The 57,671-nt window shown below is 44.5% G+C and carries 57 protein-coding genes and 1 pseudogene (2 of these 58 running past the window's edge); 21 read left to right on the top strand and 37 right to left on the bottom strand.

The genetic code is table 11. The annotated features are described in order from the left end of the window. A protein-coding gene (locus NST79_RS02450; protein ID WP_212060398.1) for a class I SAM-dependent methyltransferase crosses the window boundary here: on the top strand, positions 1 to 132 show its final stretch. It extends 465 nt beyond the left edge of the window; the window shows 132 of its 597 coding nt (coding positions 466–597); the start codon falls outside the window, past its left edge; its stop codon occupies positions 130 to 132. 19 nt (positions 133 to 151) lie between these two features. On the opposite strand, the gene NST79_RS02445 is transcribed toward NST79_RS02450, so the two are convergent. The 4 genes from NST79_RS02445 to pbpC form a co-directional block, all read right to left on the bottom strand. Beyond that, positions 152 to 1,663, bottom strand: a complete 1,512-nt coding sequence (locus tag NST79_RS02445) for a class I adenylate-forming enzyme family protein (protein ID WP_212060396.1) — start codon at positions 1,661 to 1,663, stop codon at positions 152 to 154. A gap of 211 nt (positions 1,664 to 1,874) precedes the next feature. After that, positions 1,875 to 3,959: a transcription antiterminator gene (gene mtlR, locus NST79_RS02440; RefSeq protein WP_212060386.1), complete on the bottom strand. Its 2,085-nt coding sequence runs from the start codon at positions 3,957 to 3,959 to the stop codon at positions 1,875 to 1,877. A gap of 186 nt (positions 3,960 to 4,145) precedes the next feature. Then, a complete protein-coding gene (locus tag NST79_RS02435) occupies positions 4,146 to 5,048 on the bottom strand; it encodes an aldo/keto reductase family oxidoreductase (RefSeq protein WP_212060385.1) in 903 nt (300 codons plus the stop codon). Positions 5,049 to 5,148: 100 nt separating this feature from the next. Beyond that, positions 5,149 to 7,155: a penicillin-binding protein 3 gene (gene pbpC / locus NST79_RS02430; protein WP_032677496.1), complete on the bottom strand. Its 2,007-nt coding sequence runs from the start codon at positions 7,153 to 7,155 to the stop codon at positions 5,149 to 5,151. A 150-nt stretch (positions 7,156 to 7,305) separates the two neighbouring features. On the opposite strand from pbpC, the gene NST79_RS02425 reads away from it, so the two are divergent. Then, the gene (locus NST79_RS02425; RefSeq protein ID WP_003234413.1) at positions 7,306 to 7,593 is read left to right on the top strand and encodes an antibiotic biosynthesis monooxygenase; all 288 of its coding nucleotides are present in this window, start codon (positions 7,306 to 7,308) and stop codon (positions 7,591 to 7,593) included. 5 nt (positions 7,594 to 7,598) lie between these two features. Here NST79_RS02425 and NST79_RS02420 read toward each other — a convergent pair whose 3' ends face one another. The 9 genes from NST79_RS02420 to NST79_RS02380 all read right to left on the bottom strand — a co-directional run bounded on the left by NST79_RS02420 (position 7,599) and on the right by NST79_RS02380 (position 15,021). Continuing rightward, positions 7,599 to 7,844, bottom strand: a complete 246-nt coding sequence (locus tag NST79_RS02420; RefSeq protein WP_003240256.1) for a YczI family protein — start codon at positions 7,842 to 7,844, stop codon at positions 7,599 to 7,601. A 172-nt stretch (positions 7,845 to 8,016) separates the two neighbouring features. Next, a complete protein-coding gene (gene lipC / locus NST79_RS02415; protein ID WP_212060383.1) occupies positions 8,017 to 8,658 on the bottom strand; it encodes an SGNH/GDSL hydrolase family protein in 642 nt (213 codons plus the stop codon). 63 nt (positions 8,659 to 8,721) lie between these two features. Further along, a complete protein-coding gene (locus NST79_RS02410) occupies positions 8,722 to 9,474 on the bottom strand; it encodes an IclR family transcriptional regulator (RefSeq protein ID WP_014478857.1) in 753 nt (250 codons plus the stop codon). 15 nt (positions 9,475 to 9,489) lie between these two features. Beyond that, the gene (pxpC, locus tag NST79_RS02405; protein WP_003234419.1) at positions 9,490 to 10,497 is read right to left on the bottom strand and encodes a 5-oxoprolinase subunit PxpC; all 1,008 of its coding nucleotides are present in this window, start codon (positions 10,495 to 10,497) and stop codon (positions 9,490 to 9,492) included. 2 nt (positions 10,498 to 10,499) lie between these two features. Next, complete coding sequence (gene pxpB / locus NST79_RS02400; protein ID WP_212060381.1) at positions 10,500 to 11,222, bottom strand: 5-oxoprolinase subunit PxpB; 723 nt, start codon at positions 11,220 to 11,222, stop codon at positions 10,500 to 10,502. Positions 11,223 to 11,266: 44 nt separating this feature from the next. After that, positions 11,267 to 12,040, bottom strand: a complete 774-nt coding sequence (locus tag NST79_RS02395; protein ID WP_080480998.1) for a putative hydro-lyase — start codon at positions 12,038 to 12,040, stop codon at positions 11,267 to 11,269. Between the two features lie 23 nt (positions 12,041 to 12,063). Next, on the bottom strand, positions 12,064 to 13,278 hold the full coding sequence (locus NST79_RS02390) for an NRAMP family divalent metal transporter (RefSeq protein ID WP_014478854.1): 1,215 nt from the start codon (positions 13,276 to 13,278) through the stop codon (positions 12,064 to 12,066). A gap of 14 nt (positions 13,279 to 13,292) precedes the next feature. After that, a complete protein-coding gene (gene pxpA, locus NST79_RS02385) occupies positions 13,293 to 14,066 on the bottom strand; it encodes a 5-oxoprolinase subunit PpxA (protein WP_003234423.1) in 774 nt (257 codons plus the stop codon). Between the two features lie 205 nt (positions 14,067 to 14,271). Then, on the bottom strand, positions 14,272 to 15,021 hold the full coding sequence (locus NST79_RS02380) for a phosphoglycolate phosphatase (protein ID WP_003234424.1): 750 nt from the start codon (positions 15,019 to 15,021) through the stop codon (positions 14,272 to 14,274). A gap of 132 nt (positions 15,022 to 15,153) precedes the next feature. Between NST79_RS02380 and NST79_RS02375 the strand changes: the two genes are divergently transcribed. Then, the gene (locus NST79_RS02375) at positions 15,154 to 15,318 is read left to right on the top strand and encodes a hypothetical protein (RefSeq protein WP_003234425.1); all 165 of its coding nucleotides are present in this window, start codon (positions 15,154 to 15,156) and stop codon (positions 15,316 to 15,318) included. 32 nt (positions 15,319 to 15,350) lie between these two features. Here the strand turns inward: NST79_RS02375 and NST79_RS02370 are convergent, their stop codons facing one another. Continuing rightward, positions 15,351 to 15,743 carry a 3-hydroxyacyl-ACP dehydratase FabZ family protein gene (locus tag NST79_RS02370; RefSeq protein WP_212060379.1) on the bottom strand — a complete coding sequence of 131 codons (393 nt, stop codon included), beginning with the start codon at positions 15,741 to 15,743 and terminating at the stop codon, positions 15,351 to 15,353. Between the two features lie 86 nt (positions 15,744 to 15,829). On the opposite strand from NST79_RS02370, the gene NST79_RS02365 reads away from it, so the two are divergent. After that, the gene (locus tag NST79_RS02365) at positions 15,830 to 16,438 is read left to right on the top strand and encodes a dienelactone hydrolase family protein (protein ID WP_212060376.1); all 609 of its coding nucleotides are present in this window, start codon (positions 15,830 to 15,832) and stop codon (positions 16,436 to 16,438) included. 59 nt (positions 16,439 to 16,497) lie between these two features. On the opposite strand, the gene lepB is transcribed toward NST79_RS02365, so the two are convergent. The 6 genes from lepB to NST79_RS02335 form a co-directional block, all read right to left on the bottom strand. After that, positions 16,498 to 17,061 (bottom strand): signal peptidase I, encoded by a 564-nt coding sequence (lepB, locus tag NST79_RS02360; protein ID WP_212060374.1) that lies wholly within the window; start codon positions 17,059 to 17,061, stop codon positions 16,498 to 16,500. 134 nt (positions 17,062 to 17,195) lie between these two features. Further along, positions 17,196 to 18,260, bottom strand: a complete 1,065-nt coding sequence (locus tag NST79_RS02355; protein WP_003234436.1) for a tartrate dehydrogenase — start codon at positions 18,258 to 18,260, stop codon at positions 17,196 to 17,198. Positions 18,261 to 18,350: 90 nt separating this feature from the next. Continuing rightward, on the bottom strand, positions 18,351 to 19,472 hold the full coding sequence (locus NST79_RS02350) for a mannitol-1-phosphate 5-dehydrogenase (protein WP_029946494.1): 1,122 nt from the start codon (positions 19,470 to 19,472) through the stop codon (positions 18,351 to 18,353). Position 19,473: 1 nt separating this feature from the next. Beyond that, positions 19,474 to 19,905, bottom strand: coding sequence for a PTS sugar transporter subunit IIA (locus NST79_RS02345; protein WP_003246714.1), 432 nt, complete (start codon positions 19,903 to 19,905; stop codon positions 19,474 to 19,476). 24 nt (positions 19,906 to 19,929) lie between these two features. After that, positions 19,930 to 21,366 carry a PTS mannitol transporter subunit IICB gene (locus NST79_RS02340; RefSeq protein WP_134155798.1) on the bottom strand — a complete coding sequence of 479 codons (1,437 nt, stop codon included), beginning with the start codon at positions 21,364 to 21,366 and terminating at the stop codon, positions 19,930 to 19,932. A gap of 172 nt (positions 21,367 to 21,538) precedes the next feature. Continuing rightward, positions 21,539 to 21,892, bottom strand: coding sequence for a hypothetical protein (locus NST79_RS02335; protein WP_003234445.1), 354 nt, complete (start codon positions 21,890 to 21,892; stop codon positions 21,539 to 21,541). A gap of 164 nt (positions 21,893 to 22,056) precedes the next feature. On the opposite strand from NST79_RS02335, the gene ycnK reads away from it, so the two are divergent. Genes ycnK through NST79_RS02320 form a run of 3 tightly spaced genes read left to right on the top strand, consistent with a single transcriptional unit; the run spans position 22,057 to position 24,916 of the window. Further along, a complete protein-coding gene (gene ycnK, locus NST79_RS02330) occupies positions 22,057 to 22,629 on the top strand; it encodes a copper uptake transcriptional regulator YcnK (RefSeq protein WP_003234446.1) in 573 nt (190 codons plus the stop codon). 34 nt (positions 22,630 to 22,663) lie between these two features. Continuing rightward, on the top strand, positions 22,664 to 24,289 hold the full coding sequence (gene ycnJ, locus NST79_RS02325; RefSeq protein WP_088325309.1) for a copper transporter YcnJ: 1,626 nt from the start codon (positions 22,664 to 22,666) through the stop codon (positions 24,287 to 24,289). A gap of 12 nt (positions 24,290 to 24,301) precedes the next feature. Further along, complete coding sequence (locus tag NST79_RS02320; protein ID WP_014475816.1) at positions 24,302 to 24,916, top strand: DUF1775 domain-containing protein; 615 nt, start codon at positions 24,302 to 24,304, stop codon at positions 24,914 to 24,916. 43 nt (positions 24,917 to 24,959) lie between these two features. Here the strand turns inward: NST79_RS02320 and gdh are convergent, their stop codons facing one another. Together gdh and glcU are read right to left on the bottom strand one after the other, a co-directional pair. Next, positions 24,960 to 25,745 carry a glucose 1-dehydrogenase gene (gene gdh / locus NST79_RS02315; RefSeq protein WP_003246720.1) on the bottom strand — a complete coding sequence of 262 codons (786 nt, stop codon included), beginning with the start codon at positions 25,743 to 25,745 and terminating at the stop codon, positions 24,960 to 24,962. 19 nt (positions 25,746 to 25,764) lie between these two features. Then, positions 25,765 to 26,628 (bottom strand): glucose uptake protein GlcU, encoded by an 864-nt coding sequence (gene glcU / locus NST79_RS02310; RefSeq protein ID WP_003234455.1) that lies wholly within the window; start codon positions 26,626 to 26,628, stop codon positions 25,765 to 25,767. Between the two features lie 904 nt (positions 26,629 to 27,532). On the opposite strand from glcU, the gene NST79_RS02305 reads away from it, so the two are divergent. The 3 genes and pseudogenes from NST79_RS02305 (at position 27,533) to NST79_RS02295 (ending at position 31,514) form a co-directional block, all read left to right on the top strand. Beyond that, a complete protein-coding gene (locus NST79_RS02305) occupies positions 27,533 to 28,129 on the top strand; it encodes a hypothetical protein (RefSeq protein WP_212060051.1) in 597 nt (198 codons plus the stop codon). A gap of 275 nt (positions 28,130 to 28,404) precedes the next feature. Continuing rightward, positions 28,405 to 30,162 carry an ABC transporter ATP-binding protein gene (locus NST79_RS02300; RefSeq protein ID WP_339225799.1) on the top strand — a complete coding sequence of 586 codons (1,758 nt, stop codon included), beginning with the start codon at positions 28,405 to 28,407 and terminating at the stop codon, positions 30,160 to 30,162. Between the two features lie 218 nt (positions 30,163 to 30,380). Then, positions 30,381 to 31,514, top strand: a pseudogene (locus NST79_RS02295) (IS3 family transposase). A gap of 95 nt (positions 31,515 to 31,609) precedes the next feature. Here the strand turns inward: NST79_RS02295 and gabD are convergent. Beyond that, the gene (gene gabD / locus NST79_RS02290; RefSeq protein WP_003246615.1) at positions 31,610 to 32,998 is read right to left on the bottom strand and encodes a succinate-semialdehyde dehydrogenase; all 1,389 of its coding nucleotides are present in this window, start codon (positions 32,996 to 32,998) and stop codon (positions 31,610 to 31,612) included. A gap of 68 nt (positions 32,999 to 33,066) precedes the next feature. Then, positions 33,067 to 34,377, bottom strand: a complete 1,311-nt coding sequence (gabT, locus tag NST79_RS02285) for a 4-aminobutyrate--2-oxoglutarate transaminase (RefSeq protein ID WP_003234459.1) — start codon at positions 34,375 to 34,377, stop codon at positions 33,067 to 33,069. A gap of 106 nt (positions 34,378 to 34,483) precedes the next feature. Between gabT and gabR the strand changes: the two genes are divergently transcribed. Beyond that, positions 34,484 to 35,923: a PLP-dependent aminotransferase family protein gene (gene gabR / locus NST79_RS02280; RefSeq protein WP_212059771.1), complete on the top strand. Its 1,440-nt coding sequence runs from the start codon at positions 34,484 to 34,486 to the stop codon at positions 35,921 to 35,923. Between the two features lies 1 nt (position 35,924). Here the strand turns inward: gabR and NST79_RS02275 are convergent, their stop codons facing one another. Then, positions 35,925 to 36,239, bottom strand: a complete 315-nt coding sequence (locus NST79_RS02275) for a metalloregulator ArsR/SmtB family transcription factor (RefSeq protein WP_003234476.1) — start codon at positions 36,237 to 36,239, stop codon at positions 35,925 to 35,927. 139 nt (positions 36,240 to 36,378) lie between these two features. Here NST79_RS02275 and NST79_RS02270 point away from each other — a divergent pair, with 139 nt between their 5' ends. From NST79_RS02270 to NST79_RS02255, 4 genes are all read left to right on the top strand, one after another. Beyond that, the gene (locus NST79_RS02270; RefSeq protein ID WP_003234477.1) at positions 36,379 to 36,666 is read left to right on the top strand and encodes a putative quinol monooxygenase; all 288 of its coding nucleotides are present in this window, start codon (positions 36,379 to 36,381) and stop codon (positions 36,664 to 36,666) included. 16 nt (positions 36,667 to 36,682) lie between these two features. Next, the gene (nfsA, locus tag NST79_RS02265; RefSeq protein ID WP_014475811.1) at positions 36,683 to 37,432 is read left to right on the top strand and encodes an oxygen-insensitive NADPH nitroreductase; all 750 of its coding nucleotides are present in this window, start codon (positions 36,683 to 36,685) and stop codon (positions 37,430 to 37,432) included. Between the two features lie 163 nt (positions 37,433 to 37,595). Then, complete coding sequence (locus tag NST79_RS02260; RefSeq protein WP_014478837.1) at positions 37,596 to 38,474, top strand: TetR/AcrR family transcriptional regulator; 879 nt, start codon at positions 37,596 to 37,598, stop codon at positions 38,472 to 38,474. A gap of 19 nt (positions 38,475 to 38,493) precedes the next feature. Then, a complete protein-coding gene (locus NST79_RS02255) occupies positions 38,494 to 39,912 on the top strand; it encodes an MDR family MFS transporter (protein ID WP_003234482.1) in 1,419 nt (472 codons plus the stop codon). Positions 39,913 to 39,957: 45 nt separating this feature from the next. Here the strand turns inward: NST79_RS02255 and yclQ are convergent, their stop codons facing one another. The 4 genes from yclQ to yclN are packed head-to-tail and all read right to left on the bottom strand — an operon-like array spanning position 39,958 to position 43,575. Further along, the gene (gene yclQ / locus NST79_RS02250; RefSeq protein WP_212059769.1) at positions 39,958 to 40,911 is read right to left on the bottom strand and encodes a siderophore ABC transporter substrate-binding protein; all 954 of its coding nucleotides are present in this window, start codon (positions 40,909 to 40,911) and stop codon (positions 39,958 to 39,960) included. A gap of 21 nt (positions 40,912 to 40,932) precedes the next feature. After that, positions 40,933 to 41,691, bottom strand: a complete 759-nt coding sequence (gene yclP, locus NST79_RS02245; RefSeq protein WP_212059767.1) for an ABC transporter ATP-binding protein — start codon at positions 41,689 to 41,691, stop codon at positions 40,933 to 40,935. Beyond that, entirely contained in the window at positions 41,685 to 42,632 is a 948-nt protein-coding gene (gene yclO, locus NST79_RS02240) for a petrobactin ABC transporter permease YclO (protein ID WP_003246705.1), read from the bottom strand. The genes yclP and yclO overlap by 7 nt, the downstream gene beginning before the upstream one ends. Beyond that, complete coding sequence (gene yclN / locus NST79_RS02235) at positions 42,625 to 43,575, bottom strand: petrobactin ABC transporter permease YclN (RefSeq protein ID WP_087960839.1); 951 nt, start codon at positions 43,573 to 43,575, stop codon at positions 42,625 to 42,627. The genes yclO and yclN overlap by 8 nt, the downstream gene beginning before the upstream one ends. A 384-nt stretch (positions 43,576 to 43,959) precedes the next feature. Between yclN and NST79_RS02230 the strand changes: the two genes are divergently transcribed. The 3 genes from NST79_RS02230 to NST79_RS02220 all read left to right on the top strand — a co-directional run bounded on the left by NST79_RS02230 (position 43,960) and on the right by NST79_RS02220 (position 45,762). Further along, positions 43,960 to 45,324, top strand: a complete 1,365-nt coding sequence (locus NST79_RS02230) for an aspartate kinase (protein ID WP_212059765.1) — start codon at positions 43,960 to 43,962, stop codon at positions 45,322 to 45,324. Positions 45,325 to 45,477: 153 nt separating this feature from the next. Next, the gene (locus tag NST79_RS02225; RefSeq protein WP_003234495.1) at positions 45,478 to 45,591 is read left to right on the top strand and encodes a YjcZ family sporulation protein; all 114 of its coding nucleotides are present in this window, start codon (positions 45,478 to 45,480) and stop codon (positions 45,589 to 45,591) included. 81 nt (positions 45,592 to 45,672) lie between these two features. Next, the gene (locus NST79_RS02220) at positions 45,673 to 45,762 is read left to right on the top strand and encodes a YjcZ family sporulation protein (RefSeq protein WP_015482794.1); all 90 of its coding nucleotides are present in this window, start codon (positions 45,673 to 45,675) and stop codon (positions 45,760 to 45,762) included. A gap of 99 nt (positions 45,763 to 45,861) precedes the next feature. Here the strand turns inward: NST79_RS02220 and phrC are convergent, their stop codons facing one another. The 4 genes from phrC to yclJ form a co-directional block, all read right to left on the bottom strand. Then, a complete protein-coding gene (gene phrC / locus NST79_RS02215) occupies positions 45,862 to 45,984 on the bottom strand; it encodes a phosphatase RapC inhibitor PhrC (RefSeq protein WP_003224994.1) in 123 nt (40 codons plus the stop codon). After that, positions 45,968 to 47,116, bottom strand: a complete 1,149-nt coding sequence (gene rapC / locus NST79_RS02210; RefSeq protein WP_003246686.1) for a response regulator aspartate phosphatase RapC — start codon at positions 47,114 to 47,116, stop codon at positions 45,968 to 45,970. The genes phrC and rapC overlap by 17 nt, the downstream gene beginning before the upstream one ends. Positions 47,117 to 47,279: 163 nt before the next feature. Beyond that, the gene (yclK, locus tag NST79_RS02205) at positions 47,280 to 48,701 is read right to left on the bottom strand and encodes a HAMP domain-containing sensor histidine kinase (RefSeq protein ID WP_212059763.1); all 1,422 of its coding nucleotides are present in this window, start codon (positions 48,699 to 48,701) and stop codon (positions 47,280 to 47,282) included. After that, the gene (gene yclJ, locus NST79_RS02200; RefSeq protein WP_003246532.1) at positions 48,688 to 49,371 is read right to left on the bottom strand and encodes a two-component system response regulator YclJ; all 684 of its coding nucleotides are present in this window, start codon (positions 49,369 to 49,371) and stop codon (positions 48,688 to 48,690) included. The genes yclK and yclJ overlap by 14 nt, the downstream gene beginning before the upstream one ends. Before the next feature lie 213 nt (positions 49,372 to 49,584). On the opposite strand from yclJ, the gene NST79_RS02195 reads away from it, so the two are divergent. Then, positions 49,585 to 51,045: an ABC transporter permease gene (locus NST79_RS02195; protein ID WP_088325303.1), complete on the top strand. Its 1,461-nt coding sequence runs from the start codon at positions 49,585 to 49,587 to the stop codon at positions 51,043 to 51,045. Between the two features lie 15 nt (positions 51,046 to 51,060). Further along, positions 51,061 to 51,741, top strand: coding sequence for an ABC transporter ATP-binding protein (locus NST79_RS02190; RefSeq protein ID WP_032722912.1), 681 nt, complete (start codon positions 51,061 to 51,063; stop codon positions 51,739 to 51,741). A gap of 104 nt (positions 51,742 to 51,845) precedes the next feature. On the opposite strand, the gene gerKB is transcribed toward NST79_RS02190, so the two are convergent. Genes gerKB through gerKA form a run of 3 tightly spaced genes read right to left on the bottom strand, consistent with a single transcriptional unit; the run spans position 51,846 to position 55,839 of the window. Beyond that, positions 51,846 to 52,967, bottom strand: a complete 1,122-nt coding sequence (gerKB, locus tag NST79_RS02185; protein ID WP_032726536.1) for a spore germination protein GerKB — start codon at positions 52,965 to 52,967, stop codon at positions 51,846 to 51,848. Positions 52,968 to 52,991: 24 nt separating this feature from the next. Next, positions 52,992 to 54,215, bottom strand: a complete 1,224-nt coding sequence (gerKC, locus tag NST79_RS02180; RefSeq protein ID WP_212059761.1) for a Ger(x)C family spore germination protein — start codon at positions 54,213 to 54,215, stop codon at positions 52,992 to 52,994. Next, positions 54,205 to 55,839, bottom strand: a complete 1,635-nt coding sequence (gerKA, locus tag NST79_RS02175; protein WP_212059759.1) for a spore germination protein GerKA — start codon at positions 55,837 to 55,839, stop codon at positions 54,205 to 54,207. The genes gerKC and gerKA overlap by 11 nt, the downstream gene beginning before the upstream one ends. Positions 55,840 to 55,964: 125 nt before the next feature. On the opposite strand from gerKA, the gene NST79_RS02170 reads away from it, so the two are divergent. Next, positions 55,965 to 56,186 (top strand): hypothetical protein, encoded by a 222-nt coding sequence (locus NST79_RS02170; protein WP_015252828.1) that lies wholly within the window; start codon positions 55,965 to 55,967, stop codon positions 56,184 to 56,186. Positions 56,187 to 56,200: 14 nt separating this feature from the next. Here the strand turns inward: NST79_RS02170 and NST79_RS02165 are convergent, their stop codons facing one another. Then, positions 56,201 to 57,671 carry the 3' portion of a right-handed parallel beta-helix repeat-containing protein gene (locus tag NST79_RS02165; RefSeq protein WP_212059757.1) on the bottom strand. 284 nt of this gene lie beyond the right edge of the window, so 1,471 of the gene's 1,755 nt are visible here — the last part of the coding sequence; its start codon lies beyond the right edge, outside the window; its stop codon occupies positions 56,201 to 56,203.

Here is a 57,671-nt window from a genome sequence, read left to right as displayed (position 1 = left end):
AAAACCAAATCATTTGGAAGACAGATGATTGCTGACTTTAAAGCAGCCGGCTTCGAAGACATTGATATAAAATTTAAGAACATTAAGCCTGAGCTTTCCGTCTGTGCAACTGCAAAGAAGCCCGCCACATAAAGTGGACGGGCTTCTTCTTTTATGAATGTACAGCCTGATTGCGCAGGACGTCTTTTTTCACCTTGCCAAGGTTGTTTTTCGGCAGTTCGTTAACAAATTCAACTTCAGGTATTTTGTAAGCGGACAGGCGTTCTTTACAAAATGCAATGACATCCTCTTCCGTGATGCGCTGGCCGCCATTTTTCACGATAAAAGCTTTCGGTTTTTCACCGTAAAGCGGGTCTGGAATACCGACCACAGCTGTTTCAAGGATTCCCGGGATCTGCTGGATAACTTCTTCAACCTGATCAGGATAGACGTTATCGCCTCCGTAAATAATGACATCCTTGTAGCGTCCCGTGATGAAAATAAAGCCATCTTCATCTACATATCCTGAATCTCCGGTTCTAAACCATCCGTTTTGCAGCACTTTCGCTGTTGCTTCAGGATTGTCTTCATAGCCTTTAAATAAGAATGGAGTATGAACAACGATTTCGCCAATTTCTCCTTGAGGAAGTTCTTCTCCGGTCAGAGGATCTTCCACTTTGACTTTAACACCTGCCACAGGTTTTCCTGCAGATGCCGCTTTATCCATTCCCATATCAGGCGTCCATGTGCTGATGCCCCAAGCCTCAGTACTTCCATAGCCATGCGCCAGCGGAATGCCAATATCAAGATAGCGGCGGATTAGGCTGCTCGGCACTTTTGTTCCGCCTGTCATTAAAATAACAAGTGAAGATAAGTCAGTTTGGTGCTTTTCCCACGCCTCAAGCAAATACGTGTAAAACACAGGAAGAGCCATCACGGTCTGAATTTTCTCTTCTTCAATGACCTTCAGCATGTGAACAGGATCTTGATCCTTTGTAAACACAAAGGTTGTTTCTGCAAACGTTCCAAGCATGATGCAAATGAGCGCACTCGTATGATAAATCGGATGGCACGCGAGAAAACGAAGGCCCTTCATACGTGCTATTGAGCTGTTGGATTTTTTAACGTATCTGTATATGCCGCCATGTGTAATCATGCATCTTTTCGGGTTTCCCGTTGTTCCAGATGTAAACATCAGAAGTGCTGTATCATCAGGGGAAACCATTTCCGTCTCTGGCAAATGATCAGGACCTGCAAACAGCGCTTCAAATTCAGCAGATGTTTCGTAAGCTGTTCCTGTTTCCATTGTTACACACAGTGAGGACAATTCAGGTAGAACTTCATCCAGTATCTCTTTAAACTCCGCTCCGTAAAACATCGCTTTCGGTTCACTTGCTTTTAAAATGCCTGTCATTTCATATGGTTTCAGCTGCCAGCTGACAGGTACGACAACAGCACCTATTTCAAGCGCGGCGAACATAACAGTTGATGCGGGATGGCCGTTTTTGCAAAGCAATGCAACACGGTCGCCCTTTTGAATTCCTTTTTGAAGCATGGCATTCGCCAGCTGATTAATCCGTTTACGGTAACCTTTATATGTCAGTGTATGGTCTCCGCTTTTTACAGCCTCTATATCTTCGCTATTCGGCATGTCATGCAGAATCAGATGCTGTAATGTTTCCATATCGTCATCTCCTATATTCTCTTGAATCTTCAATAATTTGTTAGATTTTCTTCCTTACCTCACCCATTTTAACCCAAAAAAGATAACTTGTAAAACTATTTCATTTTGGAATTATTCCAATACTGAATGATAAAATAGTCCCACATTTTCTTATTTTGTTCCCCATCCACAGAAAAACACACGCCAAATTTTTGACGTGTGCCATGCAGGTTTACAGTATGTTTTTTTCTTTCATCCATGTGAAAAATATGCGGTTTAACCGCTGATACAATTCTTGTTCTCCTTCTTCCTGAAACCCCGCCATGCTTTCTCCGCTCTCGATAATTGCCGAGCTGATCGCGCTTAAAATCTCCGAGCCTTCAGCAGATAATGAGCTAGGCGCCATCATGACGAGGATGCGTGTCATCCTGAGGGTATTTCCGTCCATGCCATCCACTTCATAGGAGGTGCTGAGATCAAACATTTTGAAAAAAGGCAGGACGATTTCATCATTTTTGAGATGATAAAGCGCCATGTTTGTTCCGGGGATTCCCAATCCCCCTTGTTTCTCCCGCTCAGCCAGGCAAACCGCGGCTTTTTCCGGATCACGGATCAGGCCATCCTTCTTCAGCTGTTGAAAAAGCTCTAACAGAAGCATGCTATGATCCGGATTTGTTTTGAGTGGAGCTAACGTAAAATGGCGCAGAACATCTTGGATAACTTCCATATACCGCCCTATGCTTTCCGCCACCTCTAGCATGTCAGGTACATCAGCTTGCTGCGCCTCTTCCTTCGGGCTTCTTTTTTTGTTAAGAATAAGGGGAATCTTCCGCTTGATATACTGCTTGACCTGGTTTGCGTCTTCCTCATTTAATAGCGGGCTGACCATGATGTAATCAATATTTTCATAAGGAATCGGTACAGTGGACACAATCATATCATAGGCTTGAACATCCTTCCCCTTTAGCTCGATCAGGGATGACATATCAAACGATTCAATTTCCGGCAGCTCTTTTTTCAGTCTGGAGGCAAGCATTTTCGAGGAGCCGATCCCGCTTGAGCAGACGACAAGCGCTTTCACTTTTGCTTCTTCTTTTTTGATTTCAAGAGCCGAGCCAAAGTGAAGAACGATAAAAGCGATTTCATCATCAGAAAAGGACATGCCCGGAAAATACTTTTCGACGCCTTCTTCGATCGCCATATAAAGCAGAAAATAATCGCGCTTGATCTGTTCCTTCATCGGATTGTATATCTCAATATTTTCTTTTATGCGGCTGACGGCCGGCTCCAAATGGGCAATCAAGCCTTCATATAAAGAGTAGTTTTTCGTCAGATCCATTCTGATTTTGTCTGAAATAAAAGCAATGAGCCGCTTTGTTTGCAGGGCTGTTTCCAGCTCAATTTCCTGCGCTTTGTATTCTGTTTTGTATTTTCGATTGGCGCTTCGAAGATGGATTGTAATATAGCCGACCTCTGCCTCTGGAATCGTCACGCCGAAGGCACGTTCAAGCTCGCCCGCGATTTCAAGAGCGGAGCTGTATTCTTTCGCATTCTTCAGTTCCTCAAGCTCATTTTGCTCCATAGTGATGGTTTCCCCAAGCTTAATTCGTTCGATCGCATACGTCAGATGGACGACGAGCGCTATATAGGAGCTGTCGGACAATGAAAAAGCGATTTTTTCTTTGAGCTGAAATAAGATGCGCTCCATTTTTAGCAGCTCACCTTTGCTGACAACCCCGAACATTTTCTCTGAAGAATCGGCTTTTCCTTTGATGTTTAATTCAACCGCTTCCAAAAACATTTGGATGTCGAGACGGTTCACAATCAAGTTGCCGACAATTTTCCGTTTCGCATTCTCCGGCCCTATAAGCTGGATGCCAAAACCTCTTTTGCGGATCAGTGTCAGTCCGAAGGGAGAAATCCACTTCTCGAGCTCATCTAAGTCATAGCTGACCGTGGCATTCGTCACCTGGAGATCATGAGCAAGCGTGTACAGTTTGACGGGCTCCTGAGACTCTAATAACGAACAGAGAATGAGCAGTTTCCGTTCGTCGGCGCTGTATTCATGCTGTTCATATGATAAATCAGTAAGCAGCTTTTGTTTATCCTCGGGACTTCCCACTGCTTTCAACCCTTTACCGGGCTGTTTATCTAACGTAAGCCCCACGGTTTCCATCAGCGGTTTAATTGATTTGAGTTCCCTGTGAATGGTTCTCGTGCTGACTTGCATCAGCTCAGCAAGCTCAGTTACGGTTATATATCTGTTTTGTAATAATAAGTGCTTTAACAGCTTTTGTTCTCTGGCAGTCATATACATAAAAAAGACCTCCTAGACTATCTTGATTGTGCGGATGAAGTCGCAAGGAGATGCAGTAGAGGATATAGAGAGGTTTCCTTTAAATATAAAACGCTTTCAAGAAAGAATCAATCACTTATAAATGGTAATTTGGCACTAAGCGGTGTGACAATATTGAAAAAGCATCAGCTGGTAAGCTGATGCTTTTTATGGAATATCGTAACCCTGTACGGCTGTAAAAATGCGGAACCATTGATCCTGGTCAAGCTTGTATGACAACGCATTTATCGCGGCGGAAATCCGCTCGCGCTTTCCGCTTCCGACAATCGGCATGATGCCGGCCGGATGCGTATACAGCCATGCGTACATCACCTCGTCCAATGAAGTGGCGCCAATCTCTGCTTGAACGGATTCAAGCGCCGTGCGGACACGCCGGTCTTTTTCCGTGTCACCAGTGAAAACTTTGCCGCCTGCCAGAGGCGACCAAGCCATCGGCGGAATCCGTTTTTCCTGGCACAGGTTCAAAGTGCCGTCGAGCATATTTTCTAATTCGTATGCGGAAAGCTCAATCTGGTTGGTTACGAGCTTCTCAGGCAAATATGATTCCAGCATCCGATACTGGTGATCTTTAAAATTTGAAACGCCAAAGTACCTGACCTTGCCAGAGCATTTCAATGCCTGAAACGCCTCTGCTACCCCCTCCGGATCCATGAGCGGGTCCGGTCTGTGAATCAAAAGCATATCGATATAATCCGTCCTAAGGTTCATAAGCGATTGCTCAACGGATGCCAAAATATGCGATTGGCTTGTGTTATAATGATGCGATCTGTGAGCGGGCCGTTCAGGCGATTCAAGAACGATACCGCATTTTGTGACCAACTCTATGTTTTCTCTTAATCCAGGTGAAAGGGCAAGGGCGTTTCCAAACAACTTTTCGCACGTATAGCCTCCATAAATATCCGCATGATCAAAGGTCGTGATGCCGTGATCGATACACCATTCAATGAGGCTCAGAAGTTCAGCATCTGAATAGTTCCATTCATTCAGCCGCCAAAGCCCGTGTATGACTCTTGAAAATTGAAGATCCTCCGCCAATTGAATACGCTGCATGCAAAATCCCTCTTTTCTTTGTATAAACCGGGTTTTGCCCCTTACTAGTTCATTCGGCCTCAGATCCCCTTTTTCCTTTCGCTCCTTTTAAAAAGACATTTTAATTCGATTGAAATTGCTTTTTCGCTTTCTCAACGACATAGTGGCTGCCGCCGCGGTCCTGCACATTTTGGATCATCATGGCGACAAGCAGGTCTTTGTTTTTGTAATCGTAGCCGACAAACCAGCCATTTTCCGTGCCGTCTTTATCATCTTTTGATGTTTTCAGCTCGGCTGTTCCTGTTTTCCCGGCCACTGTGATTCCTTTCACGACAGGCTGATACGCTGATCCGCGCTCATCTTCCACAACGCCTTTCAGACCTTTTGTAATGTCTGCTGCTCCTTCCTTGGTGACCACTTGCTTGTGCCAAACATCAGCTGTTTGTGAATCTTTTTTGATCAGCGTCGGTTTGACAAGGTCTCCATTGTCAACAAATGGCGTGTAAGCAGTTGCCAAGTGAAGCGGAGACATTTGCATTTGCCCTTGTCCGTAGCCTGTATCCGCAAGCAAAATGTCTGAATCAAGCTTGTCATTTGCAATAGACGATTTCTGGATCGGGAATTCGTACGGAACGTCCTCTGAAAAACCGAATGTCTTCAAGCCTTTTGTGAAGGTGTCCGCTCCCATATCAAGCGCATTCTGGGCAAAATAAATATTGTCTGACGTAATAAGGGCGTTTTCCAAATCGACTTGTTGAAGTCTCTCAGACACACGTGTCACTGAATAGCCGCCCCAGCTCGAATCTTTTTGCCACTCCTTGCCTTTGATTGTTTTCTTCTCATCGGCTTTAAGGGTGCCGTTTTTGATTCCAATAGCAGCCGCAATCGGTTTAATGGTAGAACCTGGCGCGTATGTCTTATTGAATTTCGCTGAAAACGGGTTGTTTTTATCTTTGTTTAGCTTTTTCCATTCCTTATCGCTCCAGCCGAAAATAAATCCGTTTGGATCGTAGGAAGGCGCGCTGACAAGGGCGAGTGTTTCGCCTGTCTTCGGCTGCAGCGCGACTGCCGCCCCGCTGTCATCCTTCAGTTCATCATACAGCTTCGTTTGCGTTTTGATATCAATTGTGAGGTGAAGATCCTCGCCGTCCTTTGCTTTCTTTTCAGCGATGACTTCCCCGGTTTGCGGCACGTAGATTTTCCAGCCAGTTGTGCCTCTTAGCTTGCCTTCATACACATTTTCAAGTCCGGCGATACCGATGTTAGACGTATCGCTGTACGTTCCTTCTTTCTTTTTCTTCAGTTCTTCCGCTGTAATGGCGCGGACATAGCCTGTCAAATGGGCTGTCTTTTCGCCATACGGATAGTAGCGGGAGCTGACATTCGTTCTTGTTACGCCTTGTAATGACGTCGCTTCAGAAACTAATTTCTCCTGGTCAGGCTTGACCTTTTTGAGCGGCACAAACGAATCGTCTTTTACCCAGCCTTGATCCAGCTTTTTCTTGATGTCGTCTTCAGTCAAATCAAGTTTTTTGGCGAGTTCTTTTATAACTTTCTCTTTTTTATCGCCAAGCTCTCCGGGAACAATTCCAATTTCCGGAACATCTGTATTGACAGCTAAACCTTTTCCATTTTTATCGTAAATTTGGCCTCGTTTCGGTTCAATGCTCATAATTTGCACGGTTTTGTCGTCAGCCAGCTGCTTGAAAATAAACGATGGGTCCCAATCTATATTCCATGACTCCTCGTCATCTGTTTTTTCTAATTTCAGCACAGCAGTATTCTTGAAGCTGACTTTGCCGGCATTTGTGTTCATGCTGACTTTATACGGGATATGTTTCATTGTCTTGTTGTCTTGATCGTCCTTATCTACTTCTCCCGCAGTGACTTTCAAATTTTTTACGCCGGCCTGCTCATAGATGGCTTTATACCTGTTGACGAAATCTTTTTTGGAGATTTCTTTTTTGACATCTTTAGTCAGGCTTTGATACATGTCATCGAATTGCTGATCGTTCCACTGTTTCACGAATGCTTCCATGCGATCCTCTGGTGAATCTGTTTTGGAGCATCCGATTAACCCAATCAATCCGACGCATAGAAATACTAGTAGAATACACTTTTTTAACATGACTTTCCCCTGCCTTCCACTTGTTATTTTCTCTTAATTGAATTGGTGCGTGCAAGATTTTTTTGAAAATGAAGGAAAAGTTCACCGATTTTGCAGAAATCTCCTATCGTTTGCTGTAGACTATTTGAAAAGACAGAAAGAAGGGATAGCATGGTCAGGGAGGCAGCAATGCTTCACATTAAAGAAGGCCTTGAACAAGAGTTTGAGGATGCATTCCGGCAAGCGGCGCCGATTATTTCCGGCATGAAGGGCTATATCACTCACTCGTTATCAAAATGCATGGAGGAAACGCATAAATATCTGCTTCTTGTGGAGTGGGAAACACTTGAGGACCATACGGAAGGCTTTCGCGGTTCTTCAGAGTATCAAGAGTGGAAAGCCTTGCTTCATCGGTTCTATACCCCGTTCCCGACGGTCGAGCATTTTCAGGATGTGTAATAGATTTATATAATATGAAGTGTAAAACCGATAAGGGAGACAGACCATACAAAAACGGCGGTATAAATATTAAAAGCGCCTGAGCCGTCATTTTCTTTTTTGCGTTCTTCAAGCCCCTGCATAAACATGACCGCACCAAGAAAGACGAGCATGACCGATTGGATAACAGAGGTGTGTTCCGTATAGTTAAAAGCAATAAGCGCCAGTATAATAATGATAACCGCAAAAGACATTTTAAAAATCCGAAACAAAAGGACCATCCTTCCTTATATACGAAATATTGAACGTTATGGCTATATTTGCCTACGCCCTCCATTATTCTAGCGCACTTTGTTTGTCTGTAGAACAGAAGACAGAGAATTTTAAGTTTCTTTTAATATTTCGATCACACATAAAAAACGCGCCTGTCATGAGGCGCGTTTTCTATGAAACTGATAATTCTTTATAGCCTAGCTTGTGAACGGCTTCAGCCATCGCTTGATAGCCTTTGCTGTTCGGATGGACACCGTCAAAGGACAGATATTCCTGTTCTTTGCCTTTGAAGATGCTATAGGCATCCGCGATTTTGACATGGGGTGCTGATGCAAGTATTTCTAAATGTGAATTAAACGAAGTGATCCATTTGCCGGCGATATCAATTTCGGGAAACGGATTGTATAAGTTGAACACACGAATGGCGTACGGGGAAGGATTTTCTCCTTTAATCTCGGCGACTTTGGCAATCATCTTTTCAAAATTCTCATGGCAATGGGCGGATACACGGCTGAAAATCGTTTCATCCTTAGAGGTTTGGTAGGCTAAGACCGAATCGATGAGATCGTTTCCGCACCCTGTGATCGTTATCATATCAGCATCTCGAATGCATTTTTGCACATAGGGATATGACAGGAGTCCCAAAATCTCTTCTGTATTCAGGCCTGATCTGGCAAATATGTTTATTGCCGTTCTTGTTTTCAAGTCAGCTTCCATCATGTCCCCAAAACGCTGGACGAAGCCGGGTGAAAACAGCCCGGAGCCTCTCCCTGTCGTCAAGGAATCGCCCAGAGCTGTATATCGAAGCACCATGTTCTTTCCTCCACTCTTGAACGTCGATACGTTAATGTACGCAGCAGAGAAAAGATTGGCTACTTATGTATATCCTATTTTTCTTGAAATCTGTAAAGCGGCGTCCTTCACCTTTTCTGTTAAATAGGGCAGCCTGTCTTCTGTAAATCTCGCTTCAAAGCCTGCAATGCTAATGCCGGCTGCCACTTGGCGCTTATGGTTAAAGATCGGGGCGCCGATCGCCGCCGTATAGTTTTCGAGCTCTGAATAGCTGACAGTATAGCCATTTTGCACAGAGGCATCAATCTCCTGAAGCAGTTTTTCGGGATCGGTAATCGTTCCGGAGCCAATCGAAATGAGCTCGGTTTGTTTGATGTATGCTTCGATTTCTTCACGGGGAAGAAAGGACAGAATGCTTCTGGCGCACGCTCCCGCGTATAGGGGGGAACGCCTGCCGATCGCCGTATACAGCCGCACAGTCTGTGTCCCTTCTATTTTCTCAACGTATATCGCTTCATTGCCGTCCCTCATGATCAACTGCACGGCCTCATCCACTTCCCGGCACAGCTCTTCCATCACCGGTTTCGCTATTTTTCTGATATCCAGCCTGTCAGCGACAAGCTGTCCGAATTCCAAAAACACCAATCCCAGCGAATAAGCGCCGGACGCATCCCGACTGAGGAACCCCATTTCCTCCAAAGAGCTGACCATCCGGTGAACAGAGGTCTTCGGCATTCCCGTCAGCGACACCAGTTCACTTAAGGTTAGGCTTGGTTTATGCAAAAACAAATTGAGCAGCGCCATAGATTTGACTACGGTTTTATTTTTATTCTGCATCATTCATCCCCTTTGCTATGTCAGCCATTCCATCTTCATTCTCGTTTTCAGTTCTTTTATATGCTGTTCCCGTTCTACCGCAAGCGCTTCTGCCTCCTGAAGGGACACAGGCTCAAACTGGACGTGCTCGCCCGGCATGATTTGGGAAACAATCGGAAGATCAGCGGATATGATGTGCGCGATCCTCGGATAGCCGCCAGTCGTCTGCCGGTCTGCAAGCAGGATAATCGGGTTGCCGTCAGGCGGCACCTGAACTGTTCCGAATGAAACCGCTTCCGACACCATCTCAAGCGGGGCCTTCAGTTCGAGCGGTTCTCCTTTGAGCCTGTAGCCCATACGGTCGGACTGCGGCGTGACACGAAATGCTTCTTCATAAAAACGCGTTTTTGATTCTTCTGTGAAAAAGGCAAATTGCTTTCCTTCCAGCACCCGAATGACGGGATTCTTCTTCAATGGCAGAAATCTGCCGCGGCTGACTGACCACTTCGGTGCTGCAAATCCCTGTTTTCCAAGCTGCGAACTTAAGCGAGAAAGGATGGTTTGCGAAAGAGCTGACATCTCTCCAATGTTCAGTTCATCTTCTTTTTGAAGCGCTCTGCCATGAAGTCCGCCAATGCTTCCTCTGACGTATGTGCTTTTACTTTCCATGACGGCAGGCACCTCAATGCCGCCAGCTGCCGCCAAATAAGCACGGCTGCCGAGTTTGCAGGGGCCAAAGCTGACCGTGCTGTTTTCCTTGATGAGCACAGGCTTCCATAAAGGCGCTTCCTCGTCATTAATACGCAGCGTGAAGTCCGCCCCTGTCACAGCAATCAGTGTCTGTTTTGAAAAATGAAACGACGGACCGGGCCCCATCATCGTTATTTCGAGACCTGCTTCATTTTCGCCGTTTCCTATCAACAGATTGGCAATGCGCAGTGAAACCGTGTCCATAGCGCCGCTGGCCAGAACGCCGTATTTTTGGTAACCCGTTCTGCCTATATCCTGAACCGTTGTGAGCAGTCCGGGCTTTAATACTTTCATGCTCAATTGGACTCCTCCTTATAGGCGTGATAGTCTTTTTCTGAGATGCTAACGAATTTCACAGTATCTCCCGCCCGCAGCAATGTCGGCGGGTTTTCCTGCGGCCGGAAAAGAGCCAGCGGCGTTTTGCCGATCAGCTGCCAGCCGCCCGGCGTTGAAATCGGATAAACGCCTGTCTGCAATCCCGCAATACCGACCGAACCTGCGGGAATCGACGGTCTTGGCGATGATTTTCTCGGAGCTGCAATGCGTTTTGACATCCCGCCTAGAAAAGGAAAACCGGGCGCGAAGCCAAGCATATACACCACATATTCACCGTTTGTATGAATGTCGATTACTTCCTCCGGTGACAGTTGATTGATCTTCGCCACCTCTTCTAAATCCGGACCGAATTCACCGCCATAGCAAACGGGAATTTCTACAATACGGCGGTTGACCTCATAGTCTTCGGCTATTTCTACCAGCCGCTCTTCGACATCGCGCTTGGCACTCTCAAAAGGTGAGCTTATGCCTTGAGGCAAATGCTTGTACACTTCATACATATCATAAAATACGGTTAGACTTGTAAAAGCCGGGATACATTCAATGAATCCCGGAAATGGCTGTTCTTCTATATAAGCGGCCGCGGCATGGACAATGCCGTTGACCTGTTCATTGATTTCTTCTCCGAATCGGATCATCATTGCAGAATCACCGAGCTGTTCGATTTGATATCGTACAGTCATCTTTCTCACCTCTTTTATTTCTCGTTCATCAGGATGACGAGAGGTTACAGCACCGCAAGCGACTCGTCTCGAATATCTGTGATGAGCATATGCCCCGGCGCATGTGTGATGACCATTTCAGGTTTTACATTCATAGCCACGGCTTGCGGTGTCACTCCGCATGCCCAAAAAACAGGAACCTCGCCTTCTCGAATGGAAACGGCATCTCCGAAATCCGGTTTCCCGAGATCGCGAATCCCGATTGCTCCCGGATTGCCGATATGGATCGGCCCTCCGTGCACAGCCGGAAAACGCGAGGTCACTTGTGCGGCACGTACAGCCAGCCGTTCAGGAACCGGCCTCATGCTGACAACCATCTGTCCGTGAAACGCCCCCGCCGGAACACAATCGATATTCGTTTTATACATCGAGACGTTTGTCCCCTCATCAATATGCCGGACAGCTATCCCATTATTGATCAGTGCCTGTTCAAAGGAGAAACTGCATCCGATCAGAAAGCCGACAAAATCGTCCTCCCAGTATGGCGTAATATCAGATACTTCTTCCGTTAGGATACCGTGCCTGTAAATACGGTATTTCGGAAAGTCCGTTCTGATATCAGCATCCGGCGCAGCCAGAGACGGCACAGGCGAACCTGCTTCAGTCACATCCAGCACGGGGCAGGGCTTTTGATTTCGCTGGCAAAACAGCAGAAAATCAAACGCAAGGTCCTTTTTCAAAACCACAAGATTCGCTTGGGCGTAGCCGCCGGACATGCCTGCGGTCGGCCCGTTTATTTTCCCCTCTCGTATCAGGGCGCGTACATCCTTCGGCGCCATTTTGTTTAATTGCTCCACTTATATCAGCTCCACAATTGAGGAAGTTGTGTAATTAACGTGTAGATTCCCATAACTGCCATTACAATCACTACAAGCGCGCCTGTGCTTGTCAGCCAAAGCGGATGCTTATAATCACCGACAATGTTTTTCTTGTAGGCGGCAACAAGCAGCGTTCCGAGCGCAATCGGCAGAATTAAGCCGTTCAGTGAACCGACAAGGACGAGGATCTTCGCAGGCTGGCCGATTGTGACAAAAGCTAACGTAGAAACCACAATAAATCCGATAATAATACCGCGTGAATTCTTTTCAATTTTTGGAGAAAAGGTCTTGAAAAATGAAACAGATGTATAGGCTGCTCCAATAACAGACGTAATCGCCGCAGACCACATGATCAATCCGAAAATTTTATAACCGACATTTCCAGCAGCAAGCTTGAAGACAGAAGCCGCCGGGTTGCTTTCATCGATGTGCAGGCCTTTCGATACAACGCCTAGAACCGCAAGAAAAAGAGCGATACGCATGACAGATGTAATTAAAATGCCGACAACCGAGCTTTTTGTCACCTGCGGAATGGATTCCTTCCCTTTAATTCCGGCATCAAGCAAACGGTGTCCCCCGGCAAATGTGATATAACCGCCGACGGTTCCGCCCACTAGGGTGACAATGGCAAATATGCTGATGTGTTCCGGGACGAATGTATTTGCGACTGCCTGTCCGACCGGAGGAGCTGTCGTCGCCGCAACGTAGACCGTTAAAATAATCATCACGAACCCCGCGATTTGCGTAAAACGGTCCATCGCTTTTCCTGCTTCCTTGATGACAAAAATCAAAATGGCGATAACGGCACTGATTAAAGCGCCTGTTTCAGGTGTAATGCCGAACAGCACCTGAAGTCCCAGCCCGGCCCCTCCGATATTCCCAATATTAAAAGCTAGTCCGCCAAGCACGACGAGAATGGCGATGAAATACCCCAGTCCGGGAAGCACCATATTCGCAATTTCCTGACCTCGTTTTCCAGAAACTGCGATGATGCGCCACACATTGGTTTGGGCGAAAATATCTAAAATAATAGAGATTAAGATGACAAAACCGAAGCTTGCTGCGAGTGTGTTTGTGAATGTTGCGGTTTGGGTGAGGAAACCCGGTCCGATTGCTGATGTCGCCATTAAAAAGGCGGCGCCCATCAGCAATGACCAGCTGCCCGCTTTTTTTCCTGCTGTCTTTTTCTGCTGCTCCATCTATTGTTCCTCCTTTATGTTGACCTCTGTTCTGAAATAGCTGTCACTTCAATTCCAGCCGCTTTGAGCTGTTTTCTGATTTTTTGCGCAAATGTCAGCGCATGGGCTCCATCTCCATGAATGCAGACTGTATCTGCTTTTAATGACACATCATGTCCTTGCTGAGATTTGACCGCCCCTTCTTTCACCATTTTGATGACCTGGGTGACGGCGGCATCATCACTTTCAATGAGTGCGTCCGGCTGGGAGCGCGGTGTCAGCGTGCCGTCCGATTGGTATGTTCTGTCGGCGAACACTTCATTTGCGGTCTGAAGTCCGATCCGTTCTCCCGCTTTTACAAGCTCGCTCTCAGCAAGACCGAAAAGAATCAGGCCGGGATCAACCTTATAGACAGCTTTCGCGATAGCATCCGACAGTTTTTGATCGACTGCCGCCATATTGTATAAAGCGCCATGCGGCTTGACGTGCTGCATGTGAAGTCCCTCTGCTTTTAGAAAGCCAGAGAGCGCGCCAATTTGATAAACGACAAGATCATACGCTTCCTCAGGAGAAATCGCCATATTGCGGCGCCCAAAACCGAGTAAATCCGGCAAGCCCGGATGCGCACCCATTTTCACGCCTCTTTCTGCTGCAAGCGCGACGGTTTTTCGCATAACACTAGGATCTCCTGCATGAAATCCGCATGCGATATTCGCTGATGTCACATACTCTAAAATATCTTGGTCAAGGCCTATCTTGTAGGCTCCGAAGCTTTCTCCTAAATCACAGTTTAAATCAATCTGAAACACAGAATCCCTCCTGCCAAAGCAAACGATATGCTTTATGTCATTTATTGTCCTGAAATTCGGAACGACTATTCCGAATTTTTGAACTTTATTTCATTATAAGTGAATCATATCAGTTTGTGAAATACTTTTGTCAGAAAACCTACCATGGTCCCAGAATAAAACCTGCCAAACTAAAAAAGAGAGTCCATCTTAGGACTCTCTTTTTTTATAGTACCCAATGGCGAATCGCTTTAGCGACACCATCCTCAATATTTGTATCCGTGATATAATCAGCCGTTTCTTTTACGATGTCTTGCGCATTGCCCATTGCGACGCCAAGACCCGCTTCTTTGATCATCGCAATGTCATTAAGGCTGTCGCCCATCGCCATCACATTCTCCATTGTAAAGCCGAGTTTTTCCGTAACCTTGGCAAGGGCTGCAGCTTTGTTGATGCCAAGCGCGTTGACTTCAATGTTTGTCGGACTTGAATTTGTGATTTCGAGCTCTTTGTTTTTTCTCAGCTCCTCAAGCACTTCGTTTCGGATATCGTCATCCTCGATGTCAAAGCCGAATTTGAGCCATTCATGATCCGTAATGTTTTCCGGAAACTCGCCTCTCCATACTTTATTCACCGTAGAAGCCCAGAAATTAGTGTTGTGCTTATTCCGCAAATCCCACATCATTTGAATATGGTCCGTATGAAGCAGCTTCCGTTCCACCAAATTAAAATTCGAATCCCAAATTTCACTGCCGTTTGCCGTGATTAGAAAGGATGACAGCTTTAGCGATTCCGCCAGCTCCCTGCACGTCATCAGCGTCCGGCCCGTGCTGATCACCACATACACACCTTTATCCTCCGCTTCACGAATGGCTTTGCGGTTTTCATCCGAGATCAGCTGCTCGTCGTTCAGCAGTGTACCATCCATATCAATTGCGATCAGCTTGATATCTACATCTTCTCTTTGAACAGACATATATGTACCTCTCTTTATCTTTTTGTTGTGCTTCTCTCTATTCTAATACATTATACCCAGCGGGACAAAAAAGCGATTTCCTATGTTTGAGGAGAATGGATAAGAGGAAAACAAACGGTGAGGTGATCAAACATGACAGAAAAAAAACAGCAAAACAAACCAAATGAAAACCCCGAGCACAACGACTTAACCGATCCGATTCCTAATGAAGAGCTGAAGGAAAATATGAATGATGAAAAACACAAACGCCAGCAAAGAGATAACTCTCAAAGCGAACGGGATTACGACACAAAATAGAACCCCTCACAAAATGTTGTGAAGGGTTTTTTTCATTTTTCAATATAGATGCCGATTTCAGCTTCAGCAACAGGCTGCTCTCCAACTGATGCCTTGGCATGTCCGAACACAAACCCGCGCCGATTGCGCGTGACTTCAAACGTAAGATCAAGCCGGTCACCGGGCACAGCTTCTCCCAGCTTTTCCGCTTTCTTCACCGAAGACAATAATCCCAAGCTGTTCTTATCTGTAATTCCTGTAAAAGCCGCGGTTTGCGCAAGCGCTTCAATCACAAGTGAAAACGGCATTTCTGTTTGCGTATCAGTGATAAACCAGTCGTTCACACTAATCAGCTTATAAGCTGCCGCATGTTTGCCGGGCTCGCTATCCGTCACGCCATCAATAAACAAAAATGGATAGCGGTGAGGCAAAGATAATGAGTTCATTTTATATCTCCTTTTTTTGACCATTATATCTCAGCCTAAAGTGAAACGATAGGATATAATGGAAAAAAACACAAAAGGAGGCCGTTATGTCCCCAAAACCGCTTGTCATTCTCGCACACGAAATATACGGTGTAAACAGCCACATGAAAAAGATGGGCCGGCTGATCAAAATGGCTGGATATGATGTGTTGACGCCCAACCTGCTCGGCGAGGATGAAGTCTACACACTGCAAGAAGAAAAAACGGCATACGAACAATTTACAAAACACGAACGGCTGAAAACGGGAGAAACCATCATCCAGAATGTGATCAGACAAAACGCCGGACGGCACATCTTTGTGATTGGATTCAGCGTGGGGGCTACTATCGCATGGAAATGCAGCAGTATGCCTGAGGTGAGCGGATCGGTTTGTTATTACGGTTCCCGGATACGCGACTCTCTTCATCACGTGCCAGCCTGCCCGGTCCTATTGTTTTTCCCTAATTATGAGCCGTCGTTTGACGTAGCGCTTCTTATCAAAAAACTGCGGGAAAAACAGCATACCCATCTTGAGATTTACCAATTCGATGCGCTTCACGGCTTCGCCAATCCTGATTCTGTTTATTTCAACAGGGCCCTTTTCTTCAAAACGCTTTCTATCATAAAAAACGGGGCGGAAAGCCGGCTCCGCACCGTTTCATCATCATTTTTTTAAACGTGCACGGCGCTTTATTATCGGTGCCGTCATGTTCCATGTTCTTTTTGCATTGCATTTTATTTTGCCTGTCTCATCTCACCGAATGGATAAAAGACGAGAGATTCAGTACCGATGATATCGTCCTCAGAAGGCATGCCCATTCCGTTTCTGCTATCCAGTGAATTGAGACGGTTATCTCCCATCACAAAATATTTACCGGAAGGAACCTCAACTTCGAAGTCACCTGTTAAGGTTACACCCGACTCTTTGACCTCCTGTTTATATTCCTTTAAGTATGGTTCTTCCACCTTTTTATCATTTATGTATAGCTGACCATTTTTCATTTTAATGCTGTCACCAGGCAAACCGATTAAACGTTTGACAAATGAGCGGCCGCTCTTTTTGTCATGAATGACTATGATGTCTCCTCTGTGAAACCCGCCAGTCCATTTGACTGCTTTATCAACCAGAATTCTTTCTGAGTCTTTAAGCGTTGGGGCCATTGATGATCCTTCAATAAGAAAAGGCTTGTAAAACACCAATCTGATCGTAAAAATGAGAGCTGCGATCATAATGATACTGAGTACAACGATCGTTTTGATTTTTCTTTTTTTCTTTAACGTGATTGTTTTTGCATTCAACTTCCTTCACCCGATGCTTTCCTAAGAATTCCAAATTATTATACAGCATTTGGATCTGCTTGGTTAGACTTTCGTGGAAATTTTCGTAAGGAAATGGACAGGCCGGGGCAGCCATCTGCCACCGGCCTGATTCATCAGAGCTTTCTTAAGCGCGAACAGATTTCATCAGTGACCTCAGCCGTTGTGCTTTGTCCCCCAATGTCGCGTGTTTTGATGCCGTCGGCAGTCACTTGCTCCATTACATCAAGAATTTTCGCCCCCAATTCTTCCTCTCCGAAGTGGTCGAGCATCAACTTCGCTGTCCAAATCTGGCCGATCGGATTGGCAAGGCCCTGTCCGGCAATGTCAGGAGCTGAGCCGTGAACCGGTTCAAACATGGACGGATATTTGCCGGATGGATTGATGTTCGCAGAAGGCGCAATGCCGATGCTTCCCATCAGGCTTGAGCTGATGTCGGTTAAAATATCACCGAACAAGTTGCTCGCCACAATGACATCAAACGTTTCCGGACGCGTCACAAAAAAAGCGGCCAGCGCATCAATATGCTGAGATGATGTTTCGATTCCGCTATAATCAGCGGCTGTCTGCTGAAAGACTTCATCCCAAAACGGCATCGCGTGATAAATGCCGTTAGACTTTGTGGCGCTTGTCACATGGCTGCGCCGTTTTTTCGCCAATTCGAAGGCAAAGCGCATGACACGTTCTGTCGCTTTTCTCGTAAACACGGCATTCTGGATGGCGATTTCATCATCGCCTCTGTGAATGCGCCCGCCAACTTCACTGTATTCACCTTCACTGTTCTCGCGAATCACCACGAAGTCAAAATCATTTGGATGCAGAAGCGGCGACGTAATGCCTGCCATTTGTTTGGCGGGTCTCATATTAATGGAAAGCTCAAGCTCCCTCCGGATTTTCAGCAGCAGCCCCCATAACGATATATGATCGGGAACCAGCTTCGGATTTCCGACAGCTCCCAAAAAAACTGCTTCAAATTGAGTAAGCGTATGTATTCCATCTTCGGGCATCATTTTGCCGTGCTCCAAGTAATAATCACAGCTCCATGGAAAAGCTGTGAATGAGAATGACAAACCTCCGTGTACCTCAGCCGCTGTATGAAGCACTTTCTCAGCAGCCGCTACAACCTCTTTTCCTACTCCGTCTCCCGGTATTGCCGCAATCTCAAATTGTTTCATCGTCATTCTCCTTCCCCTGTTATCGTAAGCGCTTTCTATTATACTAGATTGCGAGATAGTAAAAAAAGCCCGTGACATTGTGTCACGGGTGGTCGGTTATTGATTAAGTTTCTTTAAAATGATGGCGTGCAACGGTTCATGGGACTGAATGCCGCACACCTCTTGAAGTACGCCGCTGTATCCTTTTTCTTCGATCAGCGCTTGCAGTTCAACCGCTTCAGGGTCACCGGTGAAATCGAAGCGCAGTGCTGCGGCAATTCCTTCAGCCAGTGCATTCGGTTCTTTTATTTTCTTTGCCGGGCCTACAAGTCTATCATTTTCTCCCAGTTTTCTGAGAGGTGACCTCGCTACGCGGGTCACATCGTCCGAAATGAAAGGATTTTCAAAGCGACCGATGATTTTTTTGATATATTGTTCGTGTTCAGTTTGCTTAAAGCCATACGATTTGACGAGATAGTCACCAGTTTCAAGCAGCGCCGAATGAACAACACGGCGGATTTCCGGATGATCAATTGCTTCTTTGACCGTTTTGAGTCCGCGCTGATAGCCGACATACGCTGTGACCGCGTGTCCGGTATTGACCGTAAACAGCTTCCGTTCGATGTACGGCGTTAAATCATCAACAAACAGTGCGCCGTTTATGACTGGTGTTTTCCCTTTAAAGCCTGATTCATCAATGACCCATTCGAAAAATGGTTCAACCGATACTTTCAGCGGGTCTTCATGATGCTGAATCGGGACGATCCGGTCAACGGCAGAATTCGGAAAACCTACCGTTTCACTGACGGATTTCTGCTCTGCTTCCGTTAAATGGCTGTATATTTCTTTCTTTAAGAAGCTGCTTCCGCCAATCATATTTTCGCAGGCAATGATATTCAGTGTGTTTGCAGTATTTCTTCGTCTTAAACCTTCTGCGATAGACGGGGCAATCAGCTTCAGCACATTCGGGCCGACAGCTGTTGTGATGAGCGCCGCCTCATTCATCAGCCGGTACAGCTCCTCGGTCTGACTGCCGCTGTTAATAGCGCTCACCGGGCCAATGATCTCCGATGAACGTCCCTCTTCCGCCAGTTCCACTGTGTATTCTTTTTTTTCATTGAGGAGGCTGACCATCGTGTCGTTCACATCCGCAAACACCACATCATAGCCGGAGTGGTGAAGCAGCGCGCCGATAAATCCTCTCCCGATATTTCCCGCACCGAAATGTAAGGCGATCATGTCAGTTCACCTCGTTGAAAATGGCGATCAAATCTTCTTCGCTTTTAGCGGAGATCAGGCGTTCAATGTTTTCTTCTTCTGAACAGATAATGGCGATGTTAGACAAAATGTCTAAATGCTCATTATTTTTACCCGCAATGCCGAATACCACTTTTGCCGTGTTGCCTTCTCCGTACTCAACGCCCTCTGGAATCTGTATGATTGAAATCCCTGAGTGAAGCACCTCGCTTTTCGCTTCTTCTGTGCCGTGTGGAATGGCAATGAAATTCCCCATAAACGTAGAAGACGTTTCTTCACGTTCAAACATTTTGCTAATGTAATCCTCTGTCACGTAGCCGTTGTCAATCAGCGTCTGGCCTGCCAATTTGATGGCCTCTTCTTTTGATGATACCGTTTGATTGAGTTTAATATTTTCCTTTGCGAGTACTTGCATGAGTATCACTCTCTTTCTATAAGATTACTTTTTCAGCTTTTCAATCAGCTCATCGTATTTCGGGCTGTTTAAGAAGTTATCCACTGATATGTGTGTCGCGTTCGGCAGCTTTGCTTTCGCGCGGTCTGTTAAATCTTTGTGGGTGATGACAATATCCGCATCGCTTGGCAGATTGTTAATGGCCGTGTTGGTCACACTGATGTCAAGCTCCGCTTTTTTCACTTTGTTTCTTAAGATGGATGCCCCCATGGCACTTGATCCCATTCCCGCATCACACGCAAAGATAATTTTGTTCACGCTTTCAGGAGACAGCTCAGACGCTTCCTCTGCTTTGGCTTGTTCCGCCTCTAAAGCAGCTGCTGCTTGGCTTTTCTTCCCCTTCATGGACTGCATTTTTTCTGTTGCGGCAGCCAGGTCTTCGTCACTAGCTTTTGAGGATTTCAGGATCACTGCTGAAACGATGAACGATACAGCTGCAGCGACCAATACGCCCGCCAATACGCCGAAATAGCCTCCTCTTGGCGTCATTGCCATCAATGCGATAATGCTTCCCGGTGACGCTGCCGCGACAAGTCCGGCATTAAAGATCGTAAACGTTAAGAGTCCGCTTGCTCCGCCGGCAATGGCTGCGAGAATCAGGGCCGGTTTCATCAGAATGTACGGGAAGTAAATCTCGTGAATCCCTCCGAAGAAATGGATGATCGCCGCACCGGGAGCCGTTGATTTTGAAGATCCTTTGCCAAAGAACATGTACGCCAGCAAAATGCCGAGCCCCGGTCCAGGGTTCGCTTCTACTAAAAACAGAATTGATTTTCCTGTTTGGGATGCTTGCTCGATTCCGATCGGGCTTAAGATTCCGTGGTTTATGGCGTTGTTAAGGAACAATACTTTCGCCGGTTCTACAAAAACACTGGCTACCGGCAGTAAATTAGCGTGTACAATGACTTCCACACCAGCCGCCAGCAATTTATTTAGCGTCAGGACAACCGGGCCGATGGCGTAAAACGCGAGAATCGTTAAAGCCGCGCCGACAATCCCTGCCGTAAAGTTGTTGATCAGCATTTCAAAGCCTTGCTTGACTTTATCCTTGAATAATTTATCAGTCTGTTTAATGAGGTATCCGCCAAGCGGACCCATAATCATTGCGCCTAAAAACATTGGAATATCCGATCCGACAATCACCCCAATTGCCGCTGTGGCTCCGACAACTCCGCCGCGGTGGTCGTAGATCATTTTTCCGCCTGTATACGCTATCAAAAGCGGCAATAAATACGTAATCATCGGGCTGACCAGCGTGTTCAGCTGTTCATTCGGAAACCATCCTGCCGGAATAAACAGCGCGGTAATGATACCCCACGCGATGAACGCGCCGATATTCGGCATGATCATTCCGCTCAAATAACTCCCAAAGCGCTGCACTTTCACTTTCATGCCGCCTTGCTGCTGTTCTTGCTGCTGCATATATAAACCCTCCCTGTTTTGTTTGTCGCTGTAAGGTGCAAAAATATGTTCAGAGAATGATGCTTCCCTTTGACTCTATGTTAAAACGCTTACAGTCCCTATACAATTGAAAGTAAAGAGGACTTTGGCACATGACTGTGACAATTTTTTAAAAATAAAAAGGCTCCTGGTTTCAGGAGCCTTTTCTCTTTCCTCTATAAATAATGTTGCCGTTTTGAATCACGTACTTTGCGATCATTCGCTCACTCACAATAAAAACGGGATAGGCGCACACAAGCGCAAAAACAGCCATCGGCACGTGCTGTACGGCCGGCAGCATTGAACCTGCCGCATTGCGGAGGAGCAGCAAAAGATAAATGAGCAGCACAATAGCCGCTAATGATACCAGCATAATCGGAGCTGATACTTTATATTCATAAAGCCGTTCCCGGCAATGTCCGCAGCGAAATTGACAAGGCACATTTGATGATCTGACCATGTCGCCTGTCAAAGGTTTGCCGCAGTTCGGGCATGGTGTTTCTTTCATAGGGTATTCCTCACTTTCTATTCCATATGTCTATTATACCAGAGTCCCTTCTGTTTCGTTTTGTTGCTGTTCAACACATTTTCACATTTTTTATCATCAGCTTACTTGTCTCTGTCTCTAAAATCCTCTACGCTTAAATAGATCTTAATGAAGAGGGTGTATGAATGCTTCCGATTAATAGACAGCAACACATACTGAAGTGGCTGAAAGAAGAAGGCGCGCTCAGAATTTCTGACATCAGCGCAAGGTTTGGCGTTTCGGAAATGACGGTATACAGAGATGTCAATCAGCTGGTTCAGTCAAATCAGGTCATTAAAACGGCCGGTGGCATCACGCTCCCCGCCCGAACACCTCAAACGGATCATATGTGCAGCTATTGCTTGAAGCCCGTCAATCAAGCTCATTCGGTTCAGCTGATTACGGTAAACCAAGACATTGAACAGCTATGCTGCGCACATTGCGCGTTTTTGCGTTACGCGGATAAAACGGAAGAGGTTTCACACTTGATTTGCAGAGATTTTCTGTTACAGACAACCGTCAGTGCCGGTTCGGCTTATTTCGTCGTAAATGCTGAATTAAACCTGCACTGCTGCCAGCCGCAGGCCATTCCGTTTGCGACACTTGACCATGCCGAGCGATTTCAAAAAGGATTCGGCGGAGCCGTCCGCACTTTCGACCAAGCGCTGGAAGACATGCTTCAAGACCGAAAGAAACGCTGCACCTGCACCAAGAAATAACACAACACATACAGCGGAAGGTGGTGTCTGAGTGATGAAGCGAAACAGATGGTGGATCATCCTTCTGCTTTTTCTTGTTTTCCTGCCGAAAACAAGCTTTGCTCACGCCTATATTGTCAAATCTTCACCTGGGGAAAACAGCGAATTAAAAAGTGCTCCTGCGCAGGTGGAAATCGAATTTAATGAACCGGTTGAAGAAGGGTTTCATTACATTAAAGTCTATAATTCAAACGGCGACCGTGTGGATACGGACAAGACTGAAATCAAAAAAGATAATCATCACATCATGACAGTGAAGCTGAAGAAGAATCTGCCTAAAGATGTGTACAGAGCGGAATGGAATGCCGTATCCGCGGACGGGCATCCTGTTTCCGGCGTCATTCCATTCAGTATCGGGAAAGCGGATGGCGGATTCAGCAGCCAAAAAGCAGCCGATTCAGCTCTGAATCCGGGAACAGCAGCAGATCGCGCGATTCTGTATACAGCCTTATCTCTGTTTATCGGAACGGTTTTCTTCCATCTTTTCTGGTATAAAGGGAAATCAGAACAGCTCGTCAAACGGACGAGACGTATCCTGACCGGCTCGATCGCAGCACTGGGGCTGGCGCTTTTGCTTCAGCTTCCGATTCAGACAAAAGCGAACGCAGGCGGCGGCTGGGGCAGCGCATTCCAGCCAGGCTACATCAGAGAAACACTGTTTGAGACAGCAGGCGGCTCCATTTGGATCATACAGGCTGCGCTGTTCGTGCTGCTCGCACTGTCTGTCATCCCTGCGATACGGAAAAACCGCTTTTCATCCTTTGGCTATTGGACAGCGCCGCTCATTTTCTTTTTCGGTCTCCTGCTCGCCAAGGCGTTTACCGGGCATGCTGCTGTCGTTGAAGAAAAAACGGTCGGCATTTTGATGGATTTCCTTCATTTAACTTCCGCTTCCATCTGGGTTGGCGGAATAGCGGCACTCGTTTCGCTGCTCTCAAAAGAATGGAGGCAGCCTGACAAAACGCTCGCGTGGGAGACGGTCAGACGGTTCTCCCCATGGGCGCTCACTGCAGTCGGCGTCATTTTGTTTTCAGGCTTGCTCAATGGATTTTTCATCATTCGTTCAATGGATTCACTATTCCATACAGCGTACGGCCAAGCTCTTTTAGTGAAAAGCGGGCTGTTTGTTTTCATGCTGGTCTTAGGTGCGATTCATTTTCTGCTTACCAGAAAGCAGCGCCGCACAGGAATCAGCCGAACGTTGAAAGCGGAGTGGGCAATCGGCATCGCTGTATTGATCACAGCTGCCGTGTTTACAAGCCTGCCAAGCCCGCCTGAGCCAGCGCCGGAACCGTTCTACCAAACCAAAGCGATTGAGAACGGACAAAGCGTTTCTCTCAGCATCAGCCCAAACCAGCCCGGAAAAAATGTTTTTGAGCTGCGGGTCACCGACCATAACGGAGATCCCGTGAAAAACATCCAGCAAATCACGTTAACCGTTTATAAAACAGGCCTGTCAGGCAGCGAAAACAAAAGCACCTTTACATTAAAAGAAAAAACAAAAGGCGTCTTCCAAGATCAAAACCTGTCGATTAATGAAAAAGGAAACTGGAAGATCAAAGTCCACGGCCTGACCGGCGACTTTAACGAAATCAATATCATGTTTACAAAGACCAATTAAGGAGTGTTTACGTTGTTGAAAAAAATCGCATTGACACTATGTCCGGCTATTGTCGGCTCCCTCTTATTCTTTACGGCCCCTGCCAGCGCGCACGTTTCTGTAAAACCGGCTGAGTCTGCTGCAGGCTCTTGGGAAACGTATACAATGAAGGTCCCTTCTGAGAAAAATCTGCCGACAACGAAGGTAGTCCTCAAAATGCCGAAGGATGTTGAATTCCAGCAATATGAGCCAATTCCGGGCTGGAAGGTTTCCACTCAAAAACATGATGACAAATCAGTCTCCGTGACATGGGAGGCGACTGACGGAGGGATTCAGGAAGGACAGTTCCAGCAGTTTACCTTTGTTGCCAAAAACCCTGACAAAGCGGAGGAAGCCGCTTGGGACGCATACCAATATTACAAAGACGGCAGCATTGTTGAGTGGACAGGTGACGAGGATGCCGATACACCTCATTCCATTACAAACATCACGTCTGCAAAACAAGTGACAGATGAGCACGGCGCCACGAAAACAGAAGACGATTCCGAAAACTCAGGTTCTTCAGCTCTAGACATTACAGCGATTGTGCTGTCTGCGGCTGCCATTATTTTATCTGTAGCAGCACTTGTTAAGAAAAAGCGTGCGTAATAAAAAAGCGATCCAGATGTGATGTCTGGGTCGCTTTTTTTGTTTAACCGCGTCCTGCCTGGAATGAAGGATATTGTGTCATACCACCGTCCGCGAATAACGTGATGCCTGTGACGTAGCTGGCTTCCTTCGAAGCAAGCCAGGCTGCTACTGCGGCGATCTCCTCCGGTTCGCCGATATATCCCATTGGAATCATGCTTTCTACATCAGCTTTCTGTTTAGGGTCAGCGAATTTTTCAGCATTGATTGGCGTGTTGATCGCACCTGGCCCAATATTATTGACGCGAATGCCCTTCGGCGCGTATTCCAACGCTAATGTTTCTGTCATCAGCTTTATCCCGCCTTTACTTGCCGCATAGTGGACAAATAACGGCCAAGGAATCACTTCGTGCACACTGGACATGTTAATGACATTTCCCTTGATATCGTTTTCTACGAAATATTTAATCGCTTCACGGCTTCCTAAAAAGGCACCCGTTAAGTTCGTGCCGATGACTTTATCCCAATCCTTGAGCGGCATTTCGTGAGATGGTACAGGATTTTCAAGACCGGCATTATTAATCATAATATCGAGTGTGCCGAACTCCTTAATTGCCGTTTGCACGATATTTTTTACATCTTCCTCTTTCGTGACATCTCCTTGGACGACAACAGCTTCACCGCCCGCCTTGATGACCTCTTCTTTTACCTCGTTTGGATCTTGTTTATTACTATAATAGTTGATAACCACTTTTGCCTGCTCCTTGCCGAAGCGAATGGCCATCGCCTTTCCGAGCCCTGAAGCAGCTCCTGTAATAGCGACGACTTTTCCTTTTAAATCCGGATACATATACATCCTCCTCCATTTGTTATGAATTTGTTTTGGCGATTCCTAAGAATACGGCGGCGGCAATAATCAGGATAATCCCGATCGCAATTGCTATTAGCTGGCGTTTCGTTTTCTTTTCACGCAGGATGAAAATACCGCCGAGCGTAGAAATGACAATTCCCATTTGTGAAAGGGAAAAGCTCGTTGCAACGCCGACTCGCGGCTGAGAAATAAACAAAAACATATTTCCGCCTGCCCAGATTAACCCTGGGAGAATATTTCTGATCGCATACTTGTTAAAGGGTTTGTGTCTATAGGTTAAAACTAACCCCCCGACCACCATACCAATTGCCTGTGGCAGCAACGCGGACCAGCCGGACACATTGAATAATCTAGCCACTACTACATAAACCAAATAACCAAGAGTCGAAACAAGGAGAATCAAAATGCCCTTTTTCAAATTGCTTGGCTCGCCCTCTTTTTTATCATTCTTATCTTCCAAGGACGTGAGAATGATTCCTACAATGATAAAGATCAAAGCGAGAACGCCAAGCGTAATCGCAATCGGTGTTGACCATTCGCGGAACACGATCACACCGAACAGCGAGGTGGAAACGAGCTGCATTCCTGTGGAAATCGGCATTGTTTTCGACACGCCCATCAATTGAATGCTTTTCAGCTGGTTGGCCTGTCCAAGTGACCAAAATAAGCCGGATACGATTCCAACAATAAAAATGCGAAGGGACAGAACGGGCTGAACAAAAAAGTAAATAACGATAGAAACAATGAGTGCCCCGATCGTCGTTCCCAGTGTCTGGCTGTACGGCCCGCCGCCTAATTTCACATTGAAGAGAACAATGCTCCCCCAAAACAAAGCCGGGAGAAGAGCCAATAATAAATCCATTGTTGGGGAACCTTCTTTCAAAATGTATTTGCTGTTATTTTGGCTGGAATTGTTGTGATTATTCTCTAAGAAAACAAATTTTTTAATCATCTTTAACAATTCATGTAAAAGCTAAGCAACTGGAATTTATTCAAAAATAACGTTTCAATAATAAATATAGGTACACCTGGAAAAAGCTAATAGTTAGTAACAAATCCCCGAAATAATTTTGAAAAGAGACTAGCAAATCATCATTTAATGATATTTACATGAAAAATAATGAAATATATTGTAAGTATATCCGTCTAATGGTATTATATCTTTTGGAGGAAATAGTTACCTTATTTAATATGTTCAATTTATATATAAGTCAAATTTTTTTGAAAAGAGGCTTGTTAGAGGATGATAAGTATCTCCTTAATTTTTCGTATACTCTTAGCAAATATATTTATTAGTACGAGTTTTTCAAAGATAATAAAGTTCACAGATTTTAAAAAAACAGTATTTTCCTTTACTAAGGTTAATAATCCGCGAGTCATTTTAATTTTCTCTATATTTGTCATTACAGCAGAGTTAATTTTATCATTATTATTATTTTTTCAATCAACGAGATGGATTGGGGCACTTGGAATATCAATTCTCCTGTTAGTATTTACAATATTGATTTCATTTAATTTAAAGAAAAAAAATATTATAAAATGTAGTTGTGGAGGAGTTCTGGGGAGCAGTTTTATTGGAAAAAAAACCATTCTCAGAAATTTAAGCTTAATGCTCTTATCTTTCGCTATACTTATTATTCCGACCGGAACAAATACAGTAAATGTATACAATTTCATCTTACTAGAACTAGGAATCATTTTTTTATTTACAGGTCTTATTATTGCTCGTAACATTCATAATTTATTAAATGAAAAGTGGGATTTAAATGCAGATTGAATTAATTTTTAATCTTATAATAATGCTTTTATTAGTTATAATTTTGTATTTCATGTGGAAGATTACTAATCTATTACAAAAAAGTGAAACTGGGTTATCACTTAAGAAAAAAATAGAACTTCAAGAGGTAGCAGATCAAGGAATCAAAAAAGGAGATATTCTTCCCGAATTCACAATTATTAATCCTGTAAATCACAAAAAAACTATAATTGCTTCAAACACCTTACAAGATAGCTTTCTGCTATTAACTGCAGTCGGCTGTAGTGAATGTCAAGAGTTGCTAGAAGATCTTTCTATTTATGACTTAAGAAACATAAATAAAAATATAGTTGTATTATCATTTATGCCTCCAGAAGCTAATGTTATTCCTGATAAAGATAGAAAAAGACATTTTAGTACAATCGAAGAATTATCAGAAATAACTCACTATATTAGCTCTGTTGATACTCTTGAACAATTGAAATTCAATCAATTTCCATTAATTATGGCTATCGATTATGAAGGTCGATCGTTAGGTACGTATCATGGGAATATTGATGTCTTACGTGATTTAGCAACTTGGACATTTTCAACTGAAAGGGGGTGAATACAATGGCATGTAAAACAAAAAATAGATGTGTTTATAACTTCTCAAAATGTAACCATCTAGTAGGTGCTTCATATTACCGTTATACTGAAGTTTGGGGTTGCAAAAAAGGGGAATCTGTAATTGTAGCTTCTCCTAAATGTTCAGCCAAACCTTGCGTCAAAGCATAAATAAAAAAGAAAGACTTTTATAGTCTTTCTTTTTTATTTATAATTTCACTTATTAATTCCACATTAACAAATTTAAATTAAGAGTTTATTTTAAAGAGGTTAAAAATGTTTAGAAACGTTTTTAAAGTTATTAAAATTTATTTTCATATATCAAAAATCAATTTGATTATTCTTCTTTTGTTTTCTGTTATGCTTTCTATACTCCCTATCTATTCACTTACAGTGACTGAGGAGATAGGCAATAATATTTCAAAGTCAACTGATTTTTCAAAAATTATATGGTTATTGTTTTTTCAAGCAATCTTATATATTAGTATTCAGATACTTTCTTTGATCAATAGCATCATCGAAAATAATTTAGATTACAAATTTACGTACCATTTTGAATTAAAATTAATTAATAAAGTAGGTAAGATTAAGACTTCCACTTTAGATAATTCCACAATATATAATGATATCCTACAAGTTTCCCAAATAATCCCTTTGATGGGGACTCGTTTATTAATTGATATTATAGAGCTATTTAAAGGTATTTTATCCATAACTGGATTAATTGTAATTCTTAAGAATTTGCACTGGTCGATCGTTACTTTATTAGTAATTATCAGCGTCATTAATTTTCTTATGTCAAGGTTGTATAATAAAGAAGAACTAGCCATTTTGAATAAAACTAGTGAAATAAAAAGAAAAAAAGATACAATTTGGGATCTGTTAAAAAACAGAGAATCAGTTGTTCAAATAAAAATGTTTCAAGTTGGTGATTATTTAATAAACAAGTGGAGTAAATATTACTGGAAAGCAGTAAATCCTGAACGGAGGCTTAACAATAAACGGGAATTTCTAGTTCAAATTTTAATGATTGGTACTCAAATTTTGCAATTGGTTATTCTTATTATTTTCATTATTTCAAATTGGCCTAATATACCCATTGGAACATTTATGTTGCTAATTCAAGCAATATCACAATTCCAAGGCTTTTCCCATCAGATAGTCGGTTCTTTAACAAACTTGCATCAAACTATAATTTACCTTCCTCTATATTTCAATATATTAAATAAAGAAGAGGAAGAATCGACTGGCACTAAGAAAATTAATTTCGATAAATTAGAACATAGTATTCGTGTAAAAGATTTAAGTTTTAGATACTCTAACTCAGAATCCTACTCTTTAAAACATGTCAATTTAGAAATATTAAAAGGAGAAAAAGTTGCAGTTGTTGGATTTAATGGGTCTGGCAAAACCACTTTAATTAAATGTTTAATAGGGCTTTATGATAATTATGATGGGAGTATATATTATGACAGTAGAGAAATACAAGAATATAATCAAGACACAATACGAAAGCAAATAGGCTGGTTAGCTCAGGACTTTATAGAATATCCATACTCTCTTGAGGAAAATATATATTTAGGGGATATGGGGAAAAGAGATCCTGATTTAACTTATTCTTTAGAAAGAAGCTTAGTTAATGAATTTGCAAAAAAATTACCGTTAAAACTAAAAACGGTGCTTGATCCTTCTTTTGAAGAGGGAATTGATTTATCTGGTGGACAATGGCAAAAAGTTGCTTTAGCTAGATTATATTATCGGGATTCTAATTTAATGGTTATGGATGAACCCACCTCCGCAATAGATCCCATATCAGAAAATAAAATTTATAAGAATTTGTTTAAAGAAGACAAAGATAAAACCATTATTATACTTACTCATCGTCTAAATGTATGTACTTTAGTTGACAAAGTAATAGTCATGAAAGATGGTAAAATAACTGACATTGGATCACATAAAGAGCTAATCAAATCAAGCTCATATTACAATAAATTGTATACGTCTCAAACTCAAGATGGGTACCTTAAGTTATGACAATCAATTTCTGTTGTCTTAGAAGCATTGTTTAAATAAAGATAATTTCCTTGTGTCTTTATTTAAACCTTTGTTATTCCATATTAAACATGAAAACAAATTAATCAAAAACCTTTGATTTTTAGGGACTGACCCCATAAGATGAGACAAATAAAAACACCTTCAAGTTTGAATACGGATAATTGTTATCTGAAATTAGACTTGGAGGTGTTTTTTCTATTGGGACAAGAGTGAGTTTTGAAGTGAAACAGAAGGCTGTAGAAATGAGATTGGCAGGCGTACCTATGAAAGAGATCATGCAGGAGTTGAATATTAAGAATAAGACATAGGTTCAGACATGGGTTAGATGGCATAAGACTGGGGATACACATCGATTCGAACAGCCTGTTGGAAAGCAATACACTTACGGAAAAGGTCCAGAGTATTCTTTCGAATTAGAGAAACTGCAGGCAGAGATTCGTTACCTGAGACAACAGAATGAAGTTTTAAAAAAGTACAACGAATTGGAAAGGAAGTTGATAGCGAAACGTCAGTCGAAATTGTAGAAATATTGCACAGCACAATGATCGTGCAGGATATCTGTATTCATTTAGGTATCTCTCTAGCGCCTTATTATCGTTGGAAGAAGAATCTGATGAAGGATCATCCCAAGCGCCATTTGGAAAAACAAATCGGCACGTTGTGCCGAGAGCACAAGTATCGATATGGATATCGAAAAATCACAGCCATACTAAAAAAGAGAATGTGTATTAACCATAAAACGGTTCAACGTATTATGCAGAACAATCAATGGCAGTGCCAGGTTAAGGTGAAAAAGCGCAAGAAGGATGGGCAGCTATATGCCATGGTCGATAATATATTGGATCGGAACTTTCACTCTGATCGCCCTCTTGAAAAACTAGTAACGGACATCACATATTTGCCTTATGGACAGAAACAATTGTACCTTTCCAGTATATTAGATTTATACAATGGAGAAGTGATTGCTTTTACGAATGGGGAAAAGCAGGACACAGCCTTTGTCTTAGACACACTTGATCAGCTACCAACACTGCCTGAGAACTGCGTGTTACATAGTGACCAAGGTTCTGTCTATACATCTTACGAGTATCAAAAAGCTGTTAAAACAAAAGGCATTACCATGACCCGCAAAGGGACGCCCGCTGATAATGCCTCCATCGAATCGTTTCATTCCTCACTAAAGTCTGAAACGTTCTATCTTAACAGCATTGATCAAACTACGACCGCCATCGTAGAACGCACTGTCATAGAATACATTCATTATTATAACAATATACGTATCCAAACTAAACAACCAATCACCGATAAACTATCGACAATTGGCTGTTTAAAAATTGTTTTAATCCCTGTCTCAAAAACGGGGGTCATTCCCTTTACGACAAAGGCTTTTGTTTTCTTTTTCCATTCACGCTTTTATAACATATATTTATAAACCGATGGACAAATATTTTGTTTCAAGGTACGGCTCGATGCCTTCTGAACCGCCTTCACGGCCAATGCCGCTTTCTTTCATTCCGCCGAATGGCGCTTGAACCGCTGACGGTCCGCCGTCATTCCAGCCGATAATGCCATACTCTAGATTCTCGGAAATATAGATGCCGCGGCGGTAGTTTTCTGTGAAGAAGTAAGCAGCCAAGCCATACGGTGTATCGTTGGCAAGCTGAATCGCTTCATCAATATCAGAAAACGTGACGATCGGGGCGACCGGGCCGAATGTTTCCTCATGCATGATGTTCATGGACGTATCGACATCGGTGAGCACTGTCGGATTCACAAAGTAGCACCCTTTGTCATCGTTTCGGTCATATGTGCCCCCAGCAATCACTTTCGCGCCTTTTTCAACCGCATCATCAATTTGGCTGACGATTTTTTCGAAGCCTCGTTTGTTAATGATCGGGCCGACATTGACGCCTTCCTCAAGTCCATTTCCGACTTTCAGCTTAGACACTTGCTCGCTCAGTTTCGCAGCAAATTCATCTTTAATGGATTCATGAACGATCAGGCGGTTGGCACATACGCAGGTTTGGCCGGCGTTTCGGTATTTGGACGCCATCGCCTGTTCAACGGCAAGGTCAATGTCCGCATCTTCATCTACGATCAGCGGGGCATGTCCGCCGAGTTCCATTGAGACGTGCTTCACGGTGTCCGCGCTGTTTTTCATAAGGATTTTCCCTACAGGTGTTGAGCCTGTGAAGGTGATTTTGCGGATTTTCGGACTGCTTGTGAACACATTTCCGATTTCTTCTCCATCGCCGATTACAACCTGAAGAACATCCTTCGGAATGCCCGCTTCATATGCGAGGCGCGCCAGTTCATAAGCAGACAGCGGTGTGTCCGGCGCCGGCTTGATGATAAATGTACAGCCGGCGGCAAGAGCAGGCGCCGCTTTGCGTGTAATCATCGCATTCGGAAAATTCCAGGGCGTGATAGCTGCAACGGGGCCGACCGGCTGGCGTGTGACAACAATTCGTTTACCCGTTGTCGGGGCCGGGACCGTTCTTCCGTACACACGCTTCGCTTCCTCTGCGAACCATTCGATATAGCCTGCGCCGTAAAGTACCTCGCCGACTGCTTCCTGGTATGGTTTTCCGTTTTCCTTTGTAATTAAATCTGCAAGCTCTTCTTTATGTTCAACAATCAGCTCATACCATTTTTTCAAAAGAGACGTTCTTTCGTTCGCTGATGTTTTAGACCACGTTTTAAACGCTTGATGTGAACGTTCAATGGCTTCTTCTACCTCTGTGGCTGATTGCTGAGGAATCGTTTTGATCTCCTCGCCCGTAGCCGGGTTGTAGACCGTTAATTGATCTGGCATATTGAACATTCCTTTCTTTTCATGATTACTTAAAATGATAGCAGACCCGGCCATTTTCTTTCCAATGATTAAGCTCGCAGGCCCGCCTCCAAGATGCTGAGCCCTTCATTTAATAGGCTGTCTGAGATGACGAGCGGTGTCAAAAAGCGGATGATATTACCGTTAATTCCCGCTGTCAGCAAAAGTAATCCGTTTTGATTCGCATAGGCCGCGATCGCTGCTGCTTTTGTCTTATCAGGCTCACGCGTGTCAGGATCCTTGACGATTTCGATTGCGGCCATCGCCCCGAGTCTGCGGATGTCACCGATGAACGGGAATTCTTGTTTCCACTCATACGCCTTGTCTTCAATGATTTTGCCAATTTCTTCAGATCGCTCATTCAGTCCTTCTTCTTCGATAATATCCAAGACTGCCAAAGCCGCCGCGCAGCCGAGCGGGCTGCCGGCATACGTGCCGCCCAGCTCCCCTGGCGCTGCCGCATCAAGCATTTCCGCACGCCCGATCACACCGCTTAATGGCAGGCCTGCCGCAAGCGATTTAGAAACCGTGATCAGATCGGGCACTACATCAAAGTGCTCAATTGCGAAATAAGTGCCAGTTCTGGCAAAGCCGGTTTGGATTTCATCAGCAACAAAAACAATGCCGTGTTCTTTGCAGAATGAAGCGACGTGCTGTACGAACCGTTTCGAAGGAATAATAAATCCGCCTTCTCCCTGCACTGGCTCCATCACGACACACGCCACCGTTTCAGGCGCCACTGAAGCGATAAAGAAATCATTGAATGCTTGAATGACCATATCGTCATAGCTTTCATCACTCATGCCGGCCGGCTTCTGATAATAATAAGGGAACGGCGCTTGATAAACCTCTGGCGCAAAAGGCCCGAAACCGAATTTATAAGGTTTTACCTTGCTTGTCATGCTCATCGTCATATTCGTGCGCCCGTGAAACCCGCGTGTAAACGAGACAACGCCTTGGCGCTTTGTATACTTTCTGGCGATTTTCACAGCGTTTTCGACCGCTTCTGCCCCTGAGTTAAGAAAAATCGCTTTTTTCTCATGGCTGCCCGGCGCGATGCCGCACAGTTTTTCTGCTAATTCGATATAAGTCGGGTACATCATGACATTAAAACCAGGATGAATCAGCTCCTCCGCCTGCCGCTTCACAGCCTCAACCACCTTCGGATGCGAGTGTCCGACATTTAACGTGCCGATGGCGCCTGCAAAATCAATAAATCTCCGGCCATCCAGATCGTACAGCTCGGCCCCTTCTCCTTTGACCGCCAGACTGCGGTTGCCGTTGCTCACACCTTTTGACACAAATTGATCCCGTTTTTGCTGCCATTGTGCAGTTGTGATGCTTGCTGTTGTTTGACTCATGTGAATATCCCCCTGTCGGTATTTTCTTATCATTCTGACTTCTCTTTGGTATGATGAAAAGTACCAATTATAACTTTTTGATGGTATCAGAAGGAGAAACTACAAAATGGATATCACGATTACACTCGATCGTTCAGAACAAGCCGATTATATCTATCAGCAAATTTATCAAAAGCTGAAAAAAGAAATCCTCAGCCGCAATCTGCTGCCTCACTCGAAGGTTCCCTCCAAGCGGGAGCTGGCTGAAAATCTCAAGGTCAGCGTAAATTCAGTGAATTCAGCCTATCAGCAGCTGCTGGCTGAAGGGTATTTGTACGCCATTGAACGAAAGGGTTTCTTCGTGGAGGAACTAGACATGTTTTCCGCCGAGGAGCACCCTCCATTTGCACTGCCGGATGATCTAAAAGAGATTCACATCGACCAGAGCGATTGGATATCGTTTTCACACATGAGTTCCGATACAGACCATTTTTCGATCAAAAGCTGGTTCCGCTGCGAGCAAAAAGCGGCCTCCCGCTCATACCGCACGCTCGGCGATATGTCACATCCGCAAGGGATATATGAAGTGAGAGCGGCCATTACCAGGCTCATTTCCCTGACGAGGGGTGTAAAATGCAGGCCAGAACAAATGATCATAGGGGCAGGCACACAGGTGCTCATGCAGCTGTTGACTGAGCTTTTACCCAAGGAAGCCGTGTATGCGATGGAGGAGCCTGGCTACAGGCGCATGTATCAGCTTTTGAAGAATGCCGGAAAACAAGTCAAGACGATCATGCTGGATGAAAAGGGCATGTCGATTGCTGAAATCACCAGACAGCAGCCAGATGTACTGGTGACCACCCCGTCACATCAGTTTCCGTCCGGAACGATTATGCCTGTATCCAGAAGAATTCAGCTGCTGAACTGGGTAGCCGAGGAGCCGCGCCGATATATCATTGAGGACGATTATGATAGTGAATTCACATATGATGTAGACAGTATTCCGGCGTTGCAAAGCCTCGACCGTTTTCAAAATGTCATCTATATGGGAACCTTTTCAAAGTCCCTTCTCCCCGGCTTGCGGATCAGCTATATGGTGTTGCCGCCTGAGCTGTTGAGGACATACAAACAGCGGGGCTATGATCTGCAGACTTGCTCATCACTTACACAGCTCACCCTGCAGGAATTTATCGAGTCTGGTGAATATCAGAAGCATATAAAAAAAATGAAGCAGCATTATAAAGAAAAGAGAGAACGCCTGATCACCGCTTTAGAAGCAGAGTTCAGCGGAGAGGTTACCGTAAAAGGGGCAAATGCGGGGCTGCATTTTGTTACCGAATTTGATACCAGGCGCACCGAACAAGACATCCTGTCACATGCTGCCGGGCTGCAGCTTGAAATATTCGGAATGAGCCGATTTAACTTGAAGGAAGACAAGCGGCAAACGGGCAGGCCAGCTCTCATTATCGGCTTTGCACGGCTGAAGGAAGAAGATATTCAGGAGGGTGTGCAGCGGCTTTTCAAAGCGGTTAACGGACATAAAAAAATCCCCGTTACAGGGGATTGATTCACCAGCGGTCCTGGTCTACATTCAGCACGGCTTCAAGCAGGCCCGGAAATGCCTTTTCAAGGTCTTCAGCGCGAAGCGAATAATACCGGCGCTTTCCTTCTATCCGAACTTGAGCGATGCCCGATTCTCTCAAAACTTTAAAATGATGCGACAAAGTCGATTTGGCAACCTGCACATCTGCACAGGTGCTGCACGTTTTTTCTTTTGCTTCAGCTAATTGCTTGACGAGCTCTAAACGAAGCGGATCACTAAGTGCATGAAGAACCTTTGTCAGCTGCAATGTTTCTGTTTCTGGATGGTTTGGAATGTTCATGACACAAATGTATCACACAACAATTAGAATGACAATTTTACTATATAAGGGTTTTTCCTTTACCTCATTTAGAATACATGTTACATTTAGTTCGATGAAATTCGAACAATAAATTCGCATAACAACGGAGGAGATTTAAATGATCGTATTACAAGCTTACATCAAAGTAAAACCAGAAAAACGCGAGGAATTTTTGAGCGAGGCTCAATCACTTGTTCAGCATTCAAGAGCTGAGGAAGGCAACGCGCAATACGACCTATTCGAAAAAGTAGGCGAAGAAAATACATTTGTCATGCTTGAAAAATGGAAAGATGAAGCGGCAATGAAATTCCATAACGAAACTGCGCATTTCCAAGGGTTTGTCGCAAAAGGAAAAGAACTGCTGAGCGCCCCTCTTGATGTTGTCCGCACAGAGCTTAGCGAGTAAAGAAAGGGTGTCCCATATGAATGAAGTGATTAAATCTTTAAAAGACCACCGCTCGATTCGCAGCTACACAGATGAGCCTGTAGCTCAGGAGCAATTGGACCAAATCATTGAAGCGGTGCAATCAGCCCCTTCTTCTATCAACGGACAGCAAGTGACTGTGATCACAGTCCAGGATAAAGAGCGCAAAAAGAAAATCTCCGAGCTGGCAGGCGGCCAGCCATGGATCGATCAAGCTCCTGTTTTCCTGCTGTTCTGCGCAGATTTCAATCGGGCCAAAATTGCGCTTGAAGATCTGCATGATTTCAAAATGGAAATCACAAATGGATTGGAATCTGTTCTTGTCGGCGCAGTAGACGCTGGTATTGCCCTCGGCACAGCAACAGCAGCGGCTGAGTCACTCGGACTTGGCACAGTTCCGATCGGTGCGGTTCGCGGAAACCCTCAAGAGCTGATCGAACTGCTTGAGCTTCCAAAATACGTGTTCCCTTTATCCGGCCTTGTCATTGGGCATCCTGCCGACCGTTCAGCGAAAAAACCGCGCTTGCCGCAGGAAGCTGTCAATCATCAGGAAACTTATTTGAATCAGGATGAGCTGACGTCTCACATTCAGGCATACGACGAACAGATGTCTGAATACATGAATAAACGGACAAACGGAAAAGAAACAAGAAATTGGTCACAGAGCATCGCTTCCTACTATGAGCGCCTGTACTATCCGCACATCCGTGAAATGCTTGAAAAACAAGGATTTAAAGTTGAAAAATAAGCTCTTATTCGGCCTGTCGGATTTTCCGGCAGGCCTTTCATTTACCCGGTTAAAATCCATTGACTTCTATTTTGTTTATTTGGTAAAATTTTTTCATAGTTACTCATTGGTTTTCTGTGAACCAATGGGTTTTCTAATGTTCAAGAAAGAAGGAAGCCATGAGATGCTTGATAAAAAAACAGATATCTTGTTAGCCGCGCGAAAGCTTTTTTCGGAAAAGGATTTTACGTCGGTTTCCATGCAGGCGATCGCAGAAGAATGTAAGATGTCAAAAGCTTCGATATATAAGCTGTTCCAATCTAAAGAAGATCTGCTTTTGGAGCTGCTGTCATTTAACCAGAAGCAAATGGTGGCCGCAGCCTCAAGACTTCAGGAAAATACCGCACTTACACCGGAGGAGCGTTTGACGCAAAAGGTCAAAATGGAACTGGAGGGCTTCAGGCGGAATCAGCAGTTTTTCAATATGCTGACCTACGGAAACCCCAAGCTGCATAATGACCGGGTCAAACAGCATATCCATCAGACCAGATCGACGATTATCTGCTGGCACCGCGATTCGCTGATCCAGGCGTATGGAGAAACCATTCTCCCGTTTGTGTGGGATTTGGTTATCATTCTTCACGGCATGATGCGTGAGTTTTTAATGCTGATCAAAATCGAGGAAAAACCGCTTGAGCTTGACCCGATCGCAGAGTTTATCATCAGCACCCTCAATCAGATTATCAAAAACAGGGAAACCCGCCAGTCTCTTCTTCCGCCCGAAGCCATCGAGCTTTATATTCATTCAGCATCCTCCTACAAGCCAAAGGATAAATCAGTCCTATTATCGGAAAGCCTGAAGGAATTACATAAAGGCATCTCTTCCCTGTCCGCCGCGGACTATGACGTAGATGAACTGACATCCGCAGCCGCCATGCTGGAGGAAGAAGCGAAGAAGGAAGAACCCCGCGCTTTTTTACTCAAATCACTGATTGGCTATCTGGAACAAACCAGTGTTTTAACACAGCCCGTTTCCATGTTAAAAACACTGTTAATTACTTAGAGAAAAGAAGGGATATGTATTGAACACAAGTATTGAACAAAAACCTTTTAACCGTTCTGTCATTGTCGGCATTTTGTTAGCCGGAGCGTTTGTGGCGATTTTGAACCAGACATTGTTGATTACCGCACTTCCCCATATCATGAGGGATTTCAATGTCGATGCCAACCAAGCACAATGGCTGACCACATCATTTATGTTAACCAACGGGATTTTAATTCCGATTACCGCGTTTTTAATTGAGAAATTCACAAGCCGGGCGCTGCTCATCACAGCAATGAGCATTTTCACTGCCGGAACAGTCGTCGGAGCGTTCGCGCCGAACTTCCCGGTTCTGCTGACAGCGCGTATCATTCAAGCGGCCGGAGCCGGCATTATGATGCCGCTCATGCAGACTGTATTCCTGACAATCTTTCCGATTGAAAAACGCGGCCAGGCTATGGGTATGGTCGGATTGGTCATCTCATTCGCGCCTGCGATCGGACCGACTCTTTCCGGATGGGCTGTCGAAGCTTTCTCTTGGAGATCATTGTTTTATATTATTCTTCCGTTTGCTGTGATTGATTTGATTCTTGCCAGCATCCTGATGAAAAACGTGACGACTTTAAGAAAAACACAGATTGATATTTTATCAGTCATCCTTTCAACATTTGGGTTCGGCGGCCTTCTGTACGGCTTCTCAAGCGTCGGCTCTTACGGCTGGTCCAGTTCAACCGTCTTGATTTCACTGCTGGTGGGTGTCATCGCGCTGCTCTTGTTTATCACAAGACAAATGAAGCTTGAAAAACCGATGCTGGAATTCCGCGTCTTCACGTTTGGCATTTTCAGTTTAACAACACTGCTGGGAACCCTCGTCTTTGCATTATTGATCGGTACGGAAACCATCCTGCCGCTTTATACACAAAATGTCAGAGACGTCACAGCTTTTGATACAGGGCTTATGCTCCTTCCGGGAGCCGTTGTGATGGGCTTTATGTCACCGATTATCGGCAGAATTTTTGACCGTGTCGGCGGAAGAGGGCTGGCGATTGCCGGTTTCTGCATCATCTTCCTGACATCTCTGCCGTTTATGCAACTGACTGACCATACGTCACTCGCTTGGATTGTCGTTTTATACACCGTTCGTCTCTTAGGCACCGCCATGATCATGATGCCGGTGACAACAGCCGGAATCAACGCGCTGCCGCGCCACTTGATTCCGCACGGAACTGCGATGAACAACACGATTCGCCAAGTCGGCGGCTCGATCGGAACCGCACTATTGGTTTCCGTGATGAGCAACCAGGCGGCACATGCAGGCACGACAAATGTAAAGCACGCCGCCCTGCACGGCATGAACGCCGCTTTTATTGTGGCTGCCGTCATTGCACTTGTCGGCTTCCTTCTCTCATTCACATTAAAGAAACCCCAGCGCCCTGCCGAACAGCAGCCGGCACGCTGATTAACCAAAAAGAGCCCCGCTATTTAGCGGAGGCTCTTTTTGGTTTTACTTTTCTAAACCGTCTTTCACTTCTTTGATCATTTGTGCCATAGACTCAAGACCGCCTCCTGATAAGTACCAAGTAGCAGAATCAAGGTAGACGACATGATCATTTTTCACTGCGTTTACATTTTTCACATAATCATTTTCAACGACTTGTTTAGTAGATGATGTTTCACCGATCGCTGTACCGCGGTCAATGACAAACAGGTAATCCGGGTTTGTTTTTGAAATGTACTCGTAAGAAACGCTTTGTCCGTGAGTAGACGCTTTGATGTTTTGATCAGCCGGTGTCACGCCGAACACGTCATGGATCAGGCCGTATCTTGATTTAGGACCGAATGCGCTGATCTTCCCGTCGTTCGCCATGATGACGAGACCGTTTTTGTTAAGCTTTTCAGCCGTTTTCTTTACATCTGCGATTGAATGATCGATTTTTGCGAGTTCATCCTTCACTTCATCTTCTTTATCGAAGATCTTACCGATTGTTTCTGCGTCAGACTTAAATGATTCCATATACTTCGCTGTGTCTACGCCAAGGTAAATTGTCGGCGCAATTTCAGAGAATTCTTTGTAAGACTCAGATTGTCTTCCTGAGATAATGATCAAGTCAGGGTCTAAATCTGCCACTTTCTCGAAGTCTGGCTCTTTTAAGCTGCCGACGTCAGCATATTTGTCATCCTTGAATTTGGACAGATATTTAGGAAGGGCTTGTTTCGGCAGTCCCGCTACTTTATCATCAAGTCCAAGTTTATCTAATGTATCTAAGCTTCCAAAGTCAAATACGACAACTTTTTTAGGGCTCTTCGGTACTTTTGTTCCGTTTTTGTCCAGCTGGTGTTTCACCGTGATTTGTTCTTCCTTAGAATCAGAACCTTTGCTGCTTGTGCTTTGGTTTCCGCATGCAGAAATCACAACTGCCGTCACCAAAGCGATGAATAGTAATGCGAACTTTTTCATGCTCTTCACCTCTTCTATATATTAAGAAAAATAGACACCTATTCTTTGATTATCAATCGTCTGAATCGGGATGGTCATATCGTAGATTTCCTCAAGCACTGACGTTTCTATCATTTCTTCAGGCGGTCCTTCTTTAACGATTCGGCCGTTTTTCAAAGCGACGATATAGTCAGAATAGACTGAAGCAAAATTGATATCGTGAATGACGACCACGATCGTTTTTCCAAGCTCCTCTACCAGCCGTTTCAGCAGTTTCATAATTTCAACTGAGTGTTTCATATCCAGATTGTTCAGGGGCTCATCCAGAAAGATATAATCTGTGTCCTGGGCAATGACCATGGCGATAAATGCCCTTTGGCACTGTCCGCCGCTCAGCTGATCCAAGTATTTGTCTTGAATGTCTTCCAGCTTCATATAGCTAAGCGCCTGGTTGATATGAACCCAGTCTTCCTCTGTCAGCCGGCCCTGTGAGTACGGAAACCTGCCAAAACTGACGAGGTCTTTGATCGTGAGCCTGATATTGATTTGGTTCGCCTGCTTCAAAATGCTCATTTTCTTGGCAAGCTCTTTGCTGTCACATGCTCCAATCTCTTGTCCGTCTATGTAAATCTCGCCGGAATCCTTTTTGATCAGGCGGCTCATGATAGACAGCAGCGTACTTTTGCCGGCGCCGTTAGGACCGATAAACGAGGTAATTTTGCCCTTTTGAATCGTGACTGACGTCTCTTCAAGAACAACTTTCCCGCCATATTGTTTGCTTACATTTCTGACCTCTACCATGATTTATTCTCCTTTAACAGCAAGTAGATAAAATAAATCCCGCCGGCAAAATTAATAATGACGCTCAGCGTCGTTGAGAAGGTAAACACTTTCTCAACCACAAACTGCCCTCCGACCAGCGCAATGATGCTGATGAAAACGGAGCCTGCGATTAAGTATGAATGCTTATATGTTTTCAGGAATTCTCTCGCCAGGTTGACGACCAGAAGGCCTAAAAACATAATCGGCCCGACTAGCGCTGTTGAAACAGAAACCAAAATCGCAACCACGATCAGCATCTGCTTCACCACTTTATCGTAGTCAATGCCCAAATTCACGGCGTGCTCGCGTCCGAGCGACAGCACATCGAAAAATTTTGTAAAACGCCAGACATAAACGCCTGTCAGCAGGAAGATGATGAACGCGAGCCATAACAAATCCGTATTGATATTGTTAAAGCTGGCAAACATCTTGTCCTGCACAACTTGGAACTCGTTCGGATCAATCAGCATCTGCATAAAAGAAGACAGGCTGCTGAACAGCGTGCCAAACACGATTCCGATAAGCAGAAGGAAAAAGATATTTCTCCCCTCACCCTTGAACATGATCTGATACAAAACAAGAGAAAACAGTATCATCAGCAGAACAGAGATGATAAAGTTGATGTTTTTATTCATGATGACCATATTCGCAGAACCGAACAAAAAGATAATGCCAGTCTGAATCAGCATGTAGAGAGAATCAAGGCCCAAAATGCTCGGCGTCAGGATGCGGTTGTTCGTAATCGTTTGAAAGATCATGGTCGAAAACGCAATCGCTCCCCCAGTCAGCACAATGGCAGCGACTTTTTTGATTCGTCTCGGCAGGGTGTAATCCCAATTGCCTAAGTCATAAAACAAAAACAAGCCAATACATACAATGGCTAAACCAACGAGCAAAGCTATTTTCATCTGGTTACGCATAGGCTTTTCTCCTTAACAGCATAAACAGGAAAATGCCGCTGCCGATGATTCCGACCATCAGGCCAATCGAGATTTCATAAGGGAAGATAATGATTCTGCCCAGTATATCGCAAAACAGCACAAACACCGCTCCCAACAGCGCAGTATGCGGCAGGCTGCTCTTCAGATTGTCTCCTCTGTAAATCGATACAATATTCGGGATGATTAAACCGAGAAACGGCAGCATACCGACAGTCAAAATGACAAGGGACGTGATCAGGGACACGATAATGAGCCCGATGTTCACAACCCGTTTGTACTTGAGGCCGAGGTTGACAGAAAAGCTTTCACCCATACCGGCCAATGTGAATTTATCCGCATACACATAGGCAATGATGACGAGCGGAATACTCAGATAAAGAAGCTCGTATCTTCCTTTCACGACTAAAGAGAAGTCTCCCTGCAGCCATGATGACACATTCTGGATCAAGTCATATTTATATGCGATAAATGTCGCGATTGAACTGACGATATTCCCGAGCATTAAACCGACAAGCGGAATAAAGATGGTGTCGTTAAACTTGATTCTTTCAAGGATTTTCATAAACAGAAAATTTCCTGCAAGGGCAAAGACAAACGCGACCAGCATTTTGATTAAAGGACTGGCGGATGTAAACAGCAGCAAGGAAATTAAAATGCCGAGCCTCGCCCAATCCATCGTGCCCGCCGTCGTCGGTGACACGAATTTATTTCTGCTGATCTGCTGCATAATCAAACCGCAGATGCTCATGCTTAATCCCGCGATGACAATGCTGATCAATCGCGGCATACGGCTTGCAAACAGCGTTGACGCCTCTTGTTTGCTTAAATCGAAGAGATCAAGCGGCGACAGATCTTCTACACCGATAAATACAGATGTGACTGCTAATATGATAAGTAGAATAAATAAGTAACGTAGCTTCATGCTGCCTCCTTACATCCTTACAGCAAAAAGAACGTATCTCCTACTCCGCAAGGACTCAAAACAATATGGCCATATAGTAATTGATTATCATTATCATTTACATATTACCATTTTTATAGGGTTAGTCAATATTCTTTAAAAATATTAACCTAGTCATTTATCAATTTTACTAATCATTCTAACCATTTTCCATCCCAAAACGTTAGGCTGTTTACCATATTTATCTTTATAACGCAGGCATACGGTCAGCAAACCTAACATTATTCCTCGTGAAAAATACAAATGTTCTCCTGAGAAAGAAATTCCCCCTTGATTTACAGTACTGAAAGAGAGATAATAAATACTAAATTTGTGTGAAAATTTTAAACATTAGGAGATGTAAACATGAAGGTCGTTAAATTCGGAGGCAGCTCACTTGCTTCAGGCGCCCAGCTTGACAAGGTGTTTCACATCGTTACCTCAGATCCGGCACGGAAAGCTGTAGTCGTTTCAGCTCCGGGAAAACGCTATGCCGAGGATACGAAAGTGACTGATCTCTTAATCGCATGTGCAGAACAATATTTGGCAACAGGCAGCGCACCTGAACTGGCGGAAGCTGTTGTGGAACGGTACGCTCTCATCGCCAATGAGCTTCAGCTGGGGCAAAGCATTATCGAAAAAATCAGAGATGATCTGTTTACGCTTTTAGAAGGAGACAAAAGCAATCCCGAACAATACCTTGACGCAGTCAAGGCCAGCGGAGAGGATAACAATGCCAAACTGATCGCCGCTTACTTCCGTTATAAAGGCGTCAAAGCGGAATATGTAAACCCGAAGGATGCCGGCCTCTTTGTGACAAATGAACCCGGCAACGCGCAAGTTCTTCCTGAATCCTATCAAAACCTCTATCGTCTTCGGGAACGTGACGGACTCATCATTTTTCCCGGTTTTTTCGGATTCAGCAAGGATGGCGATGTGATCACATTCTCACGGAGCGGTTCTGATATTACCGGTTCGATTCTTGCCAACGGACTACAAGCCGATTTGTACGAAAACTTTACAGACGTGGACGCTGTGTATTCTGTCAATCCGTCCTTCGTTGAGAATCCAAAGGAAATCAGCGAGCTGACATATAGAGAGATGCGGGAGCTGTCCTACGCGGGCTTTTCAGTGTTTCATGATGAAGCGCTCATTCCGGCATTCAGAGCGGGGATTCCTGTTCAGATCAAAAATACGAACAACCCCTCAGCCAAAGGCACCCGCGTCGTCAGCAAGCGGGATAACACAAACGGGCCTGTCGTCGGCATTGCCAGCGACACCGGTTTTTGCAGCATTTATATCAGCAAGTATCTCATGAACAGAGAAATCGGTTTTGGCCGCAGAGCCCTTCAAATCCTGGAGGAGCATGGTTTGACGTATGAGCATGTTCCATCGGGAATCGATGACATGACAATCATTTTACGGCAGGGGCAAATGGATGCCGCCACTGAACGCAGCGTCATCAAACGGATCGAAGAGGATTTGCATGCCGATGAAGTCATCGTCGAGCATCATCTCGCCCTGATTATGGTTGTAGGGGAAGCGATGCGCCACAATGTCGGTACAACGGCAAGAGCCGCCAAAGCATTATCAGAGGCACAGGTGAATATCGAAATGATCAATCAGGGGTCTTCTGAAGTGAGCATGATGTTTGGCGTAAAAGAAGCCGAAGAAAGAAAAGCCGTTCAAGCGTTATACCAGGAATTTTTCGCGGGCGTGCTGATCTCTTAATCGTACATAAATAGCGGGCGGCAGCGCCCGCTATTTTTTTATATCACCTTCATATAGCCGAATTCTTCATTTTTTCTCTTGTCCACTATTATCCCTGCCAAATGGATCGGTTCAGCATATCTTATAGTATCCTTCATAGGGAGGTGAAACCTTATGTCAGGATACTCTAACGGCGGCGGTTACGGCGGCATCAGTTCTTTCGCTTTAATCGTTGTATTGTTTATTCTATTAATTATCGTAGGGACTGCGTTTGTTGGCGGCTTCTAAGCTGCTGACCGTCTCTGCGGGACCCTGTCCGCCACAGTTTTGCAGCATTTGCTGAAGCAATCTCGCAAGGAGGTGCACAAAATGTCAGGTTACGGAACTTCTTTCGCTTTGATTGTTGTGTTATTTATCCTCTTGATCATTGTGGGAACTGCATTTGTAGGAGGCTACTAAATAAACGTAATCTCCATGAAGGCGGCACCGCAAGACTATGTCTTGCGGTGTTTTTTTGAAAAGAAAAACCCCTTCTCGCTAATGAGAAGGGGCTTGTTCTTACGTCATTCCTCTTTCTGTCACATGAAAGTCGAGTGCTTCCGCATTAGCAGAAACGCCAGCCGCTGTAAAAATCGCGGCTGCGGCCAAACAAATAACAAACAACTTAGATTTCAATTTCATACAAACCTTCACTCCTTTGTATTTGTTTTCTTGCCTCTTCAACTTGTAGAAAGTAGGAAGCAGACAGTTTAAACCATTTCTGTTCATAGTAATATTTTGCTACTTCTAGGGCTAAATCCTCTATATCAGCGTACATATTTTTATTTTTTAAGTACTGGAAACATCGTTCGATTCCTTCTTCATTGGGCTGATCCAGATATAGGGATTGCAAAAACTCGAATTTTACGGCATAGTCTGCATCGTCTGTTTCTTTAGCATATTCATAGCCCCGCTTGTGATATTCCGAAGCTTTATCATGTTTTCCCTGTTTATAATAAATCAGGGTGATTAAAAAATAGGCTTGCGGGAGAGAATTGACGATCCTGCTGCTTTCAAATGTGGAGACCGCTTTTTCAAAGTAATCAATGGCAGGGTCTAGAAGGTCTTGATTGTAATAGCATAACCCGAGATTGTAGTATGCTCTTCCAACCAGCTGGGCTTTTTGTTCTGCTTGGGCCATGTTGAGCGCCAATTTGAAATGGCGTGCGGCTTGTTCGAAATTTCTTTCATCCATCAGGTTGACCCCGAACACGAAATGGCACTGAATGATTCTCACATTATAGGTTTCCTGCTCCACGTAAATTTCATAGGCGTTTTTTATATTAATCAATGAAAAATACGTTTGCTTCATATAATAATAAGCTTCCGCGATTTTAAAATAGAATTCAGCCCGTTCAATATGGTCTGCGACAAAGGAGAGCTTTTTCTCCGCCTGTTTATAGTATGTAATGGCAGAAATAAATTCCCGCTTATCAAACTCATACATCCCGCGAAAAAAATTCACGTAATAGTCGAGCAGCCCTTTGAGATCTGCCTGGTTGCTGTCAATGTTTCTTGATAATTCAGACAGGCTTGGCTGGTCTTCGATATTTAATTTCTCTAACGGCTCAAGATAATCCAGCATAAGCTGGTGCCGGAATTCCATTAGTGAATAATAAAGCAGCAAGTTGGAATCATGCTGCATGTGTTTCAGTTCCTGCTGGATTTCAGCTTTTAACACTTCGGCATCCGGCACGCTGAATGTCCGGATATATCTGTACCACTCGTTAATTTTTTGACCGACCGCTGAAGAAGGAATTACCCCGCTCTTCATTCCTTCACCCTCTCCCATCAAAAACTGTTTATGTCATATTTTATCATGTTTATAGACCGTCCCAACCCGAAAAACACGCAATCTTTGTTTTCGGGAGCACGCAATAAACCGAAGCGGTGTATAAAAAAGGCGGCTCCATCAGATGATGCCGCCGCCCTGTATGCTATTGCTGTTTTGCCGTTAAAGGAAGGCGGATGATAAACTTTGTGCCTTTCCCTTCTTCACTCTTGATTTCTACTGTGCCCTGGTGCATTTCAATGAGCTGCTTGACGATCGAGAGACCGAGTCCGTATTCACCGTATGCCGTGTTCGTTCTTGAAATATCTGCTTTATAGAATCGCTCCCATATATGCTCAATATCCTCTTTTGGAATGCCGATACCCGTGTCTTCAATTTCAATAATCGTCTCTTTATAACCTTCCATTCCGCGCAGCCAAATGTCACCGTTTTGCGTAAATTGGATGCTGTTTTTCGTAATGTTGACGAGAATTTGAATGAACCGGTCATAATCGGCATGTACGATGACGTGATCCTCTACCTGGATCATCAGCTTGTTTTGTTTTTCTTCCGCCTGCTGCTGCAAGTGCTCTTTCACGATTTCAAACACCTCGATCAGAGGAACATCTAGCTTGTTCAATGTAATTTGCTGGGATCTGATTTTTTCATAATCCAGATTTTCTTTTACGAGCCGCAGCATGCGCTTCGTTTCCTCACTGATCAGCGAGAAGCATTTATCCTTTTTATCCTCAGGAATCGTATGGCTGTTCAGCCCTTCAACCAGACCGTTGATCGTCGTCAGCGGTGTTTTTAATTCATGTGACACATCAGCGATAAACTGCCTTCTCCGCTTCTCAAGGCGCTCGATTTCATCCCTTGACTGCTTTAGTTTTTTCGCCATGATATTAAAGTCAGACGCCAGTACGCCGATTTCGTCCCCGTAGCTGTTTTCCAAATGGATGTCATAATCGCCGGAAGCCACTTTATCTGTCGCTTCTCTCAGCTTTTGAATCCGCTTGACATGGAATTTGGACAGAAGCCAACTCACGAGAATCGTAATCACAAGCGTGCTGATCACAGCGTAAAACATATAGAGGTTGACCTGATTGACCATCTGTTCAACACCGCTGATCGGAGAAATCAGCAGAACAGCGCCTTTAAATTCGTTCTGAACAAATATAGGCTGCGCCACAAGTGACACTTCATCATCAAAACGGCCATCTGCCCTGATCATGACAGTCTGCCCTTTTTTCAGCTTATTCCATTCTGACTTCTTCAGCTGTTCCCTTGGTGGGTGATGAAAGCCTTCAGGAAGAAAATAGGGCTGCTGCTCTTCATTAAAGATGATAAACTGCGTCTTTCTTGTGCTTAAAATGTCCTGATAAGGATAGAGCCTGCGCATGTCCACCTGGCCGGCTTGGAATTCATTTGCAATCTGCACCGCATATGACGTCAATTCCTCTACTTTGTTCTGATAGGCAAATTCCTTCACAAAGTGGGAAAACAGAGAAATGATAATGACAAACGCTAAAATCAAAATGCTGATATGGCTTAGCAGCAGCTGATATAAATATTTAATCTTCATCAAATTTATACCCTACTCCCCACACAGTATACAGGAAAGGCTTGTCCTCGCTGGCAAGCTTTTTCCGCAGCCGTTTGATATGAACGTCAACCGTCCGCTCATCTCCATAAAACTGATAGCCCCATACCTGCTCAAGCAGCTGTTCTCTGGAGAACACCTGCCGCGGATTTTGGACAAGGTAATAAAGCAGATCGAATTCCTTCGGCGTGAGATTTTCTACAGGCTCTCCGTTTAATAATACTTCTCTCGTCTTCTTATTAATGGTAAAGCATTCCGTTTCGATCATATCTTCATCAATAACTGCTTTGCCTGTCGCCTTGTATCTTCTGATGACGGCTTTGATGCGGGCAACCAATGTCAGCGGGCTGAACGGCTTTGTGACATAATCGTCCGCCCCCATCTCAAAACCGATGACCTGATCTGATTCAGTGTCTTTGGCAGTCAGCATGATAATCGGCACCGTGCTTGTCTCTCTTATTTTTCTGCAGATGGTCACGCCGTCCATAGATGGAAGCATGATATCCAAAATGATCAGATCCCAATTTTCTTCCGTAAAACGCTGGTACCCTTCTAACCCGTCATGAACGAATTCCGCTTCAAAACCTTCTTTAAAAAAGAACATCTCCGTCATCGTACATACACTAACATTATCTTCTATCATTAATATTTTCATTATATCCTCCGGTTGTTTTGATGCTTTTTTATATAATAGCACCATTTTAAACAGAAGGTTTTGCGTTTCACAATTGTTAGTTTTTATTTCATCAACTAGAAATAGATTGTTCATATTTTTTTCATACCTTTGGACTACTATTAATTTATCAGCAAGGGGACGCGCCTCAGAGGTGGTCTTATCCATAAAAAATACCTATACGGAGGAACATAAATGAACTTTATCAAACGGGCCTTTTGGAATATGAAGGCTAAAAAGGGAAAAACGTTATTGCAATTATTTGTGTTTACAGTCATATGTGTCTTTGTTCTATCAGGCCTCACCATCCAGTCGGCAGCACAAAAGTCAAGCGAACTGGCCAGACAGGAACTCGGCGGAAGCGTGACACTACAGGTTGACCGCCAAAAGCAAATGGAAAAACAGCAGGACAGCGGTGAAAAGCGCAGCTTCGAATCCACACCGATCAAAGTGTCTGATGCGAATAAGCTTGCAGCGCTTGATCATGTGAAGAGCTACAATTACACCACATCAGCTTCAGCCAACGCGGGAAACTTTGATGCGATTGAAAGCTCTAGTTCAAGTGATTCCAGCTCCAGCAGTTCAAGCTCAAACGCTAAAAACAGTCAAGGCGGAGGACAAGGCGGACCGCAAATGGTTCAAGCTGATCTTTCTATTGAAGGTGTCATCAGCACAGCATTAGTTGATGATTTCTCTGACGGGGATTCAAAAATCACAGACGGACGCGCGATTACAAAATCAGATGTCGGCAAAAAAGTAACAGTGATCAACGAAACTTTAGCGGAAGAAAATGATTTGAGCGTTGGCGATTCGATCACAATTGAATCAGCAACGGATGAGGATACAACAGTAAAACTGAAGATCGTCGGTATTTATAAAACAACATCTTCAGGAGATGACCAAGCCCAAAATTTCTCTTTCTTAAACCCTTATAACAAGCTTTATACGCCTTACACAGCAACAGCGGCGCTGAAAGGCGACGACTATAAAAATACGATTGACTCAGCTGTTTACTATATGGACGACGCGAAAAATATGGATGCTTTCGTAAAAGCAGCGAAGAAAACATCAATTGACTTCGATACGTACACACTGAATACAAACGATCAGCTTTACCAGCAAATGGTCGGACCGATTGAAAATGTAGCTTCTTTCTCTAAAAACGTGGTGTATCTTGTATCAGTGGCAGGCGCCGTCATTCTTGGCCTGATTGTCATGATGTCAATCAGGGAGCGCAAATACGAAATGGGCGTGTTAATGGCCATCGGTGAAAAACGATGGAAATTGATTGGACAGTTCTTGACTGAGATTCTGATTGTGGCCGTTATCGCTATCGGCCTTGCATCTGTGACGGGAAATCTCGTCGCGAATCAGCTTGGAAATCAGCTTTTATCCCAGCAAATCAGTTCATCAACCGATTCAACGCAAACCGCAAGCGGACAAATGCCCGGCGGCGGTGGCGGCATGGGCGGCGGAGTGTTCGGCCACAGTTCATCAAACGTAGACATTATCGATTCACTGAACGTCGCGGTTTCTATGAACGACATGCTTATTCTTGGCGGGATCGGCATCCTAATCGCAATCATTGCAACATTGCTGCCGTCAATTTCAGTACTGCGGCTTCATCCGAAAACGATATTGACAAAACAGGAATAGAAAGAGGCGGAACCTATGAGCTTATTACAATTTCAACAAGTCGGCTACTGGTATAAAGACAAAAGCCAGCCATTGTTTCAGGATATTAACATCAGCTTTCAAAAAGGCAAATTCTACACAATCGTCGGAACATCAGGGACGGGGAAAACCACTTTCCTGTCTCTGGCAGGCGGACTTGACGCACCAAAAGAAGGAAACATCCTTTACGACGGAAAAGCGGTTTCTAAAATCGGCTTAACCAATTTCAGAAATCAATATGTATCAATCGTCTTTCAGGCGTACAACCTGCTCCCGTATATGACGGCTTTGCAGAACGTCACAACCGCTATGGAAATCACAGGTTCTAAAGAAAAGAACAAAGAATCATATGCGCTTGACATGCTGCAGAAGGTTGGCATCAACGAAAAACAAGCCCGGCAAAAAGTGCTCACACTGAGCGGCGGACAGCAGCAGCGGGTATCAATTACAAGGGCTTTCTGCTGTGACACGGATCTTATCGTAGCCGATGAACCGACTGGAAACCTTGATGAGGACACATCAAAAGAAATTGTACGCCTCTTTCAGGATCTGGCGCACAAGGAAGATAAATGCGTCATTATGGTGACGCACGATGAACAAATTGCAAAAGTGTCAGACATCAATATCAGACTTTCAAGAGGAAGTTTTACTGTGAAGGAAAACGTCGCAGTCGTATAACAAAACGCGCCTCTGCCAGTGCAGACAGGGGCGCACCCTATATCCCCCTTTTATATAGAAGTGAACATAAAAAGAGCGGCGGCTGCATCCCCCCGCTCTTTTTATCATTTTTTTGCTTCCGCCCCTTTTGACTTCTCTCTTCGTTTCTTTTTCCAAACAGCCACAATAAACAGAAAGAGCGGAAACAATAATTGAAAAGGCAAATGAATATACAGCGGCACCACGTTCAGGCCTTCGTTCAAGTGCTCTGAAAAGTTAGTCGCGATCGTTATAGAAAGGATTAAGATGCCCAATCCCATCGGATAAGCCAATTGGGAGGGATTCTTTTCCTTAAAGAGCGTAGATGTCCCAACCACAGTGGCATATAAGTAGAGGCTGACCTTAAAGAAGCCGCCGATGATCAGCGCCAGCATAAAAAAGACATCGAGCCGGTCTAAAAATTCTTCGACCTTGATTGTCTGGATCGTGCTTAAAAGCGGAAACTGGGATCTGAGTGTAAGATCAACATCAAGCACGCTGATATTAATCGCCACGGTGAGCGCCACAACCAATCCGCTAATAGCCATGGCGATCATCCCCATTTTTTTCACATCTTTTCTATCATTCAGGTTAGGGAAAATCATCACAAATAAAACAACTTCACCAAATGGGACGTACATGGTCTGCGTGAAAACAGAGTGAAGGATAGGAGAGATACCGTTTGCCAAAACCGGCTTTAAATTGTGCGGGTCTATAGTCCCTGAGACAATAATCAGCACAAGGCCGATCGCGCCCAGTAAATACATGGCCCCGAAAAGAAGTTCGGCCGCGCGTGCGAGTACTTCAATTCCTTTTCTTACGGCATATATGCTTACTACCATTAATAAAGCATTTACAATAATGATAGGTGTATCATGATAAGCAAACGTCAGCAGCATTTCTCCAAAGTCACGCAGCACCCTTGCGGCAATATAGGCAAAGTACAAGATATAGAGAAATGAAAACAGCCAGCTCAGCTTGGTTCCCAGCATATCATCCATATATTCTTTCGGAGAAGAATTCGGATAACATTGATAAATGCCTTGATACAAATAGAAAAGAAACAGTCCGATCGCACAGCCTAATAAAACTGCTATCCAAGCATCCCTGCCCGCCATCGAGCCCGGTGTAATCAATAAGGAGCTGCCCAGTTCAAAAATGATAATCATGACAAACAGCTGCCTTATGCTTATTCTGGCTTTTTCCATCTGTCACTTCCCCTTTCTTCAGACCTAATCATCTTTAAACTGGTGTTTGATCGGATTGTTTCGCAATCCCGTCCTTCTGATATACGTCTCGGCCTTCACATCGATGGGCAGTTCCGGCAAATATTCTTTGTCCCAAGTGTCCTTCATTTTCTCCCACTGCTCCGGATACTTTCTATATATCGTGTCACCAAAACCGATAAAATCTATTTTATTCTTCTTAATCTTTTTCACAGTATGGCTGATTTCCTTTTCAAGCTCTTTGTTGAGCGCTTTTTCAATAGCGGCCAGCACCTTGGGATCAGACAATTGGAAAGGGTATTTGACAGCATCTATAATACCTTCAACCGACACTTTCACATGGATGTACGGGCGTCCGTTCCGCATTTTCGGTACCAGCTTTGTATCTTGATGGGTAACCTGCAAGCTGACCGCATCCTTCGTCTTGCCCCAGTCAGCATTAATAAACGTATGCTGGATCTTATTCATAAGCCAGACTACCCCCACGCTTTCATCATCTTCCAGCCAATACTTTAAATATCCTGCCTTATCAAAAACCGCCAAACCATCTGCCTGAAGAATGGCTTTCGGGTCAGTCGCCTGCGTGTTTTCCATGCTGACTCCTTTTTTATCGTCACCAATCATCATATATCCGGGGATGACCGGTGCCATAGTGTTGGCGGCAAGTGTTTTCAAAACGTCCTGAATATTGATTTTGACCACCCGCCCGTATTGTGCCTCCGTGAAATCGAGTGTTTTATTGACTTTATTTGACGGAATTTTATCAATCGGCGTCAAGATTTTCACAATATTTTCTGCTTTTGTTTTATGGGCAACGACGAATGTTGCTGTTGTCCTGAATTCTGTGTCCCGGTCAAGATTATCTAATACAAAATCCAAACCTTCTTCTTTTGCCAGCTTTTCATTGATCACGACTAGATTGGTATGGGCAAAATAAAGCCGCCGTGATACCTTCATGGAGGCTTTTCTGAGTGCTTCCGTTATATTGTTACCTTCAATCGAATAGACAGATACAGGCGGCCTGTCTCCAGCACCGCCTCCCTGAAGGCCGCCGGCAACATTTCCTGGATTGATAATTTGAAGATGCAGCACGTAGTTGCTGTCGTTTGTCCGATCGATGCCAATCGCCGAGATAATCGCAAGATCCGTCAGCTCTCTCTTATCCCAGCAGCCGGGCAGCACAATGACGCTCAAAAGCATGAGAACGGCTAATAGACATTTACGTACCATTCTGATCCCCTTCTTCCAAATCTTTGTTCACCATTCCTCGTGAAGCGGCCGGCTCTGGGCGTTGATCTTTCCCCTGCCGCACCTTATCTTCCTTGCTGACCGATTCCGGCCTTTTTTCATCGGCCCACCACGGAACCCGGAAAAGCGCGTCCTTTACGCCTTGTGAAGAAAAAGGTGCAAGCGGCGACATATATGGAACGCCGAATGAACGAAGACTGCATAAGTGGACAAACATCATAATGATCCCTAAAATCAGCCCGTAAAAACCCATAACAGCTGAGGCAATAATAAAGATAAACCGAATAAGCCGGGCTGAAATCGCCATTGCAAACGCCGGTGTTGCGAAGCTCGCAATCGCGGTGAGTGCCACGAAAATCACCATTGCCGGAGAGACGATACCAGCCTGTACGGCAGCCTGACCGATTACGAGCGCGCCAACGATTGACACTGCCGAGCCGACAACCCGGGGCAGCCTGACTCCCGCTTCCCTCAGAATCTCAAAAGCAACCTCCATCGTCAGCGCCTCCACAACAGCCGGAAACGGGACAATTTCCCGCTGGGCCGCAATGACCACTAACAGCTGAGTCGGTATCATTTCTTGATGAAACGTCGTGGCTGCCACGTATACAGCCGGAGCCACAAGCGAAATGAAAAAGACTAAAACACGAAGAATTCTTATGCTTGTCGCAATGTCAAAACGCGAATAATAATCCTCAACAGACTGAAAAAACTGGACAAATAAGGCCGGGGCAATAAGCACAAACGGTGTTCCGTCGACAATAATCGCGAATCTTCCTTCTAACAGATTACCCGCTACAACATCAGGGCGTTCTGTATGATACATAGTCGGAAACGTCGTAAAGGTTTCATCTTCAATCAGCTGCTCAATATATCCAGATTCCAAAATACTGTCAATATCTATTTTTTCCAGGCGCTGTTTCACTTCCTTCAGCACCTTTTCATCGCAAATTCCTTGAATGTACATGAGAGCGATATCCGTATTCGTAACAGAACCTTTTTTCATTTTTTCAACCCATAAATTCGGATTTTTAATGTATCGCCGGATCATGGAAATATTGGTTTGCAGAGACTCTGTAAACCCTTGGCGCGGGCCGCGGAATGACACCTGGGTGCTCGGCTCTTGGATGGAGCGCTGCTCTCCCCCTTGAGTGCTGCAAATCAAAGCTTCATCATGGCCATCAGCAAAAATGAGCGCATTGCCGAGCATTAACTCGGAAAAAAGCTTGTCCCAGCTCTTTTCCGCTTTCACCCCGCCCAGCGGGAGCGTTTTTTCAAGAATTTGCTGGATCGCATGAGTATTCTGGATAGACTCATCCTGTACCAATGGGTCAATTAACGACTCATGGATCGTGTTATTATCGACCAGCCCAGCAATATAGATAACAGCTAGGTGGACATGATCTTGCTCCCCGATTTTAATCTCGCGAATGATGACGTCAGAGCTGCTTCCGACTTCCTTTTTCGTTTCCGCTATATTCTTTGCCAAACTTGGAGAAATGAGAACCGGCTTTTCTTTTTCTTGCTGCTGTTCCTGATTCCTTTCGTCTGTATTCTGCTTGTCTTTTGAATCGGTACTGTTCTTTCGCTTAGAAAATAAAGGCATACACAAATACCTTTCCTTGTCGTTTTCTCATATTCTTCCTTTTAAAATTGAGATTATGCATTAGGGTTAGATGCGGTATAACTTCTCCGCCAACGATAGACACTAAAAGCGGAGGATGATGAAGCATGAAGATATTGGGCGTGACCGGAGTCATATTAATTTGTTTATTAGCTATTTCTGTATTGATGGACATGCTTCAAGGGTTCAGTTTAACAAAAGCCGTTTATAACAATATGTCCAGCTTTAAGATGACAACATTTGCTGAATGGGTCGTGATTTTATTTTTTGTGTTAGTACTTGTGAGAGAAATGTACGTGATCTATAAATCGAAAAAAAAGAACCCCTAGAGGGGGCGCTTTTTTCAGACGATAAAATTGCCGTCTATTGTATCACTGCTGTGTTTGTTGATAGTCCCTTTAAAAATGCGGTTGCCGATGATTTTGGAATTGGTTGACGTGTTTGTTTGAATAGCTGTCGCAGTGCCCGCGGAGAGGTTATTGATGGTGTTTCCTGAGATGATAGAGCCTGCAGAGCCATTGAGATAAATCACAATCGGATTCCCGGCTGTTCTGTTGACTGAAATGGTATTATCAAAAATCTCATGCACACCGGCGCTGATATAGATGGTGACCAAAAGCGGAGATCTCTCTAAGTGGTTGCCGATAATTGAGGTTTTTGCACTTGTGGAGCAATAAATGGGGTAATTTTTGAACTCTTTAAATGTATTGTTTTTGATGATGGCGCCGGCATTGTTTGTGACGGAAACAGAATATGATTCCGGCACTGCTTCAAACGCGTCAGGATTCAGTGTATTCCCTTCAATCACCGCGTTCCCTTGAGCAATCCAAATGCCCCGGCTGAATTTTCTCAGGAGATTATCTTTAATGATCATATTTCCGCCGGAAACGTTCACACCGTCAACGACTTGAATGAGACAGTTATTCAGAAAAGCGATGTCATCTGACAGCACTGCGCGAAGACCGATGCTGCGCCTTGTTTCAGACAGTCCGTTTTGAATTTGGTTTCCGTCTACCTTTACATCGGAAGACTGATAAACCAATATCCCTGTGTTTTCAAAGTTGCTGATTTTGTTGTTCGTCACAAGAACGCTCTTTCCTCTGACATCAATTCCAGTTGAAAATCCGGTAATGAGGTTGCCAGCGATCACTGCATCACTGGTCTCTTTTCCTTGTGATACACCGAGTCCGGTTATCCCGACTCTTGGCGCAGCCGCCGCGTCTTCAGGGCGTCTCAGAATATTGCCCTTGATCACTGTTTGCGTCCCATATCCGTAGCTGATTGTATTGTCAGAGTGATTTCCTTCTATTAAAATGCCATACCCGTTAAAATTGGTCACAGAACTTGAAACGTTTCCAACAAAGTGGTTATTGCGAATTGATACATTAATCGGTTCCTCATAATCAACATCACCTTCGCCATATCCTTCAATGTCAATTCCGAATTTCGGCGCTGTTCCATTCCCCGTTCCGGCATCTTCAATCAAGCATTCCTCCACCGTGACCATGTCACATCCGGTAATGGAAATGTTATTTCTCCTCGACCGCCGAACCTCACAGCGGCGGATGATAATTTGCTCTGACGTTTGATAATCTTGATTGGTCTTTAATCCCCTTGGGCTGACTATGATCCCATCGCCGGTAAAATCAGAAATTTTCACATCATCAATGACAACATTCGAGCATCCTTCAATACATATGCCAAAGCCCCATTCATGGGTTGACCTTATCCCTGCCGAGGCATACGTATGCTCATCCCGTTCGCCGATAATTTGTCCCCCGGAAATGGTTATATTCTCTTGCTTGCCCACATAA

This window comes from Bacillus sp. PS196 (assembly GCF_037963555.1).
Lineage (GTDB): Bacteria > Bacillota > Bacilli > Bacillales > Bacillaceae > Bacillus > Bacillus subtilis.
Note: the sequence above shows the minus strand (reverse complement) of the source record. Positions and strands in the feature narration are given on the sequence as shown.

Bases quoted from the DNA above. Each gene is read 5' to 3' on its own strand.
- NST79_RS02445 (WP_212060396.1), bottom strand. From the start codon at position 1,663: ATGGAAACATTACAGCATCTGATTCTGCATGACATGCCGAATAGCGAA.
- mtlR (WP_212060386.1), bottom strand. From the start codon at position 3,959: ATGTATATGACTGCCAGAGAACAAAAGCTGTTAAAGCACTTATTATTA.
- NST79_RS02435 (WP_212060385.1), bottom strand. From the start codon at position 5,048: ATGCAGCGTATTCAATTGGCGGAGGATCTTCAATTTTCAAGAGTCATA.
- pbpC (WP_032677496.1), bottom strand. From the start codon at position 7,155: ATGTTAAAAAAGTGTATTCTACTAGTATTTCTATGCGTCGGATTGATT.
- NST79_RS02425 (WP_003234413.1), top strand. From the start codon at position 7,306: ATGGTCAGGGAGGCAGCAATGCTTCACATTAAAGAAGGCCTTGAACAA.
- lipC (WP_212060383.1), bottom strand. From the start codon at position 8,658: ATGGTGCTTCGATATACAGCTCTGGGCGATTCCTTGACGACAGGGAGA.
- NST79_RS02410 (WP_014478857.1), bottom strand. From the start codon at position 9,474: ATGCAGAATAAAAATAAAACCGTAGTCAAATCTATGGCGCTGCTCAAT.
- pxpC (WP_003234419.1), bottom strand. From the start codon at position 10,497: ATGAAAGTATTAAAGCCCGGACTGCTCACAACGGTTCAGGATATAGGC.
- pxpB (WP_212060381.1), bottom strand. From the start codon at position 11,222: ATGACTGTACGATATCAAATCGAACAGCTCGGTGATTCTGCAATGATG.
- NST79_RS02395 (WP_080480998.1), bottom strand. From the start codon at position 12,040: ATGGCGCCGAAGGATGTACGCGCCCTGATACGAGAGGGGAAAATAAAC.
- NST79_RS02390 (WP_014478854.1), bottom strand. From the start codon at position 13,278: ATGGAGCAGCAGAAAAAGACAGCAGGAAAAAAAGCGGGCAGCTGGTCA.
- NST79_RS02380 (WP_003234424.1), bottom strand. From the start codon at position 15,021: ATGTCTGTTCAAAGAGAAGATGTAGATATCAAGCTGATCGCAATTGAT.
- NST79_RS02375 (WP_003234425.1), top strand. From the start codon at position 15,154: ATGACAGAAAAAAAACAGCAAAACAAACCAAATGAAAACCCCGAGCAC.
- NST79_RS02370 (WP_212060379.1), bottom strand. From the start codon at position 15,743: ATGAACTCATTATCTTTGCCTCACCGCTATCCATTTTTGTTTATTGAT.
- NST79_RS02365 (WP_212060376.1), top strand. From the start codon at position 15,830: ATGTCCCCAAAACCGCTTGTCATTCTCGCACACGAAATATACGGTGTA.
- NST79_RS02355 (WP_003234436.1), bottom strand. From the start codon at position 18,260: ATGACGATGAAACAATTTGAGATTGCGGCAATACCGGGAGACGGAGTA.
- NST79_RS02350 (WP_029946494.1), bottom strand. From the start codon at position 19,472: ATGATCGCCTTACATTTCGGTGCGGGAAATATCGGGAGAGGATTTATC.
- NST79_RS02345 (WP_003246714.1), bottom strand. From the start codon at position 19,905: ATGCAAGTACTCGCAAAGGAAAATATTAAACTCAATCAAACGGTATCA.
- NST79_RS02340 (WP_134155798.1), bottom strand. From the start codon at position 21,366: ATGCAGCAGCAAGAACAGCAGCAAGGCGGCATGAAAGTGAAAGTGCAG.
- NST79_RS02335 (WP_003234445.1), bottom strand. From the start codon at position 21,892: ATGAAAGAAACACCATGCCCGAACTGCGGCAAACCTTTGACAGGCGAC.
- ycnK (WP_003234446.1), top strand. From the start codon at position 22,057: ATGCTTCCGATTAATAGACAGCAACACATACTGAAGTGGCTGAAAGAA.
- ycnJ (WP_088325309.1), top strand. From the start codon at position 22,664: ATGAAGCGAAACAGATGGTGGATCATCCTTCTGCTTTTTCTTGTTTTC.
- gdh (WP_003246720.1), bottom strand. From the start codon at position 25,745: ATGTATCCGGATTTAAAAGGAAAAGTCGTCGCTATTACAGGAGCTGCT.
- glcU (WP_003234455.1), bottom strand. From the start codon at position 26,628: ATGGATTTATTATTGGCTCTTCTCCCGGCTTTGTTTTGGGGGAGCATT.
- NST79_RS02305 (WP_212060051.1), top strand. From the start codon at position 27,533: ATGCAGATTGAATTAATTTTTAATCTTATAATAATGCTTTTATTAGTT.
- NST79_RS02300 (WP_339225799.1), top strand. From the start codon at position 28,405: ATGTTTAGAAACGTTTTTAAAGTTATTAAAATTTATTTTCATATATCA.
- gabD (WP_003246615.1), bottom strand. From the start codon at position 32,998: ATGCCAGATCAATTAACGGTCTACAACCCGGCTACGGGCGAGGAGATC.
- gabT (WP_003234459.1), bottom strand. From the start codon at position 34,377: ATGAGTCAAACAACAGCAAGCATCACAACTGCACAATGGCAGCAAAAA.
- gabR (WP_212059771.1), top strand. From the start codon at position 34,484: ATGGATATCACGATTACACTCGATCGTTCAGAACAAGCCGATTATATC.
- NST79_RS02275 (WP_003234476.1), bottom strand. From the start codon at position 36,239: ATGAACATTCCAAACCATCCAGAAACAGAAACATTGCAGCTGACAAAG.
- NST79_RS02270 (WP_003234477.1), top strand. From the start codon at position 36,379: ATGATCGTATTACAAGCTTACATCAAAGTAAAACCAGAAAAACGCGAG.
- nfsA (WP_014475811.1), top strand. From the start codon at position 36,683: ATGAATGAAGTGATTAAATCTTTAAAAGACCACCGCTCGATTCGCAGC.
- NST79_RS02260 (WP_014478837.1), top strand. From the start codon at position 37,596: ATGCTTGATAAAAAAACAGATATCTTGTTAGCCGCGCGAAAGCTTTTT.
- yclQ (WP_212059769.1), bottom strand. From the start codon at position 40,911: ATGAAAAAGTTCGCATTACTATTCATCGCTTTGGTGACGGCAGTTGTG.
- yclP (WP_212059767.1), bottom strand. From the start codon at position 41,691: ATGGTAGAGGTCAGAAATGTAAGCAAACAATATGGCGGGAAAGTTGTT.
- yclO (WP_003246705.1), bottom strand. From the start codon at position 42,632: ATGCGTAACCAGATGAAAATAGCTTTGCTCGTTGGTTTAGCCATTGTA.
- yclN (WP_087960839.1), bottom strand. From the start codon at position 43,575: ATGAAGCTACGTTACTTATTTATTCTACTTATCATATTAGCAGTCACA.
- NST79_RS02230 (WP_212059765.1), top strand. From the start codon at position 43,960: ATGAAGGTCGTTAAATTCGGAGGCAGCTCACTTGCTTCAGGCGCCCAG.
- NST79_RS02225 (WP_003234495.1), top strand. From the start codon at position 45,478: ATGTCAGGATACTCTAACGGCGGCGGTTACGGCGGCATCAGTTCTTTC.
- NST79_RS02220 (WP_015482794.1), top strand. From the start codon at position 45,673: ATGTCAGGTTACGGAACTTCTTTCGCTTTGATTGTTGTGTTATTTATC.
- phrC (WP_003224994.1), bottom strand. From the start codon at position 45,984: ATGAAATTGAAATCTAAGTTGTTTGTTATTTGTTTGGCCGCAGCCGCG.
- rapC (WP_003246686.1), bottom strand. From the start codon at position 47,116: ATGAAGAGCGGGGTAATTCCTTCTTCAGCGGTCGGTCAAAAAATTAAC.
- yclJ (WP_003246532.1), bottom strand. From the start codon at position 49,371: ATGAAAATATTAATGATAGAAGATAATGTTAGTGTATGTACGATGACG.
- NST79_RS02195 (WP_088325303.1), top strand. From the start codon at position 49,585: ATGAACTTTATCAAACGGGCCTTTTGGAATATGAAGGCTAAAAAGGGA.
- NST79_RS02190 (WP_032722912.1), top strand. From the start codon at position 51,061: ATGAGCTTATTACAATTTCAACAAGTCGGCTACTGGTATAAAGACAAA.
- gerKB (WP_032726536.1), bottom strand. From the start codon at position 52,967: ATGGAAAAAGCCAGAATAAGCATAAGGCAGCTGTTTGTCATGATTATC.
- gerKC (WP_212059761.1), bottom strand. From the start codon at position 54,215: ATGGTACGTAAATGTCTATTAGCCGTTCTCATGCTTTTGAGCGTCATT.
- gerKA (WP_212059759.1), bottom strand. From the start codon at position 55,839: ATGCCTTTATTTTCTAAGCGAAAGAACAGTACCGATTCAAAAGACAAG.
- NST79_RS02170 (WP_015252828.1), top strand. From the start codon at position 55,965: ATGAAGATATTGGGCGTGACCGGAGTCATATTAATTTGTTTATTAGCT.